We start from the raw sequence: 56,666 nt of genomic DNA on the forward strand, positions 1-56,666 counted from the left end.
CGGCCCTTCCGGATCTTGCCTGACCCGCGCCGCCTGGCACCGCACCTCGCCGCGTTGTCGGGGCGCCCGAGTACATCCAGTACTCGGGCGCCCCTCCGCCTTGCGATGCACGGCACCAGACGACGCGGGCTTGACCGGCAAGATCCGAAAGAGACGACCTAGCCCGCCTTGACGCTCGTGCGGACCATTCCTGCCGTGCGCTCGGACACCTCGGATGCCTCGGACGCCTCGGATGCCTCGGGCGCCTCGGTTGTCTTGGGCAGGTCGGTGCCCGTCGGACGGCCGAGGAGCCAGCTCAGCAGCGGACCCGCCATGGCGGTCGTGACCACGGCCATGACGACCATGAGCGAGTAGAGCCCCTGGTCGAGGAAGCCCAGCTGCAGACCCACGTTCAGGACGATGAGTTCCGTCAGGCCGCGGGTGTTCATCAGCGTGGCGAGCGCAGCGGACTGCCGCACCGGCATCCGGTTCAGCCGGGCGGCCACGAACGCGCCGATGAACTTGCCGCCGACGGCCACCAGGAGGATCAGAGCGAGGGCTCCCAGCCCGTCCATGTTCAGCCCCGAGAGGTCGACCTTGAGGCCGGCGACGAGGAAGAACACCGGCAGCAGCAGCGTGCCGTTCATCTCCCCGAGGCGCTCGTGCACCTTCGAGCGGAGCTGCTCGGTGCCGGTGCGCGGGAGGACCACACCGAAGAGGAACGCGCCGAAGATGTAGTGCAGACCCACCCACTCGGTGGCGGCGGCGGACAGCAGCAGGCCCGCGACGATGCAGGCGAACACGGTCGGGGTGAGCCGGAGCTCGGGCCGGCGGGCCGCGTAGCGCTGCAGCAGGGGGCGCAGGACGAAGAGCATGCCCAGCAGGTACGGGATCGCGAGCAGGATGCGCCACGTGTCGGCGCCGGCGGAGCCGCTGATGGCGACTACGGCGGCGAGCACCGACCAGGCGAGGACGTCGTCGATGGAGGCGCAGGCCAGAGCCACCACGCCCAGCGGGGTGCGCGTCATCTTCCGGTCGGTGAGGATGCGGGCCAGTACCGGGAACGCCGTGATCGACATGGCGATGCCCATGAACAGCATGAACGCGGTCTGATCGCCGGTGCCGTACTCGTCCATCAGGTAGAGCGCCAGGACCATGCCCAGGCCGAAGGGCAGCACGATGGAGCTGAACGAGATGCCGGCGGCAAGGCTTCCGCTGCCGCGGATCAGCTTGGCGTCCCACTCGAGGCCGACGATGAACATGAAGACCGCGACTCCGACCGCGGCCAGAGCGCCGAGCAGTGGCCGGATGGATACGGGGAAGAGGGCGTCGGAGATGGCTCCGTGGAAAAGAGTCGGTCCCAGCGCGATGCCGGCGAGGACCTCACCGATCACCGCGGGCTGTCCGAGCCGCCGGGCCAACGCGCCGAGTACGCGTGCCAGGATCACGATGGCGGCGAGGCCGAGGAGGAGTGACGTGGTCTGATGGGTGTTCATACGGTCCGTCTCCGTAAGTCGGGGTCTGTCCTGTGACCCCTTGGGGCAGCGCGGGCGGGTGGTCATGTGCCGGTGACCGCCTGGTGCGGTCACCGGGTTTCGTCGGGTACGTGAACTGGATAGCGGTTCACGGGGCTGCGCAACGACTCTGTGCCCTCTCGGAAGAGACCCGATGCAGTCCCGCCGGAGTCTGCTTCGAGGGCCGCTGCAGCAACGGCCCCTGACGTCGGGGAAAGCCACGGATCACCGCCTCGCGCGCAGGTGCCGGCCGGCCTTCCACGAGGCCTCGGTCGCCGCCGTCCGGGGCCCCAGATGCGCGATGAGACGCCTCCGGGCGCGCCCTGGTGGGCGGTTGGCGCCCCGCACACGTGTGAGGGACCACGAAGCCCAGGCAGCCGTACGGGGTATTCGACTCGTCCGTATGGTCCTCACCCAGAGGCGTTGGCCATGCCGGAACACCCGTGCCGCCTGGCGTCGGCCGCGGCGCGTCCGGGTCCCAGGGCCGCGACGATCCCGGAGCGCCCTGTGACGGGCACCGGCCGCCATGCTGCGAGCGCCTGGGGATCGACGGGAGGTCTTGATGTCGGGAACCGCGGTCTCGAGCACGCCGGAACGGGCGCGTGCGGGGCGAACTGCCGGCGGCAGCGCGTGGTGGGTGCCGGTACGGGTATGGGCGGCGGGGTTGGCGGTGCTGGCCGCGGCGGTCGCACCGGCCGCGGCGGCGCCCACGCCGCCCACGCCGGCCACGCCGCCCGTCGCCGCTCAGGCCGGAACCTTCGCCTACGTCGCCAACGGCCTCACGGACAACGTTTCGGCCATCAACACCGCCGACAACTCCGTCACCACCACCTTCGGCGTCGGTGAGGACCCCAACGGCGTGGCGGTGAGCCCGGACGGCTCCCGCGTCTGCGTCGCCAACAGGCTGTCGGACACGATGTCGCTGATCCTCCCCTCCATCGGCTCCGTGCTCGGCGTCGACGTCGGTGACAATCCCGTGGGCGTGGCAGTCAGCGCGGACGGCACCCGGTGCTACGTCACCAACACCCAGTCGAACAACATGACGGTGGTCAACACCGCCGCCTTCCCGCTGCCGGTCGTCGCCACGGTGCACGTCGGCACCCGCCCCCAGGGCGTCGCGCTCGCCGTGGACGGCACCCGCGCGTACATCGCCAACAACTTCGACAACACCGTTGCAGTGGTCGACACCACCGCCAACACCCTCCTCACCACCATCCCCGTCGGCCAGCTCCCGCAGGGCGTGGCGAGCGCACCGGACGGCTCCCGCGTCTACGTCACCAACTTCGGCGACGGCACGCTGTCGGTGATCGACACCGCGAGCAACACCGTCGAACTCACCATCCCCATCGGCACCGACACGAGTCCCGCGGACGTGGCGGTCAGCCGGGACGGCACCCGCGCGTACACCGCCAACTTCGAGTCGGGCGACGTATCTGTGATCGACACCGCCGCCAACCCGCCCTCCGTCATCGCCACCGTCCCCGTCGGGGAGGAACCCCTCGGAGTGGCGGTCACCCCGGACGGCACCCGTGCGTACGCCACCAGTTCCGACGACAACACCGTCTCGGTGATCGACACCGCCACCCACACGGTCACCGACACCATCACCGGCTTCGACATCCCGTTGGGTGTGGCGGTCGGAACGAGGACGCTCGGCGGGTCACCGACCACGCTGACCCTGAAGGCGGAGGGGAACGGGCACGGCAAGGGCGAACCGGGCAGCCTGAGCGACCGGGGTCCCACCCTGAAGGTCAGGCTGACCGGCTCCGGCGGACCTCTGGAGGGCAAGGAGATCCTGTTCTCCACCGGCCCGAACCCACTGTGCATCGAAGGGACCGACAGCAGGGGCCGGGCCACCTGCGCGGTCCCGGGCCGGAGGGCCGAAAGGGCCTGCTACACCGCCACGTTCCCCGGCGACGCCGCCTTCGGCCCGGCCAGCTCGACGGTCTGTACGAAGGACACGCACGGCCGGCCCCGTCCCCCGGCGGGAGACTGACGCGGACAGACGGGGCGGGCGGACCGGGGGCCGAGGGGGCCGGGCAGGACCGCGGCCCCCTCGCACCGTGTCACGGGCGGATGCCGCGGCCGGAACCACCTTTCCCACCACCCCACTTGCCCCGGTGCCTCCGCCCGCACCTGCCTCGCCGGGCTGGTTTCAGGCGGCCACCCGCTTGTGCGCGCTCTCGGGCTGCGGCTGCCTGCCGTGGCGTCGGTGCTCCGTCCAGCGGACGACGAGCGGGGCGGTCAGGCCCGTGAGGGCGAACAGCGCTCCCACGACGTACCAGCCGGGGCGGCCCCACGTCACGCACAGCGCGATGAGCAGCGCGGGCCCGACGGCCTCGGCCAGGCCAGCGCCGAGGCCGAAGACGCCCAGGTACTGGCCGGTGGCCTGCTGGGGCGCGAGGGCGAAGGAGATCTCGAACCCAGCCGCGGAATGCCACAGTTCGCCGATCGTGTGGACGGTGACTCCGGCCAGCAGGAGGGTCGCGGCGGCCCAGGCGGGGATGCCCGCGGACAGCGAGATCAGCACGCAGGCCAGGAGGAAGGCGAAGCCGGAACGGCGGTAGGAGAGGGCGCCGGCCACGGGGGTGTCGATGCTGCGGCTGGCCCGCATCTGGCAGGTGACGACGACGACGGTGTTCATCAGCATGGTGCCCGAGATGAGCCAGTGGGGGGCGGTGGTGGCCGCGATCAGCCAGAGGGGCACGGCGACCGTGAGCACCTTGAACTGGATGGCCATGATGCCGTCGAGGAGGGTGAGGGCGAGGTAGGGCCGGTCCCGAAGTGCGATCCAGCGCGGGCCGTGCAGGGCAGGCTCGGGCTCGACCGGGCGCAGGCGCAAGACGATGGCCGCGGAGGCGGCGAAGGCGATCGCGTTCCCGATGACGAGGAGTTGGTAGGCGCTGTGGGTGCCGACCTGTACGGCCCAGCCCGCCAGCACTGCGCCCAGGGAGATGCCGATGTTGGTCACGGCGCGCAGATAGGCGCGGAACTCCTGCGGCCGGTCCCCTCCGTGGTGCCGGATGATGGGGCTGCGTGCGGCCAGCCCGGCCCCTTTCGCCGCGGTGGCCGCACACACCGCGATCACGAACGGCCAGAAGCTGTCCGCCAGCATGAAGCCCGCCGTGGCCAGCGCCTGGACGACGAGCGTGGCGGCATAAACTCCCCTTGCGCCGCGTCTGTCCGCGAGATGTCCGACTGCGATCCCCGCCGCGAGCGCGAGGGCGCCTGCGATTCCGAGCCCGAGGCCCACCTGGGCTGCCGGCAAGCGGACCGCCTGGGTGAAGTAGAGCACCCCCGCGGTCAGATAGAGGCCACTTCCGACGGTGTAGACGAAGTTCGAGGCGGCGATGGTGCGCTGTGGGCCGGAGTCCGGCAGCAGATGGGGCATGGCGTGCTCCGCATCCTGTGCAGGCTGATGGATAAGGACCACGCCAAGATTTATTGCAACTGATGTGCAATAGCAAGAGGGAAGGACATGGCAGCCGAGTACGGGGTAACGCCGCAGGCTGTCAACGGCCTGATGGCGCCTCTGTGCGACCCGAACATCAAGAACCCAGCACGCGTGTCACCGACGCCCCGGGACAACACACCTAGAACGTCTCTCTTTGGCCGGTGGCTGGTTGGTTAGTCTGCTGCGATGACGGACAGCGAGTTGATCGTTGACCTGCGTGGTCGGCGGATCGAGACACTCAACGATTTCTGGGACGCAGTGAGGGAGCCTTGTGGGCTGCCGGAGTGGTGTGGTCAGAACTTGGACGCATGGTCGGACACCATCAATACCCGAGGCATCTCGGACGTGATCGACAGCCATGACGTCCTCGTCATGCATGTAGACAAGCGGGGGCTCTTCGATGGGAGTCGGCGGGAAGGCCAGGCACTGGCCGACATCTTCGACGCGCCTCAGAACCGACTGGTCATCCACGCAACAGCCTGACGATTGGGACCCGCCTCGGTCAGCGTCGCGCCCAGATGAGGAGGGCAGCGAAGTGAAGCGCGGCTTGGCCACCGTCCGCACTGGCAGTGAGAAGGAGACCTTACGAGAGCCATCCCGCCGCCGGCGCCCGACGAGGCTCCGCTCCTGGGCGCGCACGCTACGCCGGTTGCATGCGCTGCACCTGCTCAGGGGGCTTTCCCGGCTTCCGAAGCGGCCCGGGCCCGGGCTCGCTCGATCTCGTTGATATGGGTCTCCGTCCACTGGCGGAGCGCGGTGATCGGCTCCGCGAGGCTGCGGCCGAGCTCCGTCAGGTCGTATTCGACTCGGGGCGGAACAGTGGGATGCACGGTGCGGGCGACGAACCCGTCGGCTTCTAGGCCGCGCAGAGTCTGAGTGAGCATCTTCTGCGACACGCCCTCGATGCGCCGACTCAATTCGGTGTACCGCAGGGTGCCTTCGAGGAGGGCGTCCACGACCAGAACGGTCCACTTGCCGGAGATGTGATCGAGGACCTGGCGTGCCGGGCACTTCGCGGAGTAGACATCGGCCGGCAGCCCGGAGGATTCCACAGTGGTCTTCATGCGGGGAGAGTAACGCACAAAAAGGTGCCCTCTTCCCGATGGAGAGTGACTCTCCAATAGTTAGTGACATGACGAGTCCCACGATGTCTGTCGCCGAAGCGATCCGCACCCGCCGCACCGTCCGCCACTACCTGCCCGACCCGATCCCGGAGACCACGCTCGACGCGCTTCTCGATCTCGCCGTTGAGGCCCCCACCAGCTGGAACCTGCAGGACCGCTCGATCGTTGCGGTATCCGGAGACAAGGGCCGTGCGGGACTGGCATGGGCCACAGGAGGCCAGCCCCAGCCACAAGAGGCCCCGGTCATACTGGTTTTCGTCGCCGAGCCTCAGTCCTGGCGTGATGACCACAGCGACGTCTACGAGCAGGCGCGGCGCAGCGGAGCGTGGAACGACGAGTTCATCGCGATGTTCTCCGCTGCGGCACGGGCGTTCCAGGAGGATCTCGACCAGCGGGGACTGCTCCGGGAGTACGCGGTCAAGGACGCCATGATCGCGGCATCCTTCGTGATGCTTGCCGCTACGGAGATGGGCCTGGCGACCTCGCCCATGAACGGCTGGGACGAGGCGAAGGTGAAGAAGGTGATCGGGATCGATGGCCGTGACGACCTGGCCATTGCCCTGTTGGTGTCGGTCGGCTATCCGGCGGAGGACCAGCGCCATCCAGGTCGGCGTGCCCGGGAGCGCACCGTCTTCCACGAATCGTACGGGGCCGGGAATACCGCACCCGGCACAGACCGGCCGCTCCGGCTGCCTAGCTGACCCAGTCTCCGGCAGCGGCTCGCCGCCATTTGACGGCGACGGTGGTGTCGATGCGGGGCTCCGCAAGGCGGCTGCCGAGCTTTCGGAGTCGTTCGCCCATGGCCCGGACACTGAACGGGCGAACGGGAGCCTTTGCGTAGGCGGGCGGCCTGGCTGTCGGTCTTCTCCGGGATGGTGTGCCGGATGCCCCGGCGCCGTAGGTACGCGCGGCAAGGGCCGTTGCTGTACGCCTTGTCGGCCGCCAGGTTGTCGGGCTTCCTGCGAGGCCTGCCCGGCCCGGTTCGGGGGAACCGATGTTCTCCAATACCGGCTTGAACCGCGTGCAGTCAGCCCGCCGGCCTGGGGTGACGATCAGGGATGGGGGACGGCAGCGGCCGTCCGCGCTCGGGTGGAGCTTCATGGTGAACCAATCACGGCGGCGACGGGTCCCCCTCATCGCTCCCGGAGAGGCCAGGAGGGGTGAGGAGGCCGGTCTCAGGGGTGGCGCTCGAGTCAGGTTGTGCCGGTGGTAGACCTACGCGGGCGCGAAGGAGGTCTGCTTCTGCTCTTCTCATCTCGGCTTGCGCTCGGATGACGTCGGCATCTGCCCGCCCGCGTGCCTGGACAATGTCGGAGGCGTTTTGCCCGCGGGCCCTGACGAACTTGGCGAGTCCGTTGAGGATGCCACCGATGAGCACGCCGGAGGCGGTGATGGCGCTGACGACGGCCACGACCACGGGAGGTGCGTCGGAGGGGCCCAAGGCGGCGCCGCTGCCGATGTCTTGCAGGGCCGCTCGCGTGCTGAGCCAGGCCACCATCAGCAACGCGATCACGATGGTGACCCACAAGGCCACTGCCGCACCGGGAGTGTCTTGCAACGCCTGCCAAACCCGTCTCTGCCTGGGCAAGGCGGCTCGCATCCGTCGGCGTTGGGCACGCCGGACCTGCCTGGCGGCGTGGTGGTCGCCGCTGCGGTGGTACACGGCAGCGAGCTGCTCATACGGCTGGGGGGCGTAGGAGGAGGAGGCGTGGGTCAGCCACTCCAAGCGAAGCTCGGGCGAGGGGGAGCCAATTGATATCAAGTTGTCGTAGACGAAGCCGTCGATGAGCACACGATGGGGCCCCGGCCAGCTTGCAAGCCGGTCGACAAGATTGACCACCTGTGCGCCGTTGAGGACAACCAGTCCACCCTGTGGCGGCTCCCCCGTGAAGCGCAGTTCCTCTGTGTGGACGCGGCGCAGGGACACCTCCTGCTCGTCCCTCAGCGTGAACCGCGCCGAGTCCAGATCGATGGCGTCACCGAAGCGGCCGTCGTCGAGGCGGATGCCGCCCACACTCTCGAAGGGCCGTCGCGGAATGCCGCGGGTCCATGGGCTGCTGGACCGCAGCGGCTGGACGACCTCGACCGGAGTCAGGAGGAGGGCGCGCCCGACACTCATCAGGGGAGCATTGAGGGAATACCGCCCATATGGGTTGGTCAGGCGGCTCCCGCGCAGGGAAACCGATTCACCGACCGCCGCGCCGCGCAGACTCACCTCGCCGTGCGTCTCCATCATCTCGGCCTGCACGCCGTGTCCGACCAAGAGCCTGTCCGCCATGATCGACTTTCCGTGCTGGTCGCGGCCCACGACGGCGGCGTTGAGCAGCAGGTCAGTGCCGATGTGGGCTTCGGTCAGACGGACACCGTTGGCGAAGCGGCAGCGGGGGAGCTGGAGGGCGCCCCTGGTATGGACGCGGACACCTTCCAGGCACGGCACCGAGCAGTCCAGGAGTCGTAACCTGGTGAAGTGTGCCTCCTCGAGCAGCACCTCCCTGTCGAAGCGGCACTGCATCATCTCGAAGTACGGGGCGACAGTACCGCCCGCGAGATCGAGCACGTCCGTGATCCGCACACCCTGCAGTCTCAGCGAGGAGACCCGGCCCTTCAGAGCCGGCGGTCCGCTGAGCAGGAGCCACGCCACGATCCGCGCACGCACGCTGCGCTCGGGGCCCCAGGAGTGCCCGCCGTGCGGGTCGTCCACCGCCGGGTCACCGACGCGCAGGTCGTAGACGCTTCCGTTGCGGAACGCCTGCCACATACCTGTCTCGGCCTCGGTCAGCCACGTTGGTGAGTCGCCGTCTTCGCCTGCCGTCGCGATGGTCATCGTCGCATTCTCCCCCTGCGGTCACTGTTCGCGGGCCCCATATCCAACTGTTCCCAGACGGGAGTTGGTCACGGATCGGATCGCAGCCCGACCCCTGTAGACCCTGGGCTTGCGGCCGCCGTTGTCCGCGCGGGTGCGTTCGTCCCGGCCTCGTCGGCCGATCGCCGACGGGGCCAGCTCCACGGGAGGCCGGCCGACAGGGGCATGCGGCCTACTTGATTTCCATCCGGTAGCGAAATTCGTACCGGTCGGCAGGGAACACGACGTTGGCGGTGCAGACAGGCAGTCCTTGCGCTCGCCAGGTCTGCTCGATGGCAACGACGGGAGTGCCCAGGGGCGGCATGTGCAGGGCACGCGCTTCTTCCGGAGTGGGCATTCGGCAGTCGAGAGCTTCCTCTACCTCGTCGATGTGGATCCCGATTTCGTCGAATCGGCCGATGACTCCCAAGGAGGCGTGCGGCCCTTCGACGGGAGAGACGATGGCTGTACCCGCTGTGAGGGCCAAGGGCTCCCAGGAGACACTCATGGAGACTCGCTCACCATCCATGACGGTCAGGTAGCGCGTCTCGGACACGGGATCGCCCGTCTCGATGTCCAGCCTCTCGGCCACCTCGAACACTGCTTGCACTTCGAGTGATTGCCGACTCGCGAGGGAGTCCTCTCCGGCCCGTTCGGCTTCCCTCTCGTAGGTCGGCCGGCTGTCTGTTTGCACTTGCCGGAACCAGCGCTGAGGGGCAAGCCGCACACGGGGGGCCTTCCGGCGCACGAAGGTGCCCTTGCCTCTCACGCCCTCGATCAGACCCTCACTCCGCAAGGTAGTGAGGGCCTTTCGTGCAGTGATCTTGGAAACGGGCCACTGCTCGCAGATCTCGTTCTCGGAGGGGACTCGGTCGCCGCCGCGCAGGTCTCCTTGCTGGATCTTGGTGCGCAGATCATCTGCGATCTGAACGTACAGCGGGGTGTGCTCGGAAGCGTTCACAGGTTCTCCCGCGGGTCCGTCCCAGGGCCTCAAGAGGCGTGCTGGGCTTGGGGATTGACACGTTGCCTCGGAGGCTCGTATGTTCACATACTAACTGGTTGATGGAGTAGTGCACAGACCATCAGAGAAGTTCGCCAGGGAGACTCTCTGCGAACGGCCTCCGTGCAGAGCGAGGATGACGGGGCCTCTGCCGAGAGTCAGCAGCAAGGAGCAACCGACCTCACTTCGTAGACGGGGGCGCAAGGTGACGACCGACGAAGGTGTCAACTCTCAGGAGCCCGACGAGTCCCGCAGGCGCTGGCTCTTCCCCACCGGCGTCGCAACTCTGGCTCTTCTCGCCGGCGTACTGATGGTGACGGGCTACGTGAGTGAGGGCTCGCTCATCGTTACGGCCCTGATCGGAGCTGTTGGAGCAACCGCAGCATCGTCATCACGCGATCGATGAGCCTGTGGCCCGACGCAATCCGGACCGAGCGCCGGCAGCTGCGGCGCGCTCCGGCTACAGTCACGGGCGGGGCCCGGAGCCAGTGCAAGTGGCTCCGGGGGTCTTGCGGTCCTCGGCACTCGTCTTGCCGTCCATGGAGACGGCCGTGCGCAGGGTGCGGATGGTTTCCTCCGCCGGGTTCATGATCTCGCCAATGCACTGCTGGCCGACTGGTCGACGTGGGCCAGGCCGAGGGAGTCGCGGGCGATGGAGTCGATGACCCCGGTCGAGTTGAGGTCGCGGCCGGCTTCGTGCTGGGGCCCGGGCCCGAGCCGGAAGAGGCTGGGCACGGTCTTGTAGCCGCGGACGGCGAGGACTCCACTCATGCGGAGGTCGCAGATCAGTGGGCGCCTGAAGGGCTCCGGGTCGGGACGGATCTCCTCTGCGGACGGTTCACCCGATCGTTCCGTCAGGCAGCAGTTCCCAGGCCGTCCTCATACCTCCCCCCTCCGTGGGCGGCAGCCGGTGCCGCCGCTGTCTCGAGATTCCCGTGGTCCAGGGCAGGGCGGGGAGCGGTTCTTCGAACCCGCAGTCGTGCGCAACGGGCGCAGCCCCGACCAGCGTGAGCGCCTCAGCCTGGCGACACGCGACGGGTGATAGCCGGGGGGCGTCTCGCAACGCAATCCGACGAACAGCTGCTCGCGGACCGCGGCCTGTTCTCCCCGTCGACGCGGGGGTGGACCAGCCAACCGAGCGGATCGCTCGGCGCAGGCGCATGGCTGCGGCCTTGGTCTCTGCAGCCCGGCGGCAGCGTTGGGCGCGGGCATCCTCGACCAGGCTTGGCGCAGCGTCCGGCACTGCCTCCAGGTTGGGAAGCGCGTTCCGGCTGAGCTCCCGCATTGCTGCCGTCTGCCGCTCTACGGCGTCCCCGATGCCGTGTCCTTCCGGTGGTCGACGCAGCCCCGCGGCGCGTGACCAGCGCTGATAGCCCAAGGCGGTCTCCCGGGTGAGGTCCTCGAGGACCAGCGCCTGATCCTCGTCGGCGTCGGCACGCTCCAGAACGGGGGTGACGGCAGCCGGGCGCGGCGGGGGCAACACGGCCGGGCCATCGGCGCGGCAGGGACGTCGACCTCCGGCTCTTGCGGACCTTCGGTGGTCGACGACTGGGGCCGAATCCATCCGCCCGAAAACCAGTGGAACCGCACTCCGGTGTGCCGTTACCGTGCTTTCGCCCCCAGTCACCCTGCCAAGGACACGCCGTTGTACACCAAGTGAGACACCCCGAGCGCTGATCCGTCGCGCGTCGCACCTGTGCGCCGCGCTCCTTTTCGCTGCGGTCTTCTCACTGGAACCGGTGTATCTCCATGTCCAACTACTGGGTGGTCGTGCCCACCTGCCTGCCGATCGTTCTCCGCCGTTGCCCCAGGTGCGCGGACACCACCAAGCCCACGGCCCTGGAACGGATGAACGCGCGTTCCGTACGGGAGCGGCCGGCCTGGCAGTCGCCGTACGGTCCGCCACCGCGGCGGGCGCACCGCGGCCGGTGGGCGCCCGCGCCGGTACCGGCCAGGGCTCGGCCCGCTCTGCGGCCCGGGTACGCATGCGGCCGGTGCGAATGATCGCCGGTCGACCGGTGAACAGCGCCCGGTCGGAGTGCCGGAGTCACCGGGGGCCAGGGCGTGTGCGGGTCATTCCTCCCGCACCGCAGTCCCTCGGTCCAGAACTGCGGTGACTGCGGCCACGAGCCTGTCCCCCGCGCGGTCGACGCTGCCGTTCTGGGCGCTGACCTGGGCGCCTTCCAGGAGGAAGGTGATCTCTGCGGAGACATCGTCGGGCACGTGCGCACCGGCCCGCTCGCACATGGCCGTGAGGCGACGCCGCTGATCGGCCTTGTGGTTCTCGATCAGTCGACGGGCCGGATGGGTGGGGTCGGGCAGGCCGGCGATGGAGTTCACGAAGGGGCAGCCCCTTCGGGCGATGTCCGGCAGTCCTTCGGCGATGAAACGTGCCACCCCGAGCACCTGGGCCCGGCCATCTTCCGGGTGCTCGGCTTCCACCTGGTCAAAGGCGGTTGCGTACCCTGCCGCGACGATCCTCAGCCACTCCTCGATCAGCGCGTCCTTGGTGGCGAAGTGACGGTAGAGGGCCATCTTCGTGGTCTTCGCCTGCTCGGCGATGGCCTGGACTCCGACGGCCCTGACGCCCTCACTGAGGAACAACTCCTCGGCCGCGTCGAGGATGCGCTCGCGCGGGGGGAGGCGGGCGACTCTCGAGTCCCGGCCCGGTCTCGGGGGGCTGCTCGTCATGGTGTGCCTCGCTTCGGTCGCGTGGGCCGGCGTCTCTCGAGCCATGTTACGTTACCGACCACCCCCGAACGATACCGGTCGGTATCACACGGGACCGATCGGAAACGTAGGTGGAACGCCGTGGAGCTGCACGAATACACCCAGTACGACGCCGTGGGACTGGCCGGGCTCGTGGCTCGGGGAGAGGTGACCGCGGCGGAGCTCACCGGCGCGGCCCAGGCCGCGATGGCGGCCGTGAATCCACGGATCAACGCCGTCGTCGAGAGCTGGCCCGCCGAAGACTCCCCGGTCCCGGGAAGCACCCCGCTCGCGGGCGTGCCGTTCCTCATCAAGGACCTGGCCGTGTCCATGCAGGGCAAGCGCGTCGAGTTGGGCAGCCGCCTCGCCGCCGGCAACGTGGCAGCGGAGGACTCCTTCCTGATGCGGCGGTTCCGCCGGGCCGGTCTGGTGACGCTGGGCCGCACGGCCACGCCCGAGTTCGCCTACAGCACCACGACGGAGCCGGTCCTGTACGGCGCCACCCGCAACCCCTGGGATCTCAGCCGGACACCGGGTGGCTCCAGTGGCGGGTCGGCCGCGGCCGTGGCCGCCGGCATCACTCCCCTCGCGCACGCCACCGACGCGGCCGGATCGATCCGGGTGCCGGCCGCCAGCACCGGGCTGTTCGGGCTCAAGCCCACCCGCGGTCGGGTCTCCCTGGGGCCGGACGCCGACGAGGTCTTCAACGGCCTCGCGGTGCACGGTGGGCTCAGCCGAACCGTGCGGGACAGCGCAGCCCTGCTCGACCTGATCCAGGGCCCGGAGACCGGCGACCCCTACTTCGCGGAGCGCCCCCGCCGCCCGTACACCGAAGAGATCACCAAGGAGCCCGGGCGGCTGCGCGTCGGCCTGGTCACCACTCCCTGGAGCGGGCGTGCCGTGGAACCTGCCGTGAGCGAAGCCGCCCTGGCTGCCGCCCGGCTACTGGAATCGCTCGGACACCAGGTCGACGTCACGGACGTGGATCTCGGCGTGAGCTGGGAGGAGTTCGTCCTCGCCAACGCCCGCCTGTGGTCCGCAAACCTGGTGACGTGGATCGACGGTCTCGCCGGGGCGTTCGGCCGCCCCGTGGACGGGTCCACCGTCGAGCCCGAAATGCTCGCGAGTTACGCGTGGGGACTCAAGGTGAGCGGTGCGGAGTTCGTCCACGCCCTCGACGTGCGCAACCGGGTCGCCCGCTCGATCGGCGCCCACTTCGCGGCCCAGGACGTGTTGCTGACGCCCACCCTCCCCGAGGTGCCGGTGCCCCTGAGCACCTACGGCCGGGGCGCGGAGAACGCCGACGGGCTGGGCTGGCTGGAGCACCTGTTCCACCGCTCGCCGTTCACCGCCGCTTTCAACGTCGCCGGTACGCCCGCGATGTCGGTGCCGCTCGCGTGCGACCCGGCCACCGGCATGCCGATCGGTGTCCAGTTCGCCGCGGGCTACGGGCGCGAGGATGTGCTGTTCCGGCTCGCCGCGCAACTGGAGGAGGCCGCGCCCTGGGCGGGGCGCAAGCCTGCCGTGTGGGCGGGCGCGGCCCGGTCCGCCTGATCTCCATCGCCGGAGCGCACGCCCGTACTGACGAGGGCTCGGTGTCACGGCACCGAGCCCTCGCTCCGCCGGCGTCGTCGGTGGCCCTGGAGCCGGCCGGCCGTCAGGTCCGCCCGGAAGGCCTACCGCAGCCGCACGCCTTCACCTGCGCGGCTTCGCTCCGCTACGCCACCTTGTGCGGCACCCAGACGGCGGCATGGAAAGGTCCGTTGGCAGTGACCGGGCCAGTGGGCGCAAGTGCTGCGCTGCCTGCGACGACGCCCTGGCCGTTGGCCTGCATCGCAGAGGAGTTGAGGCCCCCGAGGGAGGGCAGGTAGGTGAAGTCGCCGTTGTCGACGCGGGAGACGAAGGCGAAGGAGTTGGGGGCGAAGTTGTCACCGACCATGATGTTCCCGGCGATCTGCTTGACCTCGGTGACACCACGACCGGAGCCGACCATGGCGCTCTTGTGCGTCATCAGGTCGAACGAGGTGGAGAGCAGGCCGTCGCCGCCGACCACAGTGTTCCCGCTGATCAGCTGCGCGGTCAGGAAGTGGGACCCCAGGTCCGTGCGGATGCCGGTGCGGAGGTCGTAGGCGTATCCGGTGAGGGCGTTGCCGGCCGTTCGGGACTGGCCGACCACGGTTGAACCGCTGATGTCGTTGGCTGTGCTGGACCTCCCGCCGAGGGTGCCGAGATCGGTCATCGTCCGGGTGCGCAGGCTGTACGCGAACCCGTGCGTGATGCCGGCCGGCGTGTCCGGCAGGGAGGAGCTGCCGACGACGATCCCACCGCTCACGGCCGCCGCGGCGCTGTTGCCCGACGGGCCGGCGAGGCTGCCGAGATCGGTCATGGTCCGGGTGCGCACGCTGTACGCGAACGCGTGGGTGACCGAGTCGCCGGGCAGCGACGACTTGCCCACCACGGTGTCACCGTTGAGGCCGGTGATGTCGGTGCTGCTGCCGCCGAGCGTGCCGATGTCGACGAGTCGGCGGGTCCGGAGGTTGTAGACGAATCCATGGGTCGGGCCGTCGGCGGAGAGGTCCGACTCCCCTACGATGTGATCCCCGTCCACGCCGGTCGCCCGGCTGGAGCCCCCGAGGGTGCCGAGATCGGTCATGGTGCGCGTGCGCAGGTCGTAGGCGAAGGCGTGTTCGGTGGCGTCGCCGCTCGTCAGCGAGCTTCCGACGACCGTGCTGCCGTCGATGGCGGTCGCCTTGCTGCGGGTACCGCCCAGGGCGCCGAGGTCCTGCACGGTGTACTGCACGGACCCCGCCGCCGCCGCGGCCGACGACGAGTCAGCCCCGTAGGCCGGAGCGGCGCCCCCGGCGAGCAGGCCCGCGCCCACCAGAATCCAGGCACGTAAACGTATGCGCATGATGCCCCCCTGAAGTGATCGATCGAACCGAGCACGGTTCGGCCGACCCTGTGCCTTCCCCGAGCACGGGCCGACCGGATGCTGCACAGCCTTCACTTGTACGGCAGTTCCGATCGGCCAAACAGTGGGCGGTCGGCCACAAATGAGATGCCCGTGACCGCCGCCAGGACCTCCGCGCGGGCGGCATCACCAAGTGGAATGCCCGCATCGGCCGGCCACGGCGGCCGGGAACAGCTCGCCGTGGCCTGGGCGCCGGGCATCGGGCATCGGGCCGGGGCCTTCCTGCCCCCGCCTAGCCCGTCACTGCTGCAAGTTCGCCCAGGAGCCGAGCCGCCGGTGCCGGGTCGATCAGCCACTTCAGGTGGCTGCCCTCGAGGGTGCGGACGTCGTACGGATTGTCCGGCGCCAGTGCGTCGCCCTCGCGGATCAGCCGGTCCTGCAGGGCGAGCGGCAGGCTGGTGTCGTCGGCCAGGCGGACGTAGGTCTTCGGGATGCGGCCCCAGGTCTCGGCCTGCGCCCGGTCGGCGGAGGTGCCGACGTCCAGGTTCTCGTCCGGCTGGAAGGTGTTCAGGAAGGTCAGGAACTGCTCGTCGGTACCGTCGGCGAGGAAGGCCGCCTTGAAGGCCGCGAGGGCGGCCGGGTTCGCGGTGCGGAAGTTGACGCGGAGCAGACCGAGTTCGGCCGGGTTCCCGGCCAGCGCCAGGCTCAGGGAAGCGGCGTCGACCGTGGCCATCTCCGGCTCGGCGTAGTAGTCATTGACGTCGAGGTCGACGGGGCACCAGGCCGAGACGTAGACGATGCGGTCGATCAGATCCGGCCGCGCGTTGGCCGCAGCCGTGGCCGTTATGCCGCCGCGGCTGTGGGAGACGAGGATCACCGGCCCGTTCTGCTTGGCCCGTTCGAGGATCCCGATCAGGTGCGCGGCGTTGTCGGCGAGCGTGACGCCCTTGATCGAACCGGGCGCCGTGGCGAGCACTTCGGGATCTTGTGGCGTCTGGTAGGCACGCGTGTAGGTCGCCTCAAAACCATGCCCAGGCAGGTCGACGGCGACCGAACGGTGCCCCAGGAGGCCGAGTTCGGCCTGGAGCGGCGCGAAGGAGAAGGAGTTGGCGAAGGCTCCGTGGACCAGTACGAATGTCGGTTGCATCTGCGTGCTCACTTTCTGACGTCCTCCGCGCACGCGCCCCGCGACCTCCCGCCGCCCCCGGCGCACACGCACCCCGTGCCACTCACACTTCGGTGGCACAAACCTAATGATCATCAAAGGTGATGGCAATGATCAAGGTCGATGGCACGGGGCAGGCGAGGTCCGCCGTGGTCACGGCTCCAGGCCGTGAGGGTCCGAGGGTCTGCCGTGTGCTATCGGCTCGGCATGGGCCACGGAATGCCGGTCTCGGCCTGCACGTCGTAGTCCACGCCCTCGAGCCCCCAGCCGTAGAGCTCGCGGATCTGGGCCATGAACCAGTCGGCCCCCTGCGAAGCGTGGTCGAGGCCGGCTTCGGGGTCGGCCCACAGTTCTCGGACGCGGTCCTGGACCTGCTGGTCGAGCTCCCAGCCGTCGAGGCGGATCCGGCCCTGGTCGTCCACCACGAGCGGCGCCCTGCCGGTGAGCCGGTCCCACAGCTCCTCGGCTTGCTGGGCGGTGGTGCGGAAGCCGTCGCCGAGCACGGTGCGCAGGAAGGCGGTGTACAGGGCGATCGAGGGGATCGCGCTGGATGCCTGGGTGACGGCGGCTCCTGCGACGGCGGTGAACGCCCGGCCCGTGCCGCCCAGCATCGCGGTCAGTTCGACGGCGGTGGTTTCCAGGTGTTCCTTGGCTGCGCCCATGGTGCCCTGCCGGTAGATCGGGGCCGTGAGTTCGGATCCGATGTAGGTCAGGGCGACGGTGGTGAAGCCGTCGGCGAGCAGGGACCGGTCCGTGAGGGCCTTTACCCACAGACTCCAGTCCGCGCCGCCCATGACCTGCTGCGTCGCGTGCTTCTCTTCTTCGGTGGCGGGTTCCAGGCGGACGCTTGCGACCTTCGGGGTGTCGCCGGAGAAGTCCAGGGCGGGCGCCTCGTAGGGCCGGCCGAGCGGTTTGATCACGGAGTGGTGGACGGCGCCGGTGGCCGGGTCGGTGCGGCGTGGGGCGGCGAGGCTGTAGATCAGGTAGTCGACCTTCCCGTACCGGCGTTCCAGCAGGTCAAGTACCTCGGTCTTTCCCGATTCCGAGAAGGCGTCGGTGTTGACGAAGGCGAAGTCGAGGCCTGCTTCGTCTGCGAGACGGGCGGCGGCGGCAGTGCGGTACCAGCCTGCGGCGGCGGTGCGCCGCTCGGTCTCCGCGCCTTCGTAGGCGACGCCGACGCCCCGGATGCCGTGCTGGCGCAGACCGGTCAGCAGGGTGGCGAGGCCGTAGCCCGCGCTGTGGCCGAGGAGGAGCACGACCGGGCTGGTGCCGTCGGCGCGGGGCGGTATCCGCTCCCACATCCGGGTGACCGTCGCAGCGGATCCGGCGGGGTGGGAGTTGACGATCAGGAAGCCGCGCTGTTTGGGCTCGATGTGCCGAAGGCTCACGGGTGTTGGTTCCTTTCCGCTGGAGGTGAGGCGGGCGGGGACTGCGCGATGGTCTGCGATGGTCTGCAGGCGGCCGGTCTCCCCGTCCGGGACGACGACGGCCGGCTGCTGTCCGCAGGTGGTGACGAACTCGGCCGGGGCCGGGCCGTCGATGCCGAAATCCCGCTCCACGTGGCTGTCTTCGGGAATCGTATCGATGCCGGTGGTGGCGGCTTGCACGAGCGCGGCACGGAGAATCGGCTCCGTGGTTGTCACTTCCGGCATTGACGGAAGTGCCTCTCAATGGGCCGCCGGGGTGGCAGGTCTGGACGGGACAGGTCCGGACGGAACCAGCCTTGAGCCAGCGTCATATCTGAGGATGGATCAACTGGTGTGCTCTTCGATCCGGTCGTGCGCGGCGGTCCGATGGTCGGACGAGGTCGGTCAGGGGCGACGGCAGTGGAAGATCCCCCAGCTCGTAAGGCCCTTCTCGCAGGCCTCCACCCAGAGCGGAAGGTTCTCCAAGAGCCCCTGCAGATAGGCGGGGTGAATGACGTCGGCGAGTTCCTTCGCGCGCTGCCCGGTCTCCTCGGTGAGACGGAGGTAGTGGGTGAGCATCTGGTCGCTGCGGTCGTCGAAGTCGAAGCGGGTCAGACCGAGCCCGGTGATCGTCCGGCGGTAGAAGGCGGGCGTGGCGAACCCCTCCACCTCGAGGCGGGCCACCGCGCCGCGCAGCGCCTCCGGAGGGGCCGTGTCGGCCGCCATGAGGTCGGTGAAGACCATTTCACCCGTGGTCTTCAGGACGCGGACGGCCTCGCCGAGGAGCTGTTCGCGATCGCCGCTGTGGCAGAAGGCCTCCTGCGACCAGACGACGTCGAAGTGGTCTTCGGGGTAGGGGATGTCCTGGAAGGATCCGGTGACGACCTCGATGAGCCCGTCGAGGCCCCGCTCGGCATTGGTCTGACGGTGGCGCTGATTCTGCGATTCGCTGATGTTCAGCGCCACCACCGTGCAGCCGAACGTCTGCGCCAGGTAGCGGGCCGGACCGCCGTATCCGGAGCCCAGGTCCAGCACCGTGCACCCCGGACCGAGACGGCCGGCGACCTTCGCCGCCGCCAGCTCCACCGTCCGCCTGGAGGCCACCGCGACCGACTCGTGCCGCTCGGCGTATACACCGGTGTGGATGTCCTCCCCGCCCCACACCTCGGCGTAGAAGGCATCCACATCACCCGTCCCGTAATAGCGGCGCGCCGCCACCTCGGCCCTCGCCGCACCCTCGACACTCACAACCGTCACCTCGCCATCCGGACCGAACCACCCAAAGCCGCACAGGTACCGCGGCATGACATTAGCCGGACATCCCATGGCCCGGAGGGCGTTTTGCGACCTTGATCACCGGGAGGCGGCGGTCATCGCCGCTGGATCACCACTCCGCTCCCGCCACCGTCAGCGGAAGCGCCTCCCAAGCGGCGACCACTACTGGGTGCTACGGCTCCGAGACCGAGGGCCAGGGCGGACCCGGTGCACGCTGTCACCAGCCCTTGTTGCAGAACTGCTTGTTGACCTGGCCGCCGGTGCCGATGCCGCCCCGGGGAGCCCCCGACCCAGCAGATGCCGACCCACCAGGCGTGGGGCGGCTTCAGTCGTCGCTTCCGGCACCGCGATCGGGTGCACTCATGTCGCCCGTCGCGGGCGTGCCGTCGGCGAGTCCGTAGCGCAGGTACACGGTGCCCTTCAGGCCGGCTGCCGGAGGTGCGAGGAGCGTGACGTTCGAGGGCACCACGCCATCGTCGAACACCTTCTTCCCGACTCCGAGCATGATCGGGTGCAGCCAGAGGTCGATGCGGTCGAAGAGCTTCTCACGCAGGAGGGTCTGCACGAGGTTCAGGCTGCCGACGACCTTCACGTGCTCATGCCGGTCACGGATCTCACGCACCGCTTCGGCGAGGTCCGGGCCGAGCTGCGTGGACCCGGCCCACGAGAGGTCGGGCCTGCCGCGCGAGGCCACGTACTTCGGGACGCGGTTGAAGAGCGTGGCGATCTCGTCGTCCTGGCCGCCTTCCTGGTGAGGCCAGTAGGCGGCGAAGATGTCGTACGTCCGCCGGCCGAGCAGCAGGGCGTCCGTGCCTTCGTACGCGGCACCGACCTGTGCCCCGGCGACCTCGTCCAGCAGGGGTGCCTGCCAGCCGCCGAACGGGAACCCCGCCGGGTCCTCGTCGGGGCCGCCGGGCGCCTGCCCGACGAGGTCGAGGGTCGCGAACAGCTCGATGTGGATGAGGCCCATGACTTGCTCCCGTTGACTCGCTTGTCTCCGTCATGGAGATAGACCTGCGAACGCCCGCAGACTCATCGCCGACGGCGCCCGGCGCGCCCTTCCGACGTCGGGCTTCTTCACCCGGTCACCCGGTCACCGTGTCACCGTGCCGGTGTGCCACCCTCCACTCGCCGCCCTCGCGGCGGTACACCTGGGTGGCCCGCAGGGTGTAGGTGCGCGGCTGTCCGTCGACGGTGACGGAGGTGTGCTCGAGGCCGGCGGTATAGGCCATGTCACCCATGACGTCGTACGCCTGCAGTTCGAACACGTACGACGTGCAGTCGGAGAAGCTCTTCCCGAGGGCGGTGAACAGCTCGTCGAGCTCCTGCTGACCGCTGGCGTTGCGCCACGCCCCCAGGACGCTCACCGGCTCGTTGCGTGACCACAGGGCCCGGCGGGGAGCGGCGTCGCCGTCGTGCAGCGCCCGCTCCGCCTCGTACAGCACGGTCTTGACCCACACCAGGAAATCGTCGCGGTCACTCACACGTTCATCATGCACCCGCCGTGCGGGACGGGTCCCGCGCTAGCGGATCTGGCCGGCCGCCCACTCGGCCCATTCGCGGCGCATCGCGTTGAAGCGGATGCCGTACTCGAGGGCGATCCGGCCGTGGACGGACAGCGTGTCGTCGCCCCAGTCGACGGAGGCTTCGACGGCGCGCAGCTCCGCGGTGCCCTGCTCCGACATCTCCATCAGCTCGGTGAGGTAGCCCCGTGCCTGCTCGGGCGTCAGTACGCCGAGGAAGAAGACCCTGAGGAGGACGTCGCTGCGGGTGTTTCGCTGCGGCTTGGTCTCGGTCAGCCAGTGCCGCAGCTCCGCGAGCCCCTCATCGGTGAGGGAGTACTCCTTGCGGCCGCGCGGCCCCTCGGCCGCGACGCTGATCAGCCCGGCGTCGGCGAGGCGGGACAGCTCCGTGTAGATCTGGCTCTGCGTTGCGGGCCAGACGGTGGCCAGCGCCGTGTCGAAGCTCTTGAGCATGTCGTACCCGCTGGCCGGGCGCTCGGACAGGAGTCCGAGGAGGGCATGTCGAAGACTCATGCCGGCACTCTACCTTCCACTCTTGACATGTCGAGACTCGATATTCTAGTTTCGACATGTCAGAACAGGAATGTTGAGGGGGATCTCCCGATGTCGTACGCACGCACCTTCCTCCCGTGGATCGTCTTCGCGGTGCTCCCGTCCGCCCAGTGGCAGTGGGCAGCGCTGGCCGGCCTGGTGGTGGCGGTCGCGGTGACCGTCCAGCAGCGCCGGGCAGGTGCCGGGTTCGACGCGCTGATCATCGAGACGGGCTCGGCGGTCTTCTTCGCAGCGCTGACGGTGCTCGCCTTCGCCGCCCCGGACACCCCGCTGCACGCCTACTCGGCGGCCCTGTCCTCGGCCACGCTGGCGCTCGTCGCCGGTGTCTCCCTGCTCATCGGCAAGCCGTTCACCCTCGGGATCGCCAAGCGCACCACGCCCCGCGAGGTCTGGGGGCTGAAGCCCTTCGTACGGACCAACGTCGTCATCACCACCGTGTGGACCGCGGCCTTCGCCGTGACCGCCGGCGTGCTCGCCCTGCTCGCGCACGCGGGCGACGGCCATTCGACCGCTGCCACGCTCGTCCAGCTCGCGGGGTTCGCCCTCCCGATGGTCTTCACCGTCCGCTACGTCGCCTCCGTGCAGGCGCGGGCCGCCGCCCGGTGAGCGCAGCCCCGTGGGCTCCGCCCGTACGAGCTGTCGGCGGTGCTGCCCGGGACGGTGCCGCTACCCGCGGCGGTGCGAGGGCTCAGCTCCCGTTCCGCTGCGCGGTGCTCGTCCGCGACGGCGGGGTGGGCTGGGGGGAGCCCTGGAGGGCCAGCGCGGTGAGGACGACGAGCGAGTCCGTCCAGCCCAGCGGCGCGACCGAGGACGGCAGCCCGGCCCCGTTCACGGTTTCGGGCAGCTCACCCAGCCCGTTGCGCTTCGACAGCACCCAGTCCAGCGTCTTGCCCGCCCTCGTCTGCTCGCCGGTTCCCGACCAGGCGAGGGCGAAGAAGGCCGTACTGGCCGTCCAGGCGTACGATCCCCAGCTGAAGTCGGGGTCGTTGCCGGGCGAGACGCCACCGTTGGGCAGCAGCAGCGCCCGGTAGGTGGAGTCCAGCGCTGCACCCAGACCGGGCGGGGCCGTGTTGAACGGGGGCGCCATGAACGCCACGGCGCTGTCGCGCCCGTGCTTGCCGTCAGCGGTCCGCGGGTACCCCCGCGGGGCGAAGGCGGCGATGCCGGCGGAGAGGCGCCGGGCCGCGTCGCCCCAGCGCTCCGCATCCTCGCCCATGCCCAGCCGGCCGGCCAGGTCGGCCGAAGCGTTGAGTCCGGCGAGGAGCGGAGCGGCCGTACCGATGTTGGTGGTCGCCGTGTCCAGCTCCCAGTAGTCCGGGGACGCCGGCGGCAGCCCGTCCGCTCCCAGCGACCGCGCGGCGTAGTCGGCCGCCTTGCGCACCATCGGGTAGAGCGTGCGCAGCCGTTCGTCCCGGTCGCCCGCCGGCGCCGCTTCGTACCACTGCCAGGTGGCCCAGGGGACCCAGCCGTTGCCGTCCAGCTGCCACTTGCGTGCGTCCGGCGGTCCACTGCCGTCCAGCTTCGTACGCGCTTCCCAGGTCCCGTCGGCCCGCTGGGTCCGCGCGTCGTAGCCCAGGATCCGGTACGCCTCCTCGTCGTGCCCGGTGCTGGCGAACGCGACCGCGGCGAACGCGCCGTCCCGGGGCCAGGAGTACTCCCACGCCGGCGACCACCCCGCGGCGAACGCTCCGTCGGGCTTGAGCAGGGCCCGCATCGACAGCAGCGCGCGCTGCACGGCGGCCCGCTGCACGGCGGTGGTCCCCGGCACCTTGCCCGCGGCCAGCCAGGCGCGGTTCTCCCCGATCTGCGCCAGGGCGCCCGGGTCGTCGGCCGCGACCACGCGGGATGCGGAGCTGCCGGTCGGCAGGTACCTCCACCGGCCGGAGGGCAGGCGGAGCACGTTGCTGCCGTCGACGTAGGAGGCGCCGACGGCGAAGGAGGGCAGGACGGCCTCGGTGTCCACACCGTTCGTCAACAGCCCTGCCGTGCGGGCTGCGAGCGCCGAGGCGGGCACGTAGCAGGGCTCCGTCTCCCCACAGCGCTCGCTGCCGGTGGGATTGACGTGGAACGCGAGCCGGGAGTCGTACGCATGCCAGCCTCCCCAGTACGCCTTGTCATAGTTCCAGCTGGTCAGCGAGCCGGGCACGGACTGGAGCGTGCCGTACCAGGCGATCGGCCTGCTCTCCGCCGTGTTCGCCTGGACGAACAGGTAGTAGGTGGCGCCCGCGGTGACGGCGGCGCTGACCGGGAATTCGACCCAGCCGGCGCCGGCGCCGCCCAGGGCGGCGAGGTTCAGGGTCTTCGAGGCGACCACCGACCCCGCGTCGTCGCGAACCCGGCGGACCTGGGCGGTCACGGTCCCGGTGGCGGCCCCGCTGCTCAGGTAGACGCTGAGTCGAGTGAGCTGGGTGCCGGTCGCGGTGAACGCCTGGGCCGCCGCGTTGTTGGTGGCCTTCACGCTGAACAGCGCCGTCTCGTGGCGGGTCTGCCCGTCGTAGGGCACGGCGGCCGTGGTGTCCGGGAACGCGGCGGGAACGCCCGTGAGCGCCAAGGAGAGCAGACCGGGCAGCAGAGTCCTCGCGAACGCCATGGGTACGGGCCCTTCCGTTACTTGGCGGGCGCGCGGGGCGGGGTCTGCCACGGCGCCGAAAGCTGGACCCACCATGCAGGCCGCGAGCCCAGGGGAAGGGGAAGTCGGGACGTGTCCCACCGGATCGAGGCGTTCCGACATCCGATCGTGTGACATAAACAGCGGAAGCGAGCCGCGCCCGGATCTGAATCCCGGGACACGCCCCCGGGGGCTGCAATCGGCGGGGGCGACAGCACGGCCGCGTACGCTCACGGCATGGGTGCCGAGCAGGTGGCAGTGGCCGACGACATCTTCGATCGGCTGGACACGAACGGTGACGGAGTGCTGGCCTCGGACGACTACCGGGCCAGTGCGGAGCGGCTGCTCCAGTCCTACGGCGCGGGGCCGAACTCGCCGAAGGGACGCGCCCTCATCGAGGCGAATCAGGCCCTGTGGGAGCGCCAGGCCGAGCTGGTCGACCGCGACCGGGACGGGAAGATCGGGCGGGCGGAGTACCGCGAGTGGTTCGCGTCCCTGCCGGCCTCGGAAGCCGGGTCAGGCGCGCTGTCGGGTTCACCGGAGGTGATGGCGGTGCTCCACGCGCAGTTCAACGTGGCCGACCGGGACGGTGACGGGGTGATGGACCTCCACGAGTTCACGGTGTGGCGTGCCCTCAAAGGCATGCCGTCGCAGAGCGCGGCGGCGGCGTTCGCCCTGATCGACGCGGACGGGGACGGTGCGATCAGCTGGGCGGACTTCAGCGGCGCGGGCAGTGCGCACGGCCTGGCGGCCCTGCTGTACGGACCCGGACCGCACTAGGGCGCGTATCGAGTCGTGATCAATTTTCGGGACGTGCCTTCGTGGCACGGTCCGGTCCGACAGACGGTCTTACGAGACGCGAGTGCAACTGACCGATCCGGATTGGGAGTTCGGCGCCTGGTCGACCGTCCACAACCGCTTCCGGCAGTGGCGTGACGCCGGCGTCTTCGAGGCCCTGCTGGAGGGCCTGATCACGGAAGCCGCGAAGCGGGGTGAGGTGGACCTGTCCCTGGTCGGCATCGACTCCACCACCGCCCGAGCCCACCACGACGCCGATCTCTACAAGACTCGATGTGCCCCTAGGTGACGCGCTGAGGTGCCGGACGCCAAGGGCGGGCAGGAGTTGAGTCAACGGTCAACCAGCCGTGGACGCGGGGCCTCACCCGTGGATTCCGCGTCGGTGTCGTCGGTGCCGACCGGGCCGCGGGGAAGCAACCAGTCCAGCCACTTCGGCAGCCACCAGTTGGTCCGGCCGAGGAGTGTCATGGTCGCCGGTACCAGCACCATGCGTACGACCGTGGCGTCGATGAAGATCGCGGTGGCCAGGCCGAGCCCGAACATCTTGGCGGAGGGGTCCTCGGCGACGGCGAAGGACAGGAAGACCGCCACCATGATGAGGGCGGCCGAGGTGATGATCCGGGCGGTGCCCGAGACGCCCTCAACGATCGCCGTGCCGTTGTCGCCGGTGCGCAGGTACTCCTCGCGTACGCGGGAGAGGAGGAACACCTCGTAGTCCATCGACAGGCCGAACAGGATGGCGAAGAGGAACATCGGGATGAACGACACGATCGGAACCGTCGCTTCCAGCCCGATGAGTGCGCCTCCCCAGCCCCACTGGAAGACGGTGACCATGATGCCGTAGGCCGCGCCGATGCTCAGCAGGTTCAGCAGCACCGCCTTGAGCGGTACGAGTATCGAGCGGAAGACCAGCATCAGCAGCAGGAACGACATCGCCAGCACGGCGGCGACGAGCACCGGCAGGCGTTGGCTGGTGCGTTGGCCCACATCGGACAGGCTCGCGGCGGCGCCGCCGACGTGGGCCCTGGCCGGGCCGTGCCCGATCGCCGTGGGCAGCACGCCGGTCCGCAGCCGGGCGATGGTGTCGGCCGTGGCCTTGTCCTGAGGGCTGGTGGTCGGGAACACCACGAGGGTCGCGATGCCGGTGGCCCGATCGATGTGCGTCAGCGCGACGGATGCGATGCCCGGATCCGCCGCGACCGCCCCGACGAGTCGGTCCAGCACCCCCGGATCACCGGCGGGGTCCGCGGCGATGACGAGGGGACCGTTGGTGCCCGGGCCGAATCCCTCGGCGACGAGGTCGTAGGCCCGGCGCTCGGTACGGCTGTGGGGCAGTGAGCCGTCGTCGGGCAGGCCGACGCGCAGGCCGAGCACGGGCAGCGTCGCGGTCAGCAGCAGCCCCGCCGCGCCGATCGCGTACAGCACCGGGTGCCGGCTGACGTGCCCGATCCAGCGCCGCCAACCGGCGGCGGGAGCGGCGCCCGCCACCGTGTCCCGCCGCCGTGCGAGTCGGCCCGGCTTCCCGGTCTGCAGAGCCCGGCCGATCCGGCCGGCCCGGGCCAGGCGTGGGCCCGCCGCGCCGAGGAAGGCCGGCAGCAGCGTCACCGACGCGAGCACCATCGTCAGGACGACAATCGAGACGGCAACCCCGCCCACCGTCATGAACGGCACGTTCGCGACCGCCAGGCCGAGGATCGACACGACGACGGTTCCGCCGGCGAAGACCACGGGCCGCCCCGCCGTGGCCACCGCTCGTCCGGCCGCCTCGTGCGGATCGAGCCCGCGCGCGAGGTACTCCCGGTGCCTGGCGAGCACGAACAGCGCGTAGTCGATGCCCACTCCGAGCCCGACCATGCTGCCCAGGACCGGTGCGAAGGTGGGGACGTCCGTGACCCCCGCCAGTACCGTCATCGTGGCGACCCCGACGGTCAGTCCGAAGACCGCCATGCCGATCGGCAGCGCGGCGGCGACGAGCGAACCGAACGCCAGGAACAGGATCGCGGCCGCGGCGAGGAGGCCGATCAACTCGCTCGCGCCGCCGTCGGGGTCGGAGAAGGCGTAGAAGAGGTTCCCGCCCATCTCGATGCGCAGGGGCAGTTCGGCACGCAGCCGGTCGCCGAGATCGACGAGGGCGTCGAGGTCTTCGGCCGACAGCCGGCTCTGGTCGGGATACTGCACCCGGACGACCGCGATCCGCCCGTCGGCCGAGACGAGGCCGCCGCGCACGGCGGTGTCCCCGCCTGCGTCGAGTGCCCCCGCCGGATCGCTCGTGCCGAGCACGTGCGGCAGCCGCTTCACCTCGGTCTGCAGCCGTGTGAGAGCGGTGCGCGCGCTGTCGTGCTCGAAGAACGTCGCACCGCCGTCGAGGGGGGTGACGACCACTTGGGCGGTCATCCCCTCCTGGCCGGTGCCGGCCCGCTCGATCAGTTCCGCGGCCCGCTGGGAGTCCAGTCCCGGCGCGGTCATCGAGTCCGCATTCCGCCCGCCGAAGGCGATCGCGGCGAGGACGGCGAGCGTGGCGGCGATCAGCCATGCCGCGATCACCCGCCAGGGATGGCGGGCGGCGGCCCCGCCCAGGCGCAACAGGGCTTTCGAGAGCATCGGGTCCTCCAACCACCTCGTCGGCCGTCCTTGTACGGCCGCCGATGCCGAGGTTCGTCGCCACGGCGCTCCGCGGCATCGGCCCGCGGGCCGCGGATCCGTCGGCCCCGGGGCGGAGTGACGACCCGTCCTTTCGGCCGATGCGCGGCACGCCGCGGTGCCTAGGCTGAGAACCGTGCTCCGAGACGACCTGCGAACCCTGTGGACCGAACCCCGGCCGCCCGGCGCGCCCGCCCGGGTGCGGCGGGACTGGGCGCTGCTCGCCGCGGGCCTTGCCGGTGTGGCGCTGGAGGCCACTCTGCGCGAGAACGTCGTGTGGCGGCCGGTGGCGGTGGTGTCCGCCGTATGGCTGTGCCTGCTGCCCCTGTGGCGCCGGACCCGCCCGCTGGCGATGGTGACGCTGGCGTTCGGCTCGGTGACCCTGCTTCAGGTGGCCTCGCTCGTCGCCGCACCGCGCGAGCCCGTCGGCCTGTACACCGGCGCGGTCGTGCTCGTGCTGGTGTACGCGCTGCCCCGGTGGGGATCGGGACGGGAGATCGTGCTGGGCGGCGCGGTGATCGTCGCGGTGTGCGCGCTGTGTGCCTTCACGGACGAGACCCCGGTCGTCGAACAGGTCGTGGGCTTCGTCTTCGGGCTGCTGCCCGGCGTGGTCGGGGCTGCGGTGCGGTTCCGGGTGACCGCTCGCGAGCGGCAGTTGGAGCAGGTGCGCTCCCGCGAGCGCGAGCAGCTCGCCCGGGAACTGCACGACACGGTGGCCCACCACGTGTCGGCCATGGTGATCATCGCCCAGGCGGGCCGGGTGCTCGCGGACACCGACCCGTCCGCCGCCGTCGAGGCGCTGGAGGGGATCGAGGAGGAAGGGGCGCGCACGCTGGAGGAAATGCGCGCCTTGGTCGCCGCGCTGCGCGACCGCGGGGTCGGCGCCGAGCTGGCGCCCCCTGCCGGCGTCGCGGATCTGGAGCGCCTGGTGCGCACCCCCGGCGGTCGTATCAGGGTCGACCTGGGGCTCGACGGCGAACTGGACACGCTGCCCCCGGCCGTGGACGCGGCCGTCTACCGGATCGTGCAGGAGTCGGTGACCAACGCGCTGCGCCATGCGGTCGACGCGACCGAGGTCGTCGTCCGGGTCGCCGCGGAACGGCACATGGTGCGGGTGAGCGTGCGCGACAACGGCCGGCGCGCCGGCCGGGGTCGCGACGGATACGGACTTACCGGATTGCGCGAGCGCGCGACGCTGCTCGGCGGCACACTACGAGCCGGCCCGGGTACCGACCGGGGCTGGCATGTCGACGCCGAACTGCCGAGAGCGAGGAGCGAGAGCGGTGTCCATTCGCGTCCTCGTCGCTGACGACCAGACGATCATCCGCAACGGGTTGCGGATCATGCTGAACGCCCAGCCCGGCATCGAGGTGGTCGGCGAGGCCGCCGACGGGCGGGAGGCGGTACGTCTGGCCCGCGAACTGCGCCCCGACGTCTGTCTGTTCGACATCCGCATGCCCGTACTCGACGGGCTCGAGGCCACCCGGCTGGTCGCCGGCCCGGGCGTCTCCGACCCGCTGGCCGTGGTCGTCATCACCACGTTCGACCTCGACGAGTACGTCTACGGTGCGCTGCGTGCCGGCGCCCGCGGATTCCTCCTCAAGGACACGGGACCAGACCTTCTGGCCCAGGCCGTACGGTCGGCGTCCGGCGGTGAGGCGCTCATTGCGCCCAGCGTCACCGTCCGTCTGCTCCAGGCATTCGCGGACCTGCCCGCCGGCCGGCCCGTGGCCCAGCCGGTCTCCCCCGTCACCGCCCGCGAGGAGCAGGTGCTCCTCGCCGTCGCTCGCGGGCTGACCAACACCGAGATCGCCGATGCACTGCACATCAGCCTCAGCACGGTGAAGACGCATCTGGCCAGCCTGATGGCCAAACTCGGCGCCCGCAACCGGGTCGAGATCGCGATGTGGGCCTACGAAACGCGCCGTATCCTCCCCGGAACCTGAGCCGGGTGCCGGGCCATGTCCCATGAGTCCCCGCCCGGACATCAGTGCACCGGTCGGCTCACGTCGGCAAAGACCTCAACAGGACACCCGGTGATCACGACTCGATACGCGCCCTAGCGGTGGTGCGCCCCGGAGGCGGCGGCCGAACGCCGTGAACTGCCGTGCGGTGGAACGAATACGAAGGAGCTGAGGAATCGGGGGCCCCGCCGCGGCGGAGTCCCGGGCCGGGTCAGCCGTGCTGCTCCGGGCGGCGGCCCCACACGGTGAGCATGCCGGGGCCGAGTTCGGCGAGCCCCGGCGACTCCAGGTAGGCAAGGGCCTCGTCGAGGGTCGCTGCGTCGAGGCGGCCCGGGGCGAGCAGGGCGGGCCGCATCCGCTGCCAGGTGTCGCTCCAGAACGCGGTGAGCGGGGCGCCCGGGGTGAGGGGCGGACACACCAGCTCCGCGGCGACGGCTTCCAGGCCCTCCGCGCGCAGGGCGTGCGGGTGCGCACGGACGGCTGCGATGTCCGTGCCGATGGTCTCCCCCAGGGTCCGCCACATGGCGTCCAGGGTGCGCCGGTACGCGGACTGCGTGTCGGCGGGGTCGGGGACGTCCGCTGCGTCGCTGAGGACGAGGTACCCCCCGGGGTTCAGCAGGTCTGCGAGCTGGGTGAGGAGTGCGCGGCGTTCGGGCAGGTGCATGAGGACGAACCGGGCGTGGACGAGGTCGAACGTGCCGAGTCCCGTCTCGGAGGCCAGCCGGGTGAGGTCGGCCGCGCGCACCCGCAGTCCCGGCCCGGCGATCGGGACGAGGTGGCTGGTGTCGCGGTCCAGCGCGACGACCTCGTCGGCGCCCGCCTCCTCGGCGAGCCAGCGCGCCACGGTTCCCGTGCCCGCGCCGACGTCCAGGCAGCGCCAGCCGGGACCGACGCCGAGGCCGCGCAACCGGGCCCGGGTGAACGGGTCGTAGACGAGCGCGGCGCGGTCGATGCGGTCGCCCTCCCCCTGGTGCTCCGGGCGGAAGAGGGTCTCGCCGTAGCGGCCGACGACCGCCTCGGGGGCGCCCGGGACCCCGGAACCGGTGGTGTGCTCCTGGGGTGCTGATGCCACTGCCGACTCCTGCCTCCCGGGGACGCCGTACCGGCCCGGCCCTCCAGGGTGGCCCGCCGGCCGACGGGGCTGCGGTATTGGGCCGGGTGGGGGCGCGTCGGAGCTCCGGAGCCCGGGCAAGGCCGGGCCGGGCCGGAGGGCCCGCTTCCCGCTTGCCCGGACGGACCGCGCCCGGCGGCCCGGCGGTCCGGGGCGGCCCCGTCAGAGGCGCGAGGGGCCCTCCCTACTCTGGAGTCATGAACGTGTTCAAGGGCGGTGACGGTCGGTACCTGGAGATGACCAACGGCGGCACGGCGGTGTTCGTGGACGTGCTGATGCTCGCCGTGTCCACGCTTGCCAACGAGCCGTGGGACTTCCGTTTCGCCGCCCTGCTGACGCTCCAGGACCAGAACGTGATGGGGCGTGGGGTGGTCGGCTTCGGCCTGGCGGAGCTCGACTGGGGGGACACTCCGCAGGAGCGAGCCGGGGCCAAGGACTTCCTGCTGCGCGTCCTCGATCTGGCGCTGTCCCGTCACCGGTGGGAGGAACTGACGTACGAGCCGCCCCGGGTCGAGGGGTACCTGCGCACGTACCGGGCGATGGTGGAGGAGTTCGATCCCGCGACCGTGAGGGCCGGCACGGGCGTCCTGCCCGGGCCGGACGAGGCCGCGACGGCCTCGTGCGTACGCCACCGGGTACTGGATGCGCTGCCGTTCTGGGAGGCGTGCCTGTTCTGCACGGCTGCAGTCTGACCAGAGGCGTTCAAGGCCTCTCCCCGCCGCGCCCGCCGCGGGTCAGGACAACCGGCAAGTGTGGAACCGGTTGGAGCGGATGTTGCCGAACGCCGCCGGGAGCTGGGGAACGCCCTGGTCGGGGCGGACGGTCAGGCGCCGGCCCGAGTAGCCGACGCTGTTGTACACGGTGACGCACCGGCCCCAGAGACGGCCGCCCGCGCGCCATGTCCGGGCGCTGTTCCACACCGACGAACCGCCGTTGAACCCGACGTAGGCGGTCGTCTCTGGATAGCGCGGCATGTCCTGGGCCACGAGGCTCGCCACACCCGTGTATCCGGGATCGGTCCAGCCGCACACCCAGCCCGCGGCGCAGTCCCCGATCGGAGCGGCAATGCCGCCGGACCCTGCCTGGGCCGTCGGAGCGAGGGCGACGACGAGGAGGAGCCACGCAGCGCCGAGTGCACCGGTCGCGGCCGCCCGCCTCCCGGCGGCCCGGCGGCGGTGACCGTGCCGTCGGGCCACGACATCGGCGTGCACGCTCACGGAAATCACCGCCGGTCTCCGGATGTCCGCCGGCCCCCATGAGGGACGGCAGCAGAGTTCCATCGCACCTCTCACCGGCGTTGATCGCACCCCGGGCCGTCAAGGGCCTTCGGTCGGATCATGCGGTCGGGCTCCCGGGGGCGCGGAGGGTTCGGCGGACGGCGTTGCGGAGCCAGTGGTGGGCTCTGTCGGCTGCATGGCGGGGGTGCCAGGCCATGCCGACGGTCACGGGCGGCAGGGCCAGGGGAATGTCCAGAAGGTGCAGTCCGAGCGCGAGGGCGTCGCCGGTGAGGGGTGAGGGGGCCGCGCCGGGGAGTGCGGCGGGGACGAGGCAGACGACGTCGCTGCGCGCGGCGAGGGTCATGGCGGCGAGGTGGCTGGGCAGGACGATGCCGACCCGCCGACGAAGGTTCCGCTCGGCCAGGGCCGTGTCGAGGGGGCCGGTGAACCGGCCGCGGCGGCTGACCGCGACGTGTTGGGCGGCGGCGAGCCGGGCCGGGGTCACCGGTCCTTCGGTCAGCGGATGGCCGGGCCGGACGGCCGCCACCATGCGGAGGCTGACCAGTTCCTCGACCCTGGTTTCGGGGTCCACGTGGTCGATGGACCCGACCTCCAGGTCGATCCGGCCGTCGCGCAGCGCGGGACCGGCCTCCCACTCCTCGGCCCGGATCCGGAACGAGACCCCCGGCGCCTCCTGCTCGGCCAGGCGCAGCAGTCCGGGAGCCAGTGCCGCGCCGACCAGGTCGGCGGTCTGGAGGGTGAAGGTGCTGCGCAGCGTGGCGGGGTCGACGCCGGTATCGGGGCTGAGCAGGGCCCCGAGGCGCTGCACCACGGCTGCGGCTTCCTCGCGCAGGGCCTGGGCGCGCGGGGTGGGGACCATGGTCTGCCCGGCCCGGACCAGCAGCGGATCCTGCAGGGTGCGGCGCAGGCGGGCGAGCGTGCGGCTCATGGCGGCGGGCGAGGTGTGCAGCCGGGCGGCGGCCCGGGTGACGCTGTGCTCGGCCAGCAGGGCGTCCAACGCGATGGCGAGATTGGCGTCGAGGGCCGAATCCGGGCTGTTCACCAGCATCATTCCATTTCAGTCAATGATTCCGTGCCGATGTTCCCATTGTGGCAGCACCGGGGTCCTCAGCAGGATGACGGGCGTACCGACCAGCACGACCTGCGAGGTTTTCATGATCGTCATTACTGCTCCCACCGGGAACATCGGCCGTTGCCTGCTCTCCCGGCTCCTGGAGTCCGGGCCGGCCACGGGCGAGGAACTGCGCGTGATCGTGCGCGACCCCGCCCGGCTTCCGGACGCGGCGCGCGGACGCGTCGAGGTGGTCACCGGCTCGCACGCAGACGCCGAGGTCGTCGACCGGGCCTTCGAGGGTGCGGACGCCGTCTTCTGGCTCGTCCCCCCGGACGCCTCCCTGACTCCGCAGGACGCCTTCAGCGGCTTCACCCGCCCCGCCGTGAAGGCGCTCGCCGCCCACGGCGTCGGCCACGTCGTCGGCGTCTCCGCGCTCGGCCGCGGCACCCCGCTCGCCGACCGGGCCGGCCTCGTCACCGCCTCCCTCGCCATGGACGACCTCATCGCCGGCAGCGGCGTCGCCTACCGGGCCCTGGCCAACCCGTCCTTCTTCGAGAACCTGCTGGAGGAGTCCGACTCGATCCGCGACGAGGGCGTCTTCACCGACGTCGTCGACGGCGACCGCAAGGCCCCCTTCGTCGCCTGCGCCGACATCGCGGCCGTCGCCGCAGGCCTGCTGCTGGACCGCTCGTGGACCGGCACCGAGAGCGTCCCGGTCCTCGGGCCGCAGGACCTGTCCCCCAACGACCTGGCCCGCATCATGACCGAACAGCTCGGCCGCCCCGTCCGCTACGAACGCCAGCCGCTCGACGAGCTGTACACCACCCTCGTCGGCCACGGCCTCGACGAGGCGTTCGTCCAGGGCATCGTCGACATGAAGCGAGCCAAGGACCAGGGCCTGGACGCTGGCGTCGCCCGTACCCCGGGCACCGCCTCCCCCACCGGCTTCGAGCAGTGGTGCGCCCAGACCCTCAAGCCCGCCGTCCTGTCCTGAAACCCACTGAACCCGCTGAAACCCACCACACGTCGCCGGAACGCACAGTGGCCCGGCGCACGAAGACCACCTGCCACTTCGGAGGCACCTGATGCCCGCTGAAAGAACAGCACCACCCGTCACGGCGTTCATGCTCGTCAAGACCACACCCGAGTGGCTCGCCCTGACCGTCCGGCAACGCGTCGACGCCTTCACCACCCAGGTCCTGCCCGCGATCGAGGCCAAGACCGGCGGCGTCCGGTCACGCTTCTACGACACCGAGTTCTACTCCGCGCGCGTCACCGACGTCTGGATGTGGGAAGCCGAAGACCACCACGCCTATCAGCTCCTCATCGACGCCCTGCGCGAAACCCCGTTCTGGGACCGCTACTTCGAGGTCATCGACCTCCTCGTCGGCACCGAGAACGGCTACGCCCGCACCTACGGCCTGGAACCCGTCGCCACCATCAGCACCTGACCGCCGGGCCGGGAGGGGGCGGGCCCGGCCCGGCTCGGCGCGGCCCGGATCCGGCTACCGCACGCGGAAGTTGGCCATCATGCCCATCGCCGAGTGGTCCAGCAGGTGGCAGTGGTAGACGTACGTGCCCCGGTAGGCGTCGAAGGTGGCGTGCAGCTTCACCGTCTCGCCGGGGAGCAGCTGGACCGTGTCCTTCAGGCCCGCCTCGGCCGGTCCGACGGGGACGCCGCCCCGCTCCAGCACCCGGAACTGGACCAGGTGCATGTGGAAGTTGTGCGGGATGAGCTTGTTGGCGTTGGTCACCGTCCAGATCTCCGAGGTCCCGAACGTGACCGTCTGGTCGATCCGGTCCGGGTCCCACTGGAGCCCGTCGATCATCCCGCGCGGCTCGGTGCGGCCGTCCTCGTCCATGCTGAAGACGATGCTCCGCTCGACGGCGGGCTTGGGCAGTGCGTCCAGCGGCGGCAGGGTGCGCAGCACGTCCGGGATCCGGCTCGGGTCGGGTGCGGTGCGGACCACGTCGAACCGCAGCACGTTGCCGACCTGACCGGGTGCGCCCCCGCCCATCGTGGTCTCCAGGACGATCTTCGTGCCGACGGGGTAGCGGGAGAAGTCGATGACCACGTCGGCCCGTTCCGCCGGGGACAGCGAGACGGTGTCGGTGGTGAAGGGGCGCTCGAGCAGGCCGCCGTCGGAGCCGATCTGTACGAGCTGGCCGCCGTCGGCGAGACGCAGCTTGAAGAAGCGCAGGTTGGAGGTGTTGAGCAGGCGGAAGCGGTACTTGCGGGCCGCGACCTCCAGGTACGGACTGGGGCGGCCGTTGGCGAGCAGCGTCGTGCGGCCCCGGAAGTCGTCCATCGCGTAGACCAGCTGCCCGTTCTCGTCGAACCGGGCGTCGCGCAGCGCGATCGGTATCTCGTACTTGCCGGAGGGCAGCGGCAGGGCACGTTCCGCGTCGTCGGTGAGGATGTACGTTCCCGACAGCCCGCGGTAGACGTGCTCGGCCTCCATGTGGTGGGCGTGGTCGTGGAACCACAGCGTGGCGCCCGGCTGCTGGTTCGGGTAGGTGTACGTGCGTGCCGTGCCCGGGGCGACGGTGTCCATCGGGGCGCCGTCGTTCTCCGGGGAGACGCTCGCGCCGTGCAGGTGCACGGCGATCGGCATGTCCAGGGTGTTCCGGTGCCGTACGGACACCGTTCGGCCGCTGCGCGCCCGCAGCACCGGCCCCGGGAAGTGGCCGTCGTAGGTCAGCACCTTGGTCTGTACCCCGGGCAGGATCTCCCGCGAGACCTCCTTGACGGTGACGCGGTACGCGTCCTGCCCGCCCTGGGTGGAGTACGGGGTGAGCACGGGCAGTTGCGGCAACTTCACCGTGAACGGCGCAGGCGCGACCACCGGGCCCGCGTCGTCGGCGGCCTGCGCGGTGGCGGTGCGCAGTACGGGCAGCAGGCCGGCACCGGTGATCAGGCCCGCGCCCGTCGTGGCCAGCGTGCCGACGAGCACGCGTCGTCTGGTGACCATGCGAATGTCCTCCTGGGAACGATGGGAGTGCGCACTGGCGTTCGCATCACGAACGCTCACCCTCATGATCCGGACCACGCGCCGGGTGACCTCTGCCCAAATCGGGAAAATGTCAGGTATCGAGCGCGGCTGAGCGGTGCGGCCGACGACACGGCACGGGGCCCCGGCCGCCGTATGCGGCGGCCGGGGCCCCGTGCCGTGTCGTGCGGTCAGCGCTCCACGCCGACCGCGCTCCATGCCTTGGCCACCACGTCCGTCGACCAGTCCAGGTCACGGGCCGCGCCGATGGTCGCGTAGCGGAATGCGGAGAAGTTCGTGGTCCTGGCGGCGTACTCCATCAGCGCCTTGTACCAGATGCGCCCGGCCCGGTCCCAGGCGTGGCCGCCGAGTTCGGTCGCGACGAGGTAGAACACGTGGTTCGGGATCCCCGCGTTGGCGTGGACGCCCCCGTCGACGCGGGAGGTCTCGTCGTACTGCCTCATGTGGGCCGCCTGGTGGAACCGGGCGGGATCCTCGAGGGAGCCGCCGGCTCCCTCGGAGGACGGGACGCCCTGGCCGAACAGCCAGTCCGCTTCCTGCACCGTGTGCTGCAGGCCGTACTGCTTGGCCAGGAGACCGAAGACGTTCCCGAGCGAGACGGCGAGCGCGCCGGGCTCACCGTACGACTCCAGTTCGGCGGTGTGGTGGATGATGCCGGCCGTGAACTGCTCGGCGAGCGCGTCCACGGCCGGGACGCCGCCGTCACCGAGGAGGATGCGCGACCGCTGCCAGGCCACGCCCGGCTGCCCGGTGCGGAGGACCGCCTCCACGGGACCGCCCCGGCCGTCGATCGAGTTGCGGCCGTACACCGTGCGGAAGAAGTCCCAGGTGGCGCCGAGGGCGTCATAGGCGTCGTCCGCCCGTGTGTCGCCGCTCGGAGCTCCCCCCTCCTCGCGCACCAGCACCGGGCTGTCGGGATCGTTCCGGCCGTCCCATATCCTGCGGACCGGACGTACAGATGCACTCTCAGTCATGATCGCCATGCTGACAGGAAACCCGGCCCGGACGGCACAACCTGCCCTCCGATCAGTCAAGTTGACGTCGCCGGTTCTCGGGGAAGGCGGCGCCGGGCGGCCGGGGTCACGAGGTCGCCGTCACGAGGTCGCCGTCACGAGGTCGCCGTCACGAGGTCGCCGTCACGAGGTCGCCGTCACGAGGTCGCCGTCACGAGGTCCAGCCCGCGTCGGCGGCGGCTGATGGAGTCGGGATCCCAGCCGCGGTGCGGGACGGATGCCAGCAGCAGCCGGGTGTAGGGGTGGCGGGGCGTGGTGAGGAGTTCCGCCACGGGCCGGTGCTCCATCGTCCGGCCCCGGTACATGACCAGCGCCTCGTCACAGACGTACCGGACGACCGCCAGGTCGTGGCTGACGAAGACCAGGCCGATGCCGGTGTCGCGGCGGATGTCCGCGAGCAGGTTGAGCACCTGCGCCTGGACCGAGACGTCGAGGGCGGAGACGGCCTCGTCGAGCACCAGCACGGCCGGTTCGACGGCCAGCGCCCGTGCGATGGCCGCACGTTGGCGCTGCCCGCCCGACAGGTGGCGGGGCAGCGCCGCCGCCTCGCGGTCGCCGAGGCCGACCTGTGCCAGCAGTTCCCTGACCCGGGCGGCCCGCGCCGTACGGTCGTGGGATCCGTGCAGCCGCAGCACGCCGTCCAGGGTCGCGCCGATGCCGATGCGGGCGTCGAGCGACAGGTACGGGTCCTGGAAGACGATCTGGACGGCCTTGGCCCGGGCCAGCCGGGCCGCCTTCCCCCGTGCGGCCTTCGCCAACGGCCGGCCCTGTACGAGGATCTCCCCCGCGTCCGGGGCCTCCAGGCCGACCAGCATCCGGGCGGTGGTGGTCTTGCCGGAACCCGACTCCCCGACGATGCCGAGCGCCCCGCCCGGCGGTAGGGAGAACGACAGGCCGTCGACGGCTACGACCTCGGTCCCCCCGGTCCGGTACGTCTTGCGCAGGCCGTTCGCCCGGAGCAGCGCCGGGATCGGCTCGGTGGTGGTCAACGGTCCTCCTCGTCCGGAGCGCCGGTGCGGGCCGGAGCCGGGATCGTCGCGGTCGTCGCCGCCGTGTCGGTGTGTGTGCCGGAGAGCTCGCCGGTGAGTTCGTCCGCGCGGTGGCAGGCGACTTCGCCCGGGCCGTGCGGCCTCAGGGGCGGCGGCGACTGGTCGCAGCGGCCGGGCTCGGCGAAGCGGCAGCGCGGTGCGAAGGCGCAGCCGGGTGCGGACTCCATGAGGCCCATCGGGGCTCCGGGGATGGGGACGAGGCGGCCGTCCGGTCCTGCCGGGCCGCTCAGGGGCGGGGACGAGCCGAGCAGGCCGGCGGTGTAGGGGTGCGCCGGGGTGGCGAACAGGTCGGCCACGGGGGCCGTCTCGACGATCCGCCCCGCGTACATCACGTAGATCCGGTCGCTGGTGGCGGCCGCGAGTTCGACGTCGTGCGTGATCAGGAGCATGCCGAGGCCCCGCTCGCGCTGGAGCCGCCCGAGGATGGCCATGGTCTCGGCCTGGGTGCTGACGTCGAGTGCGGTGGTGGGTTCGTCGCACAGCAGCAGCCGGGGCTCGGTGGTGAGGGCCGCGGCGATCACGACGCGCTGGAGCATGCCGCCGGAGAGCTCGTGCGGGTACTGGTCCAGGTGCCGGGCCGGATCGGGCAGGCCGACGGCGGTGAGCAGTTCGACGGCCCGGGCGTTCGCCCGGCCCTTCGGCCAGCCCTGGCCGATCCGCAGCGATTCGGTCAGGAAGTCGCCGACGCGGCGTACCGGGTTGATGGCCGCCCTGGGATCCTGGAAGATCATCGCGGCCTTGGCGGTCCGCACTTCGTGCAGGCCGGCCTCGTCGGCGCCGACGAGGTCGATGCCGTCGACCCGGACCCGGCCACGGCTCACGCACCCCGGGGGGAACAGCCCGAGGGCGGCGCGGGCGGTGACCGACTTCCCGGAGCCGGACTCGCCGACCAGGGCGACGACCTCGCCGGCTGCGACGGTCAGGGTGATGCCGTCGAGGACCGGGCGGGCCGTCGAGGGCAGCGCGATGTGCAGGTCCTCGTACTCGAGCAGTGCCATCAGGAGTCCCTCCCGGCGAGCCGGTCGCCGAGGGTCTCCCCGACGACGTTGAAGGCGACGACCACCAGGACGACCGCGACGGCCGGCACGATCGCGGACAGCGGCTGTCCCTGCAGTACGGCGGTCTGCCCCTGATTGATCATGGCGCCCCAGTCGGGTGTCGGCGGCTGGACGCCCAGCCCCAGGAACGACAGGGCGGCGAGGTCGAGGAGGGCGTAGCCGAAGTTCACGGTCGACTGGGCGAGCAGGGTGGGCGCGATGTTGGGCAGCAGCGCGCGGACCGCGACGAACACCGCGGAATGCCCCTGCACCCGGTAGGCGGCGATGTAGGGCCGGGCCATCTCCTGCACCGCCAGCCCCCGTACGACGCGTGCGGTGTACGGCATGTACGCGATCGCCATCGCGATGACCGGCGCCGTCATGCCCTTGCCGAAGAGGGCCACCGCGAGGATCGCCAGCAGCAGCGCGGGGAAGGCGAAGAGGATGTCGAGCACACGCCCGAGCAGGGTGTCGATCCACCCGCCGCGCCAGGCGGTGAACAGGCCTACGGCGATGCCCGCCGCGGTGGAGAAGAGCACGACGGCGAGCGGCCCGGCGAGGCTGGACCGGGTGCCGACGATCAGCGCCGAGAAGGTGTCGTGGCCGCCCTGGTCGGTCCCCAGCCAGTGCTGGGCACCCGGCCCCACGAGGGTGTCGCCGAGCGAGCCGAAGGTCGGGTCGTACGGGGCCAGCCAGGGGCCGAACAGGGAGAGCAGCAGGAACAGGGACAGGAGCAGCATGCAGCTCGCGTGCAGCGGGCCGCCGCCGAGTCTCCGGATCCGGGCGGACGTCGCGCGGAGCATCCCGCCGGGGGGCGCGGCCGCGGCGCCTGCCCGGGTGGCCGGGGTGGCCGCCGGGGGTGGGGTCCGTAGGCTCATCGCGCACTCCCCCGGGCCGCGAGCCGCGGATCGATCAGCGGATGCACCAGGTCCACCAGGGCGTTGACCACGACGAACGCGCCGACGACGAGCAGCACGATGGCCTGCACGACCTGGAAGTCCATCTGGTCCACCGACTGCACCAGCAGCGAACCGACCCCGGCCATGCCGAAGGCGGTCTCCACAATCGCCGTGCTCACCAGCATCCCCGAGACCAGGAGTGCGGAGACCGTCACGATCGGGCCCAGCGCGTTGCGCAGCACGTGCCGCCTGATCACCGTCCACCGGGGCGTTCCCCGGCCTAGTGCGACCTCGACGTGCTCACGGCGCAGTTCGTCCAGCATCGCCGAGCGGGTCACCCGGGTCACCAGCGCCATGAAGGTCACCGAAAGGGCCACTGCCGGGAGCACGACGTGGTGGAGCCGGTCGAGCAGCCCGGTGCCGTTGCCGATGGTCGGGAACCAGCCGAGCCGCACGCCCAGCACCGACCGGAGCAGGAGGGCGGCGACGAAGGCGGGCGCGGCGGCGCCCACCGTCACGAGCAGCATCAGGGTGCGGTCGGTGCGCGTGCCACGGCGCAGCGCTCCGAGGATGCCGGCCCCGACCCCCACGGCGACGATCATCAGGGCCGATACGCCGACCAGCAGCAGGGAGGCGGGCAGGCGCGACCAGATGACCGAGCCGACGTCCTGGTGGAAGAGGTAGGAGCGGCCGAAGTCGCCGTGCAGGACGCCGTCGAGCCACTTCCCGTACCGGACCAGGAACGGCTCGTCGAAGCCGTACTGGTGCCGGATCGCGGCGAGTTCCTGCGGGCTCGGGCTGCGGCCCTGGACCAGGAAGGCGGCCGGGTCGCCGGGGACGAGGAAGAGCGAGGAGAACACCAGGAAGGAGGTGACGAGCAAGGTCGCCGCCATGGCGGCCAGCCGGCGCAGCACCCGGCCGACCCGGGCCAGTACCGGTGCGGGCGTCATCGCTTCGCTCCGATCTCGGCGGCCCACGGGTAGTAGAGGTAGGCGATCGAGGGCTGGACGCCGGTGATCCGCTTGCCCATGAAGACGCTGACGGGCTGCGTGTACAGGGGCAGCCACGGCAGTTCGCGCAGTGCCGTCCGCTGGGCCTCGGCGTTGGCCGCGGCGTGTTCGGCGGGATCCTGGGCCGCTACGGCCTTGTCGACGGCGGCGTCGAAGGCCGGGTCGGACCAGTTGCCGTAGTTACTGAAGGAGCCGGTCTGGAGCGAGCCGTACACGTCCAGCGGGTCGGTGATCGACGTGTACCAGAAGGTGAGGAACAGGTCGATGCCCTCGCGTGCGGCCGGGTCGGTGAAGAGGGTCGTGTACTTCTCGGCGGAGAGGGAGTCGATCTGCGGCTTGAGGCCGATGGCCGTGGCGGCCTGGGCGACGGCCTGGGTGATGATCGTCGTCTGGGAGTCCAGCGGGCTGGTCGCGATCACGATCTTCTGGCCGTTCACCCCGGCCTCGGCGGCGAGCGCCTTGGCCTTCGCCGGGTCGTACGGGTACGCCGGTACGTCCTTGAGGATGCCCTCGCGTGCGGCGGCGGGGGCGTCGTTCCACAGGTTGTCGGTGGTCAGCGAATGGGCGACCTCTCCGACTCCGCCCGCTCCGGCCTTGACGATGCCCTTGCGGTCGATGGCCATCAGCAGCGCCTGGCGGACCCGGGCGTCGCCGAGCGGGCCCTTGAGGTTGCTCACCACCTCGTCGACGACCGTGGTGCTGCGCCCGAAGTAGAGCGTTCCGGCCTCGGTGGCACCCAGCTGCTTGTAGGCGTTCGGCGGGACCATCCAGCCGCCGTCGACCTCGCCGCTGCGGAATGCGTTGACGCGGGTGGTGGGGTCGGCCAGGAAGACGAACTTGGCCCGGCCGGACTTGGCCTTGAGGTCCGCGTTCCAGTAGCCGTCGAACCGCTTGAGGCTGAGGGACTGGCCGGAGGTCCAGGACTCGAAGGAGAACGGGCCGGTGCAGTTCACGCCGGTCTGCGGATTGCCGTAGTCCTTGCCTGCCTTGGCCAGCGTGGCGGCGGACTCCACGGTGCCGGGGCCGGCGGCGAGGTACTTGTTGAAGCTGGAGTCCGGCTTCGCCAGGGTGACGGTGACCTCCAGCGGACCGGTGCGCTCGACCGCCTGGACGTTGCGGAAGGGGTACGCCCACACGCTGGCGGTCTCGGGGTCGAGATTGCGGCGCAAGGAGGCGACGACGTCGTCCGCGGTGAGTTCCGTGCCGTCGTGGAAGCGCACGCCCGGGCGGATCCGGTACACCCAGGTGGTGGGCGTGGGATTGCTGTACGAGGCCGCGAGGTTCGGCGAGGTGGTCAGGTCGGGGTTCCAGCGCAGCAGGCTCTCGCAGACGTTGGCGAGGATCTGGTTGGGCGGGAAGTCGAAGGAGTGCGCGTAGTCGATGGTGGTCGGCTCGGCGTAGACGGACCAGGTGAAGGAGTCCAGGTCGCCCGAGGCGGCGGGCGTCCTGTCCGTGAGCCGGTATCCGCCGTCGGTGTCGTCGGGCCGGTGTGCGGGGCCGCCGCACGCGCTCGTGACGAGCATGGCGGCCGCGGCGAGGGCGGCCGCCGCGGTGTGGCGGAGCCGTCGGGGCCGGCGGGTGCTCGGTCGGGCTGAGGGCATCTGGTGCCTCCGAGAGGGGTGAACGGTGGGAGGGGAGGTCCGTCGGTTCAGAGCGAGGCGGCGTAGACGAGTTCGCCGTCGAGGTAGGTCCGCAGCACCCGGGTCTCGGCGATCTCCTCGCTGGGGTGCGCGAAGGGATCCCGGTCGAGGACGACGAGGTCGGCGTACTTGCCCACCTCGACGGTGCCGGTGACCTGGTCCAGGTGGTTCACCCAGGCGCTGCCGGCGGTGTAGGCGGTCAGCGCCTGGGACAGGGTCAGGGCCTGCTCGGGGAAGAAGGGAGGGCAGGACTCGCGGGTCCCGGTCGCGTTCGGCGCCTCGTCGGGTACGGCGCGGTTGACGGCGACGTGGATGCCCCAGAGCGGGTTGGGGCTGCTGACCGACCAGTCGCTGCCCGCGACGAGGCGGGCGCCGGCGCGCTGGAGGTCCCCGAACGGGTATTGGAGGGCGGCTCGTTCCGGCCCCAGGAAGGGGATCGTCAGCTCGTCCATCTGCGGTTCGTGCGCGGCCCACAGCGCCTGGATGTTCGCGGCCGCTCCGAGTCGCGCGAAACGCCCGATGTCATCGGGGTGGACGACCTGGAGGTGAGCGAGGTGGTGCCGGTTGTCGTTGGCGCCGTTGACGGCACGCGCTGCCTCCAGCGCGTCGAGGACCTCCCGTACGGCGCGGTCGCCGAGCGCGTGGAAGTGGAGCTGGAAGCCCGAGCGGTCGAGGCGGGCGACCGCTTCGGTGAGCAGCTCCGGGTCGATGAAACTGAGCCCGGAGTTCCCGGTGGCGCAGCCGCAGCCGTCGAGGTAGGGCTCCAGCATTCCGGCGGTGAAGTTCTCGGCGATGCCGTCCTGCATGATCTTCACGGAGGTGGCGTGGAAGCGGCCCACGCGGCCGGTGCGGCGCCGCTCCTCCAGCTCGGGGATCTGCTCCAGCCCGCGCTCGCGGTCCCACCACAGCGCGCCGACGACACGTGCCCGCAGGGAACCTTCGCTCGCGGCGCGCAGGTAGACGCCGAAATTGTCGGGGTTGCCGGGGAAGGCGCCGATCATGGCGTCCTGCCAGCTGGTCACACCGAGGCTGAACAGGTGCTCCTGTGCGGCCAGCAGGCCGGCGAGCGCCTCGTCCGGCGTCGCGATGGGCACGTGCCGGGCGACCAGATCCACGGCGCCCTCCTGGAGCGTGCCCGCCGGGGTGCCGTCCGCCTCCCGCTCGATCCGGCCGTCGGCCGGATCCGGGGTGCCGCGGTCCACGCCCGCGAGCCGCAGGGCGTGGGTGTTGACCCAGGCTCCGTGACCGTCCCGATTGGTGAGCATGACCGGCCGGTCCGGGACCACCGCGTCGAGCATGCCGCGGGTGGGGGTGCCGCCGGGGAAGAGGTCCATGGACCATCCGCCGCCGCGGATCCACGCCGCATCCGGATGCTCCTTGGCGTACGCGGCCACGACGGCGAGGTAGCCCTCGACGGTGCGCTCCTCGGACAGGTCGCAGCCGAGCATCAGGACGCCGGCAACCGCGGGGTGGACGTGGGCGTCCTGGAAGCCGGGGACGAGCAGCCCGCCCGCCAGGTCGACGACCTCGGTGGACTCGTCGGCGAGCGAGCGGACGGCGGCCTCGTCGGCGACGGCGAGGATCCGGCCGCCTCCGACGGCAACGGCGGCGTCGACGGGTCCGGCACCGGCTCCGCTCCCCCCGACGGTGCCGGTGCCGGTGAAGACCCGTCCTCCCACGAAAACGGTGTCGGCCCGCTGCACGATCGGCTCCTTGCTGACGGCCATCGACGCACCCCTCCCCATCGGCGGGCGGACCCGCTCGGCTTGTTGTTGAGGAGGAGTGAACGGGAGCGCAACATTGTTGTCAACGGTGTTGCGCTGCCTCCGTTCCACATCGTTACACTGGCCGCACCATGCCGAAGTCATCCGACACATCCGCCCGGACCAAGCGCGCGGGAAGCCAGCTCACGCCCGACGCCATCATCGAGGCGAGCCTGCGCATCGCGGCTCGCGGCAGCGCGGACGCCTTCACCGTCCGACGCCTCGGCGAGGAGCTCGGCGCCGACCCCACAGCGATCTACCGGCACTTCCGTGACAAGGACGAGCTGCTGCTCTCCGTCGCCGACCGCACGCTCGGCGAGGTGGTCGACAGCATCCCCGAGGGCCTCGACTGGAAAGGGCGGCTGCGGGCGCTCGCCGACGCCTCCCTGGAGGTCGCGCTGCGCTATCCGGTGGTCGGCTCGACCATGGCCAGCCGCACCACCCGCCGGCCCAACGAGTTCCGCGTCGTCGAGCTCATCATCGGAGCCGTCAGGGAGGCCGGGCTCGACGGCGCCGAGGCGGCCGTCCACTACCGCATGGTGGGCGACTCGCTGCTCGCCTACGTGGGCCAGCGCGCCGCCTACCTGCTGTTCGACCCGGACATCCGGGAGGCCGACGAGTCCTCGTGGAGCCGGGAGTACCGGCTGGTCGACGCCGAGGGATTCCCGAACATCACCCGACTGAGCACGGAGCTGGCCGAGGTGACGGACGAGCAGATCTTCGCGGCCAGGGTCGAGGCGCTGATCACGGCCATCGAGAAGCGGGTCGAAACGCTGCGCGGCGCGTAGGCGCGCAGGTGCGTGCCCGCAGGCCCCTCGGGGCCGGTCGGGGTGGGGGGCCGAAGACCGACGGGCACGGCCGCGGTCGTCACGCCCTGTCGCCCGCGCCGAACCCGCCTGCCTCCGGGGGCCGTTGCACGGTGCGCTGCCGCGGCGCGGCCCGGCCCGGCACTGCACTTCACTGCACTGACGTACGCAGAAGCGCGCCGGTGCGGCATGCCGGTCGCCGAGGTTGGGACCGAGGACCCGAGCGCGCACGCAGGAGGCGCGCACGCAGCGCGGAGATCCGCGCCCGGATCTGACCCCGCCGACCCGGGGCCGAAAGGAACCCGCCTCTGCCGTCCACCGGGGTCGCCCAAAGGGAAAGGCAAGGAGTTGCCACTCCTTGCCACTCTCAACCTATAGCGCACCGGGGGGCTTGCGGCAAGACCCGGGGCATACCGCAGAATCGGCGGCTCGAAGCCAGAACCTGCAGCAACGGGGAGTTGCCACGTGCGTGTGTTGTTGTCCGGCTGGGGATCGCGAGGGGACGTCGAACCGCTGGCGGGACTGGCGGTGGCGTTGCGCGAACTCGGTGCGGAAGTGCGGGTGTGCGCGCCCCCGGACGAGGAGTTCGCGGCGCTGCTGGCGCGTGTCGGCGTGCCGCTGCTGCCGCTCGGCCCGACGGTGCACTCGGTGGTCGCCGGAACGAGGCCGCCGACGGCGCAGGACGCGTTCCGGCTCGCCCCCGAGCTGGTCGCCGCGCGGTTCGACTCGCTCACCGCGGCCGCCGAGGGGTGCGACGCGCTGCTGGCAACCGGTCTGATGCCGGCCGGTGCACGGGACGTGGCCGAGAAGCTGGGCATCCGCTACGTGTTCGCGTGCTTCCACCTCGCCGGGCTGCCGTCGCGGCACTCTTCTCCGGGGGCGCGGCCGGGCAAGCAGTCCCCGCAGGACGAGACCGACAACAGGGTGCTGTGGGAGCAGGACGCCCAGAGGGTGAACGCGTTGTACGGCGAGGCGCTCACCGGCCATCGGGCGGCGATCGGGCTGCCGCCGGTGGACAACGTCCGTGACCACGTCCTGACCGACCGGCCCTGGCTGGCGGCAGACGCGACGCTGTGTCCGTCGCAGGGCATGACGGACCTCGACGTCGTGCAGACGGGGGCGTGGATCCTGCCCGATGACCGCCCGCTCCCGGAAGCGCTGGAGGCGTTCCTGGAAGCGGGCGCGCCACCGGTGTACGTGGGCTTCGGCAGCATGGCCGCGCATGCCCCGAAGGACATCGCCCGGACGGCCATCGAAGCGAGCCGTGCGCAAGGCCGCCGCGTACTGCTCGCCCGCGGCTGGGCGGACCTGGCCGCGATCGACGACGCCGATGACTGCTTCGTCGTCGGCGAGGTCAACCAGCAGGAGCTGTTCCGCCGGGTCGCCGTCGTAGTGCACCACGGCGGTGCGGGCACCACGACGACGGCGGCCCGTGCCGGCGTGCCCCAAGTGGTGATCCCCCGGATCGCGGACCAGCCGTACTGGGCCTCCCGGGTGGACGCGCTGGGCATCGGCGCGGCTCACGACGGCTCGACGCCGACGTTCGACTCGCTGTCCACCGCGCTCACCACGGCCCTGACCCCCGGGACCCGGGCGCGGGCGCGGACCGTGGCCGGCACGATCGGCACCGACGGGGCAACGGTGGCCGCGAAGCTGCTGTTCGACGCAGTCGGCCAGTGGGCCCGGCCCGGCATTGCGTGAAGGAGACGGCATAGGGTGACGAGATGCCCGTACGCGCCGACCGGAACGCCCTGGACCTGCTCGATGCCCGTCTGGAGGCTCTCGGGGACGGAGCAGATCTCCCGCTCCCACGGGGTCTGGCCGAGCCCGCCGACGGCGCATCGGAAGAGCTCGTCCGCTGGGCCCTCGACCGGCTCCGGTACATCCCCCGCGAGCCGAAGGACGCGTTCAGCCTGCGCGTCGGCGGCCTGCTGAGGGAGGTCCGCACCCGCCGGTGTCCCTGGAACGCGGCGGCCTTGCGCCTGCTCGACGACGTCTACACCTTCGCGGCCACCGGTCCCCGCCGGCACGAGGACTGGGCGCACGATGTGCTGGCCGTGCTCCACCGGTCGGTCCACGACCCCCGTGGCTGGGTCCGCCTGGACTGGGACCGACGTAACGACGCCCGCCCCATCGGGTCCGCCTACCCGTTCGACCCACCGGCCGCATCGGATCTCCCCGGCCGTTTGTACCCCCTCGACGCGGAGGCTGCCGTCGGCGCACTCGCCGTCATGACCGAGGAGTGGCAGGCCGAACCGGCCCCCGTCCGCACCCGCCCGGACCGTGCCGCCGTGGTGGCGGACGCCCGGACCCTGCTCTCCAGGTTCGGCTCCGCTGCCGGCTACTGGACCAACGCGACGGCCGCCGCTTCGGACCCGGCCGTGGACTTCATCGCAGCGGGCCTGCAGGGCACCCGCTCCCACACCTTCATCACCTCGGAGTACGTCAAGGGCCTCGACCTGCTCGAGGACCTGGGGCTGATCGCGGTCACCGACGACGAGGTCGGCGTCTTCTGGTCGTTCGGCGCGTACTGACCACGATCCGCCCACGCGTCGGGCCCGGCAGGGTAGCGCCCCCGCCGGGCCCGAACTGCATCGCGACAGCCCGAGGCTAGCGCTTCCTCCGCAGGAACCGGCTCAGCGGTCCGGGCTCGCGGCGCTCGTGTCTCGTGCTCCACTCGTCCCAGTAGCCGAATACCTCCCTCTCGCGGTCTTCGGCTTCGGCTCCGTCGAGCCAGGCGATCGCCATGGACTCCACGACCTCCGCCACGGACTCGTCGGTGACGGTGAAGTCATCGACCGCCACGCCGTCCGGGTCGCACAGGTAGCAGGCCCACCACCCCGGCACCTCGGGGACGAGGAGGGCGTACGCCCCTGCGTACTCTCCGGAACGGCACAGCCCGATCCTGCCGCGTTCAGGCCACTCGCTTCTCACCACCAACGCGCCCACCTCTTCCTGGCCGCGGGATGGCCTTTGCCCCGGCACGGCAGATCGCCCGGTCCTTCGGCGCGGCGTGACGACACCTCGGCGACACACCCCGATGCGGCACGAGCCGGTGTCAGGGGACGAAGATGCTGCGGTTGCCGTTCGGGTGGTAGGTCTCGCCCGGGTGGATCCGCCAGTCGACCTGACCCGTGCAGTCGTAGCCGGACCAGACTTCGATGACCGAGTCGGTGTAGTTGGAGACCACGGGTGGGACGAAGTCGCCCAGCGGGAAGCAGCCGCTGGGCGAGTGGTGGGCCGCGCCGTCTGTGACCAGGATGCCGTGGGCCGCGCTCGCGGAACCCGGTACGGCGAGGACCAGTGCCGATGCCGCCACGCAGGCTGCAAGTACCGTCTTCATGCGACGTAAGGTATGCGAGCGACTACGCCAAGTCACGCAGGTCCCCGACCGTGGCCAGGAGTTCCATGGGGGGCTCCTCGTCTCGTGCGTGGGCCGGCTGTCTCGATTCATTCCCTCCGCAGCTCACGGGCGGCTGATTCGTGCCATCATCCCGCTCCACATTGACTCCGGGGGGACAGGGTGTCGGTCCAGGCTCAGACCCGTCGCAAGCGGCTCCTGCTCGGGAGCGCCACCGCGCTCGCGGCCGTCGGGGGCATGACCGGGGACCTGATCTTCACCGAGCTGAAGGACGAGTGGGCGCTCGGCGCCTTCGGGGGCGCCGTCGCGGTCGTGGCCGGCCTGACCGCGTTCCTGTACCGCCACTCGGCGGACGACCTGGCCGTATCGGTACGGGCCGGGCTGGAAGAGCCCCACCAGCTCCCCGCGGAAAAGTTACTGGTGGGGCGGGAGGCGCTCAGCAGCAGCCTCATCGAGCGGCTCCGGGACGTGCCGGCCCCGACGGGCGGCACACTGCCCGCGAACCCGTCCGCCGGGCAGTGTGCCGTGACCGTCGTCCACGGCGCGGCCGGCACGGGGAAGACGGCCCTCGCCCTGCACGCGGCGCACCGCGTCAAGGAGCACTACCCCGACGGCCAGTTGTACGTCGACCTGAGAGGCGGCACCGCCACGCCGCGCGACAGCGGGGAGGTCCTGGAGCGATTCCTCCGGAACCTGGGGACGGCTCAGGAGGACATCCCCCGCAGCGTCGACGACCGCGCCACCCGCTTCCGCAGCCTCACGAACGCCATGCGCCTGCTGATCGTGCTCGACAACGCGCACGGCACGGAACAGATCCAGCCGCTTCTGCCCGTGGGGGCCGGGTGCTCGGTACTCGTGACGAGCAGGAGGAACCTGTCGGCGGGAAACATCACCAGGCGCCACCCGTTGAAGGTGGAACTCCCCGCCGAGGACCAGGCATTGGAGATCCTCAGCGCCTACGCGGGCCGGGAACGCGTCGCCGCGGAACCCGCCGCGGCCCTGGACATCGTGCAGTTCTGCGACCGGCTTCCGCTGGCGCTGCGCATCGTCGGAGGGAAGATCGGCTCACGGGAGGACCTGACGCTCCGACGGATGCGAGCGCGACTCGTGGACGAACGGGCGCGGCTGCAGGAGCTGGTCTTCGAGGGCGACAGCCTCCACGCATGCCTCTCCCTCATCCACCGGGACCTGCCGGACAGCGCGCGGCAGGCGTTCGGGCTCATGTCCTCGCTGCCCGTGGGCAGGCTGACCGACTGGCACGTCGGGCGGAGCCTGCCGAATCCGGCGATGGCGGGAGGGGTTTGCGACGAACTCGTCGGCGTGGGCCTGATGGAGGCCCGCAGGAGCGCCGACGACGCCGAGCCCTCCTACGGCCTCCACGACCTGGTGCGCGTCTTCGCCCGTGAGCAGTACAAAAGCCTGCCCCCGGACGAGCGCCGCAGTGCGGAGCAGCGTCTGGTCGGCGCCTACCGGGAAGCGGTCGTCTACCTGGCGGCGGGCCGGGCTCCGGAACTCGCTACCGGAGCACCCGACGAGCGGCCGGGAGACCTGGAGCGCGAGACGGCAGGATCCTGGGTGGCGGCGGAGAGCGAACGCATCCAGTGGGCGATCACCCGCGCCCGCCGCCTGGGCATGGAGCCGGAGGGAGCGGAGATCGCCGAGGGCCTGACGTACTTCCTCGACGATGTGAACCTGACCCCGGACTCCGCCCGGTGGCTCTTCGACCAGGGTGCCGAGCAGCGGACCAGGGTGGTCCGGAGCCTGCGTCGCGGCCGCGCGCTGGTCGCCCTGGGGAACGAGCTGCCCGACGCGGCCCTGGAGCTGTTCATGCCGGGCGGATCCCCTGATCCCGTCGTCACGTTGACGGCACGAGACCGGATGGTCGTCGCGCGCGCCCACGCGGCCAGGAGCGACTATCCGGCCGCCCTGGACCACATGACCACGGCCGTGGGCGAACTGCGCGCGGAGAACGACCTGTGGCACGTCCAGGTCTCACTGGAGAAGCTGGGCGAGTTCCAGCGGTGGCGCGGACAGCCCGAGAAGGCGGAGGAGAGCCAGCGGGAGGCACTGCGGCTGGCAGAGGGGTTCGGGGACAGGCGGGCACAGGCGCGCCTTCGGCGCACCCTGGCCGAGACGCTCGGATACCTGCGCAGGCCCGAGGAAGCCGCGCCGCTCCTGGAACAGGCGATCCGCGACTTCGGGGTCCTGAACGACAGGGTCTGGGAAGCCCGGAGCCAGTACGCGCTGGGCAAGATCTACCGGCTGCTCGCCCGCCGCCAGGACGCGCTGGAGGCGTACGAACGGGCCGAGGACATCCTGGGCCCCATGGGCGAGCGGCAGTGGATCGGCCGCATCGACAACGCGCGGATCCGTGTGTACGCCGGCATGGAGCGGTTCGACGACGCCTGGGCCTCGGCGCGGGCGGCCCTCGGCTTGTTCCGGCAGCTCGGGGACGACATGTGGTACGCCCACACCCAACGGGACGTCGGCCTGCTGCACCTGAGGCAGGGCCGGCCGGACGAGGCACTGGCACCCCTCACCGAGGCGATCGAGGTGACCCGGCGGGCCGGTGACGCGTACGCGGAGGCCATGGCCAGGCACCTGCGAGGTGTCGCCCATCGCGAACTGGGGCAGCCGGCCCGAGCGCGCGGCGACCTGGAGGCGGCACTGGCCATCTACCGGGGCGGGGCGTACGACTGGAACCGGGCGGTGGTCCTCCACGACCTGATCCGGGCACTGCGCGCCGACGGCGCGTCCGATGAGGCCGACCGCATGGAGTCCTCGGCGATCGCGACCAACCCGGCTTTCGCCCGGATGCCCGGCCGGGACGGCGCCCGGGCCATCCCGGACGAGGACTGACGGCCACGGCGTCGGCCCGTGCGCGTCGGCGCCGGCCGGGCGGACTGACAGTGCGCGGAGCGTGCGCCTACAGGGCGAGTTCGAGGTAGGCGGCGCGCTTGTTCTCACGTGCCGCGAGAGCCTCGCGCCATATGACGAGTGCGAAGGGCGGAATCATGCTGGGCGATATGTCTTCGGGCCGACAGAAACGGATCTCACCGATCTCCGACTCCTGGAGGGTGATGGCCTGCTGCTGCTCCGGGCTCAGCTGGGGACCGTCGAATACGTAGAAGACGTGCGAGCCTTCCGCCCTGGTCACCCAAGCGATCACGAGGAGATCGCCGATCTCGAGGTCCAGACCGATTTCCTCGCGGACCTCACGGCGCGCGGCCACGGTGGGCAGCTCACCCTCCTCCAAGTGGCCGCCGGGCAGGTTCCACCGCTCCTTGTAGACCGGGTTGACGATGAGCACCCTGCCCTGCTCGTCCCTGACGATGGCAGCGGCGGATGCAGTGGCCCTCACGCGGCCGCGGTCGACGGACGTGGTCATGAACGACTCCTGCAATGGGGGAATGACTGGATCGGGTCGCCGCGCGGAGGTGCGGGACATGCAGCCATGATCCAGTACGTGTCGCCGAAGCCCAGTGCCTCCCCCGCTCCCGCGGCACGGGCGAGGGGGAGGTCTGCCGGCGGGTCCTGCCCGTCAGGCGTCAGGCGTCAGGCGTACGCACTCGATCCGGTAGTCGCCGTTCTCCGGGTCGATCGTGACCCCGTGGGCCTCGCTGTGGAAGCCGGGGAAGGCGCGGTCGAAGCCCTCCAGCGCGCCCAGGTAGCGCAGCAGCGGACCGTCGGGGGCGCCGACGGACTCCCCGGGCATCAGCACCGGGATGCCCGGCGGCGTCACCGTGACCATCGCGGCCGCGACCCGCCCCGCGGCCTCGGCCAGCCGCAGGCGCTCCGTACCTCCCCGGATCAGCTGCTGGTAGCAACGCCGGGGCGGCGCGACGGGTTCCGGCAGCTGCTGGAAGGCCGTGTCGAGCGCAGTGATCAGATCGGCGCGGGTGAGGTGTTCATGCATGTCCTGGCACAGCCGGCCCAGGGTGGTGCCGGCGTACCGGCGCGGGAACTGCTCGACCAGACCGGGCAGGACCCGGTCGAGCGGCGCGTCCGCGTCGTACAGGGCCTTGAAGTCCATGAGGGCGTCCATCAGGGTGCCCCACTTGCCCTTGGTGATGCCCATGGAGAAGAGGACGAGCGTGGTGTAGCTGTCGGTCTTCTCCACGACGATGCCGCGGCCCGCCAGGTACGCGGTGAGGATCCGCGCGGGGATCCCCCAGGGCGAGGTCTCGCCGGTGGCCGTCACGCCGGGACAGGTCAGGGTCACCTTGACCGGGTCCAGCATGCAGTAGCCCTCGCCGAGGCCGGCGAACCCGTGCCAGTCGGCGCCGGGTTCGAGGTGCCAGCAGCCTGCCTCGCGGCTCAGCAGCGCCGGCGGGGCGTCGGCGAACGGGATGCGCTCGCCGGTGGCCGGGTCGGTGACGCTGTCGGGCTGCCACACGCCGAAGAACCAGCCGGGCCGGTCGCCCGCGGCGGCGATCCGGCGGCCGGTACGGACGACGGCCTGGCGGAAGCGGATCGCTTCGGTGATCGCCTCGTCGATCAGCCACTGGCCCTGAGCACCGTCCATCATGGCGGTGGCCACGTCCAGGGAGGCGATCGCCGGATAGAGCGCCGAGGTGGTGCCGTGCATCATGAACGCCTCGTTGAACCGTTCGTGTTCGACGGGGGCGCGGGGAGCCGACTTGACGTGGACCATGGCGCACTGCGAGAGCGCGGCCAGCAGTTTGTGGGTGGACTGCGTGGAGAAGACGGTGGGTCGCTCGGGCCCCTCGAACGTGTCGGGGCCCACGGCCATTCCGTAGCGCCCGGCGTACAAGGGGTGGAAGCGCGCGTAGGCGAACCATGCCTCGTCGAAGTGCAGGCGGGGGGTGCTGGGGGCGAAGGCCCGGGCCGCCGCGACGGTGTCGTAGCACAGGCCGTCGTACGTGGAGTTGGTGAGGACCGCGTACTGGGCTTCGGGCGACACCGCGCCCGCCGCGAGGGGGTTGCCCGCGATCCGGGCGGCGACCGCCGCCGCGTCGGTCTCGGCCGGGGGCAGCGGGCCGGCCAGGCCGTAGCCGTTGCGCGTGGGTACGAGGTAGACGGGGCGGGCACCGGAGATCACCAGGCCGTGCAGCACGGACTTGTGGCAGTTGCGGTCCACCAGCGCGATCTCGTCGGAGGTCACGCTGTAGTGCCCCACCATGCGGTCGGCCGTGGAGTCGCCGTGCAGGACGAAGTACGTACGGTCGGCGCCGAAGACGCGGGCGGCGTTGCGCTCCGCCTCACCGATCGGGCCGCTGTGTTCGAAGAGCGATCCCAGCTCACCGACCGAGATCGACAGGTCGCTGCGGAAGAGACGCTCGCCGTAGTAGTCGAAGAAGGCGCGTCCCGCCGGGGACTTCAGGAACGCGACGCCGCCCGCGTGCGCGGGGGTGTGCCAGGAGTACTCGTGGGCGTCGTCGAAACGGCGCAGGGCCTTGAAGAACGGCGGCAGGACGTCCGTATGGTACGCGCGGGCGGCGGTGGTCACCCGGCCGGCGATGAAGGCGGGCGTGTCCTCGAGGGGCCAGATGTAGCCGACCACCGCCTCGGAGACCCACAGGGGCAGGCGTTCGAGGTCCTGGTCGGACTCGTCGGCCATGAGGAGGAAGACGGGCAGGTCCTTGAAGCGGCGCGCGATGTCACGCAATACGTCGGCGCCACCCCCCTCCTCGGTGGCCCCGCGCCGACCGCGCGGAAGGTCCCATGCGACGACGGCGGCCGCGAGTCCCGCCTCCGTGTAGAGGGTGGCCCGGGCGTCACCGGCGCTGGCGGCCCAGCGCGTCTCCAGCCCCTTGTTCTCGATCTCCTTGGCGATCCTGCGCAGTTGCTCGGAACTCGCGCCGCCGCCCAAAGGGTCCTCCCGCAGGGCCAGCAGGACCGTACCGTTCGCCATGACGTCCGCCTTCGTGTGATGGAGGTGGGGGGTGGCGTCGTGGTGCCGCCGTGCCGACGGACCGCCAACCTGCGGCACAGTCTTCCGGCGGCCGCGGAAGATCGGCGATCTTCGACAGCTGCTTCACTCGCACGAAGCACGGTGGGGGCACAGAATTCCGAAGCGCCCGGCCTGGCGGCTCCCCGAGAGAAAGCCGGTCGAACACGGCCGGGCGGTGCCGTAGAGTGGGGTTCACCGACGCGGGGTGGAGCAGCTCGGTAGCTCGCTGGGCTCATAACCCAGAGGTCGCAGGTTCAAATCCTGTCCCCGCTACTGCTCAGAAGGGCCCGGATCCTGAAATGGATCCGGGCCCTTCTGCCATGTGGGTCACGGGGCCGTCGGCCCCGGCCTTGTCAGATGGGCGCCGCGTAGCACCGGAGGCCCACCCGCTGCTCCGGGCTCCATTGCTGTTCGACCGTGGCCAGCAGCTCCCAGCCGAGCCGCTCGTACAAGGCTGCCGCCGCAGCATCGGATGCCACCACGTCGAGCACCGGATGCAGACCGCGATCCCGTGCCTCTGCGACGGCCTGCGCCATCAGCAGTGCGCCGATCCCGAGGCCGCGGGCCGACGGGGCGACGAACAGCCGGCTGACCACAGCGGTCGCATCGTGACTCACCCCTGCGCGAGCGCTCCACAGCCCAGGCGCCACGTCCCCCGCGTCACTCCGGGACAAGCCGACATGACCGGCGATGCGGCCGCCCAGTTCCGCCACCCACGCAACGGTGAGCGCCGGCGGCGTGAGCCATGCGTGTGGGGCGTCGGGCCAGTTCACCGGATAGCCGTCGCACTCATGGACCTCTGCCAACACCCGCACGCAGTCACCGAGATCGCGATCAGTCCGATGCCGGACGGTTGGGGACGCACTTTCGCCTGCCACGCTGTCGCTCTTCACCGCGGCATGGAACCACAGCCCCCCGTCACGTCAACGGGCGTGTGAGCCATACCACTTCACCGCTGTCTTCCGTGGAAACGTGATCCCGCTCGAACCCGAGCGAGCACCGCGCCGGCCGCCTCGGTGGCATAGCCGTGCCCGTGTGCGCGCTGGAACAGCTCGTACGCGATTTCAGGCTCCTCCACGGTGGTGCGGCCGATGATCAACCCGCAATAGCCGATGAAGTCGCCTTCGTCGCGGCGCTGGATGGGCAGGAGGGCGATCCCCGTCGTCTCCGTTGCGGAGAGCAGCTTCGCGATGGCCGTCCGGGTGTGTTCGACCGTGGGCGTCCCGTTGCCGCGTTCGGAGAGCAGGGCGCGGAACTCGGGCGCGTCCGACTCGGCCCACGGCCGCAGTATCAGGCGCTCGGTTTCAAGGTGGAACGACATCGTCTCGTACGTGGACATGCCCCTACTCTGCCCCCCCCGGCACCGCATAGAGCTCACCCCGCAGCCCCTAACCGCCGCTCGACGGGGACCCGTCCCGGTCGGTCTCCAACTCCCTCTCCAGGCGCTTCCGGGCCGCCCTGAGCCGCTGGCCGAGGTCCACGAGGTCGGGGAACTCGTCGAGGACGCCCAAGTCCTGGCGCAGGGCATGGCGCAGGAGCCAGACGGCCTGCGCCAGTGGCGTTCGGAACCACGTCTCCGCCCGGCTCCACGCATCCTGGTGGCCGGCGTGGGCCGGCGGAAGCATCCTGACCAGCCTGTAGCCCAGGCTCAGGCAGTGGTTGACTTCCGAGGCGATGTTCAAGGCGCGGCCCGGCAGCACCATCTGGGCCTGGGCGTACTGGTCGCGGTAGAAGGTGCGTGCCGTCTCCAGGGCGGATCCGTCGGCGCTCTCGCCACGTTTGAGAGCGAGGACGAGGTCGTAGCCAGCCGTACGGTAGGCGCGGGCCGCGGAGTTGAGTACCGCGTACATGTCGCGCCTGCGCTGCAAGTCGCCCTCGTCACGGTCCTGCCGGAGCTGGAGCTGCGCGCGCTCGGCCGCCTCCGCCAGTTCCTGACGCCGCGCCCACTGGGCGAGCAGCGGCGCCACCATCGTCCCGGTCACACCCACCGCGGCGACCACGACGGCCGTCAGATCGGCGCTTGCCATGTGACCCCTCCCCCGTTCCCACGACGGCTCGGCCACAGGAGCCGGCGTCGTTCTCGGATGAGCCCATGGATGCCCTGCTCGTACCGCACTTAGGCCGTCTGTTCGGGCCCGTGCCGGCCCGCGCCGCCCATGTCACCGACCCCGAGGAGGAACGGATCCTCGACAGGGGCGGCGCGGCGCACCGCCTCTGTGGCAGTGGGCGATGTCCAATGGAGGCGATGTGCGGCGAGGCGGACCAGGCAGGACTCTCGCGAAGCCCAATTTTGCCC

General features: G+C 71.0%; 48 protein-coding genes, 1 tRNA gene and 2 pseudogenes. 17 read left to right on the forward strand and 34 right to left on the reverse strand.

Annotated elements, in window-relative coordinates; genetic code table 11:
- Nucleotides 1-158: 158 nt before the first annotated feature.
- Complete coding sequence (locus tag ACFYXK_RS28000) at nt 159-1,475, reverse strand: cation:proton antiporter (RefSeq protein WP_389413615.1); 1,317 nt, start codon at nt 1,473-1,475, stop codon at nt 159-161.
- A gap of 580 nt (nt 1,476-2,055) precedes the next feature.
- On the opposite strand from ACFYXK_RS28000, the gene ACFYXK_RS28005 reads away from it, so the two are divergent.
- Nucleotides 2,056-3,489, forward strand: coding sequence for a hypothetical protein (locus ACFYXK_RS28005; RefSeq protein ID WP_389413616.1), 1,434 nt, complete (start codon nt 2,056-2,058; stop codon nt 3,487-3,489).
- A gap of 159 nt (nt 3,490-3,648) precedes the next feature.
- Here the strand turns inward: ACFYXK_RS28005 and ACFYXK_RS28010 are convergent, their stop codons facing one another.
- Nucleotides 3,649-4,884 (reverse strand): MFS transporter, encoded by a 1,236-nt coding sequence (locus ACFYXK_RS28010; protein ID WP_389413617.1) that lies wholly within the window; start codon nt 4,882-4,884, stop codon nt 3,649-3,651.
- Nucleotides 4,885-5,133: 249 nt separating this feature from the next.
- On the opposite strand from ACFYXK_RS28010, the gene ACFYXK_RS28015 reads away from it, so the two are divergent.
- Nucleotides 5,134-5,430: a barstar family protein gene (locus tag ACFYXK_RS28015; RefSeq protein WP_389413618.1), complete on the forward strand. Its 297-nt coding sequence runs from the start codon at nt 5,134-5,136 to the stop codon at nt 5,428-5,430.
- 185 nt (nt 5,431-5,615) lie between these two features.
- On the opposite strand, the gene ACFYXK_RS28020 is transcribed toward ACFYXK_RS28015, so the two are convergent.
- Nucleotides 5,616-6,011 carry a winged helix-turn-helix transcriptional regulator gene (locus ACFYXK_RS28020; protein WP_389413619.1) on the reverse strand — a complete coding sequence of 132 codons (396 nt, stop codon included), beginning with the start codon at nt 6,009-6,011 and terminating at the stop codon, nt 5,616-5,618.
- 83 nt (nt 6,012-6,094) lie between these two features.
- Here ACFYXK_RS28020 and ACFYXK_RS28025 point away from each other — a divergent pair, with 83 nt between their 5' ends.
- Nucleotides 6,095-6,772: a nitroreductase family protein gene (locus tag ACFYXK_RS28025; RefSeq protein WP_389413620.1), complete on the forward strand. Its 678-nt coding sequence runs from the start codon at nt 6,095-6,097 to the stop codon at nt 6,770-6,772.
- Between the two features lie 410 nt (nt 6,773-7,182).
- Here ACFYXK_RS28025 and ACFYXK_RS28030 read toward each other — a convergent pair whose 3' ends face one another.
- From ACFYXK_RS28030 to ACFYXK_RS28045, 4 genes are all read right to left on the reverse strand, one after another.
- Nucleotides 7,183-8,895: an oxidoreductase gene (locus tag ACFYXK_RS28030; RefSeq protein WP_389413621.1), complete on the reverse strand. Its 1,713-nt coding sequence runs from the start codon at nt 8,893-8,895 to the stop codon at nt 7,183-7,185.
- 211 nt (nt 8,896-9,106) lie between these two features.
- The gene (locus tag ACFYXK_RS28035) at nt 9,107-9,874 is read right to left on the reverse strand and encodes a GntR family transcriptional regulator (protein WP_389413622.1); all 768 of its coding nucleotides are present in this window, start codon (nt 9,872-9,874) and stop codon (nt 9,107-9,109) included.
- 624 nt (nt 9,875-10,498) lie between these two features.
- Nucleotides 10,499-10,684 (reverse strand): hypothetical protein, encoded by a 186-nt coding sequence (locus ACFYXK_RS28040; protein ID WP_389413623.1) that lies wholly within the window; start codon nt 10,682-10,684, stop codon nt 10,499-10,501.
- A gap of 1,302 nt (nt 10,685-11,986) precedes the next feature.
- A complete protein-coding gene (locus ACFYXK_RS28045) occupies nt 11,987-12,604 on the reverse strand; it encodes a TetR/AcrR family transcriptional regulator (RefSeq protein ID WP_389413624.1) in 618 nt (205 codons plus the stop codon).
- Between the two features lie 120 nt (nt 12,605-12,724).
- Between ACFYXK_RS28045 and ACFYXK_RS28050 the strand changes: the two genes are divergently transcribed.
- Nucleotides 12,725-14,176: an amidase gene (locus ACFYXK_RS28050; RefSeq protein ID WP_389413625.1), complete on the forward strand. Its 1,452-nt coding sequence runs from the start codon at nt 12,725-12,727 to the stop codon at nt 14,174-14,176.
- Between the two features lie 163 nt (nt 14,177-14,339).
- Here ACFYXK_RS28050 and ACFYXK_RS28055 read toward each other — a convergent pair whose 3' ends face one another.
- The 7 genes from ACFYXK_RS28055 to ACFYXK_RS28085 form a co-directional block, all read right to left on the reverse strand.
- The gene (locus tag ACFYXK_RS28055; RefSeq protein ID WP_389413626.1) at nt 14,340-15,533 is read right to left on the reverse strand and encodes a hypothetical protein; all 1,194 of its coding nucleotides are present in this window, start codon (nt 15,531-15,533) and stop codon (nt 14,340-14,342) included.
- A gap of 292 nt (nt 15,534-15,825) precedes the next feature.
- Nucleotides 15,826-16,680 carry an alpha/beta hydrolase gene (locus ACFYXK_RS28060; protein WP_389413627.1) on the reverse strand — a complete coding sequence of 285 codons (855 nt, stop codon included), beginning with the start codon at nt 16,678-16,680 and terminating at the stop codon, nt 15,826-15,828.
- 212 nt (nt 16,681-16,892) lie between these two features.
- Nucleotides 16,893-18,341 (reverse strand): enoyl-[acyl-carrier-protein] reductase FabV, encoded by a 1,449-nt coding sequence (locus ACFYXK_RS28065; protein WP_389413628.1) that lies wholly within the window; start codon nt 18,339-18,341, stop codon nt 16,893-16,895.
- 168 nt (nt 18,342-18,509) lie between these two features.
- Nucleotides 18,510-19,352, reverse strand: coding sequence for an SAM-dependent methyltransferase (locus ACFYXK_RS28070; protein WP_389413629.1), 843 nt, complete (start codon nt 19,350-19,352; stop codon nt 18,510-18,512).
- A gap of 352 nt (nt 19,353-19,704) precedes the next feature.
- The gene (locus tag ACFYXK_RS28075) at nt 19,705-20,349 is read right to left on the reverse strand and encodes a dihydrofolate reductase family protein (RefSeq protein ID WP_389413630.1); all 645 of its coding nucleotides are present in this window, start codon (nt 20,347-20,349) and stop codon (nt 19,705-19,707) included.
- A 115-nt stretch (nt 20,350-20,464) separates the two neighbouring features.
- The gene (locus ACFYXK_RS28080; RefSeq protein ID WP_389413631.1) at nt 20,465-20,863 is read right to left on the reverse strand and encodes a nuclear transport factor 2 family protein; all 399 of its coding nucleotides are present in this window, start codon (nt 20,861-20,863) and stop codon (nt 20,465-20,467) included.
- A gap of 39 nt (nt 20,864-20,902) precedes the next feature.
- Entirely contained in the window at nt 20,903-21,415 is a 513-nt protein-coding gene (locus ACFYXK_RS28085) for a PadR family transcriptional regulator (RefSeq protein ID WP_389413632.1), read from the reverse strand.
- Nucleotides 21,416-21,505: 90 nt separating this feature from the next.
- On the opposite strand from ACFYXK_RS28085, the gene ACFYXK_RS28090 reads away from it, so the two are divergent.
- The gene (locus ACFYXK_RS28090) at nt 21,506-22,060 is read left to right on the forward strand and encodes a hypothetical protein (protein ID WP_389413633.1); all 555 of its coding nucleotides are present in this window, start codon (nt 21,506-21,508) and stop codon (nt 22,058-22,060) included.
- A gap of 82 nt (nt 22,061-22,142) precedes the next feature.
- Here the strand turns inward: ACFYXK_RS28090 and ACFYXK_RS28095 are convergent, their stop codons facing one another.
- Nucleotides 22,143-24,044, reverse strand: coding sequence for a hypothetical protein (locus ACFYXK_RS28095; RefSeq protein ID WP_389413634.1), 1,902 nt, complete (start codon nt 24,042-24,044; stop codon nt 22,143-22,145).
- A gap of 255 nt (nt 24,045-24,299) precedes the next feature.
- Here ACFYXK_RS28095 and ACFYXK_RS28100 point away from each other — a divergent pair, with 255 nt between their 5' ends.
- Nucleotides 24,300-24,842: an EF-hand domain-containing protein gene (locus tag ACFYXK_RS28100; protein WP_389413635.1), complete on the forward strand. Its 543-nt coding sequence runs from the start codon at nt 24,300-24,302 to the stop codon at nt 24,840-24,842.
- Nucleotides 24,843-24,948: 106 nt separating this feature from the next.
- Nucleotides 24,949-25,116, forward strand: a pseudogene (locus tag ACFYXK_RS28105) (IS5/IS1182 family transposase); the annotation flags it as partial.
- A gap of 74 nt (nt 25,117-25,190) precedes the next feature.
- Here the strand turns inward: ACFYXK_RS28105 and ACFYXK_RS28110 are convergent.
- Entirely contained in the window at nt 25,191-27,461 is a 2,271-nt protein-coding gene (locus tag ACFYXK_RS28110; protein WP_389413636.1) for an MMPL family transporter, read from the reverse strand.
- A gap of 175 nt (nt 27,462-27,636) precedes the next feature.
- Here ACFYXK_RS28110 and ACFYXK_RS28115 point away from each other — a divergent pair, with 175 nt between their 5' ends.
- Complete coding sequence (locus tag ACFYXK_RS28115; RefSeq protein WP_389413637.1) at nt 27,637-28,809, forward strand: sensor histidine kinase; 1,173 nt, start codon at nt 27,637-27,639, stop codon at nt 28,807-28,809.
- The gene (locus ACFYXK_RS28120) at nt 28,784-29,446 is read left to right on the forward strand and encodes a response regulator (RefSeq protein WP_389413638.1); all 663 of its coding nucleotides are present in this window, start codon (nt 28,784-28,786) and stop codon (nt 29,444-29,446) included. The genes ACFYXK_RS28115 and ACFYXK_RS28120 overlap by 26 nt, the downstream gene beginning before the upstream one ends.
- Before the next feature lie 229 nt (nt 29,447-29,675).
- Here ACFYXK_RS28120 and ACFYXK_RS28125 read toward each other — a convergent pair whose 3' ends face one another.
- Nucleotides 29,676-30,536, reverse strand: coding sequence for a class I SAM-dependent methyltransferase (locus ACFYXK_RS28125; RefSeq protein WP_389413639.1), 861 nt, complete (start codon nt 30,534-30,536; stop codon nt 29,676-29,678).
- Nucleotides 30,537-30,772: 236 nt separating this feature from the next.
- On the opposite strand from ACFYXK_RS28125, the gene ACFYXK_RS28130 reads away from it, so the two are divergent.
- Complete coding sequence (locus ACFYXK_RS28130) at nt 30,773-31,267, forward strand: hypothetical protein (RefSeq protein ID WP_389413640.1); 495 nt, start codon at nt 30,773-30,775, stop codon at nt 31,265-31,267.
- Nucleotides 31,268-31,309: 42 nt separating this feature from the next.
- On the opposite strand, the gene ACFYXK_RS28135 is transcribed toward ACFYXK_RS28130, so the two are convergent.
- A complete protein-coding gene (locus ACFYXK_RS28135; protein WP_389413641.1) occupies nt 31,310-31,792 on the reverse strand; it encodes a peptidase inhibitor family I36 protein in 483 nt (160 codons plus the stop codon).
- Between the two features lie 118 nt (nt 31,793-31,910).
- Complete coding sequence (locus ACFYXK_RS28140; protein WP_389413642.1) at nt 31,911-32,864, reverse strand: LysR family transcriptional regulator; 954 nt, start codon at nt 32,862-32,864, stop codon at nt 31,911-31,913.
- 103 nt (nt 32,865-32,967) lie between these two features.
- Here ACFYXK_RS28140 and ACFYXK_RS28145 point away from each other — a divergent pair, with 103 nt between their 5' ends.
- Both ACFYXK_RS28145 and ACFYXK_RS28150 read left to right on the forward strand, forming a co-directional pair.
- Nucleotides 32,968-33,861, forward strand: coding sequence for an NAD(P)H-binding protein (locus ACFYXK_RS28145; protein ID WP_389413709.1), 894 nt, complete (start codon nt 32,968-32,970; stop codon nt 33,859-33,861).
- A 91-nt stretch (nt 33,862-33,952) separates the two neighbouring features.
- The gene (locus ACFYXK_RS28150; protein WP_389413643.1) at nt 33,953-34,318 is read left to right on the forward strand and encodes a darcynin family protein; all 366 of its coding nucleotides are present in this window, start codon (nt 33,953-33,955) and stop codon (nt 34,316-34,318) included.
- A gap of 54 nt (nt 34,319-34,372) precedes the next feature.
- Here the strand turns inward: ACFYXK_RS28150 and ACFYXK_RS28155 are convergent, their stop codons facing one another.
- The 8 genes from ACFYXK_RS28155 to ACFYXK_RS28190 all read right to left on the reverse strand — a co-directional run bounded on the left by ACFYXK_RS28155 (nt 34,373) and on the right by ACFYXK_RS28190 (nt 44,253).
- A complete protein-coding gene (locus ACFYXK_RS28155) occupies nt 34,373-35,839 on the reverse strand; it encodes a multicopper oxidase family protein (protein ID WP_389413644.1) in 1,467 nt (488 codons plus the stop codon).
- A 209-nt stretch (nt 35,840-36,048) separates the two neighbouring features.
- Nucleotides 36,049-36,852, reverse strand: a complete 804-nt coding sequence (locus ACFYXK_RS28160; protein ID WP_389413645.1) for a M4 family metallopeptidase — start codon at nt 36,850-36,852, stop codon at nt 36,049-36,051.
- Between the two features lie 176 nt (nt 36,853-37,028).
- On the reverse strand, nt 37,029-37,880 hold the full coding sequence (locus tag ACFYXK_RS28165) for an ATP-binding cassette domain-containing protein (RefSeq protein ID WP_389413646.1): 852 nt from the start codon (nt 37,878-37,880) through the stop codon (nt 37,029-37,031).
- Nucleotides 37,877-38,938, reverse strand: coding sequence for an ABC transporter ATP-binding protein (locus ACFYXK_RS28170; protein WP_389413647.1), 1,062 nt, complete (start codon nt 38,936-38,938; stop codon nt 37,877-37,879). Before ACFYXK_RS28170 ends, ACFYXK_RS28165 begins: the two co-directional genes overlap by 4 nt.
- Nucleotides 38,938-39,855, reverse strand: a complete 918-nt coding sequence (locus ACFYXK_RS28175) for an ABC transporter permease (protein WP_389413648.1) — start codon at nt 39,853-39,855, stop codon at nt 38,938-38,940. The genes ACFYXK_RS28170 and ACFYXK_RS28175 overlap by 1 nt, the downstream gene beginning before the upstream one ends.
- On the reverse strand, nt 39,852-40,826 hold the full coding sequence (locus ACFYXK_RS28180; RefSeq protein WP_389413649.1) for an ABC transporter permease: 975 nt from the start codon (nt 40,824-40,826) through the stop codon (nt 39,852-39,854). The genes ACFYXK_RS28175 and ACFYXK_RS28180 overlap by 4 nt, the downstream gene beginning before the upstream one ends.
- Complete coding sequence (locus tag ACFYXK_RS28185) at nt 40,823-42,487, reverse strand: ABC transporter substrate-binding protein (RefSeq protein WP_389413650.1); 1,665 nt, start codon at nt 42,485-42,487, stop codon at nt 40,823-40,825. The genes ACFYXK_RS28180 and ACFYXK_RS28185 overlap by 4 nt, the downstream gene beginning before the upstream one ends.
- A gap of 47 nt (nt 42,488-42,534) precedes the next feature.
- Nucleotides 42,535-44,253 (reverse strand): amidohydrolase, encoded by a 1,719-nt coding sequence (locus ACFYXK_RS28190; RefSeq protein ID WP_389413651.1) that lies wholly within the window; start codon nt 44,251-44,253, stop codon nt 42,535-42,537.
- 128 nt (nt 44,254-44,381) lie between these two features.
- Here ACFYXK_RS28190 and ACFYXK_RS28195 point away from each other — a divergent pair, with 128 nt between their 5' ends.
- The 3 genes from ACFYXK_RS28195 to ACFYXK_RS28205 all read left to right on the forward strand — a co-directional run bounded on the left by ACFYXK_RS28195 (nt 44,382) and on the right by ACFYXK_RS28205 (nt 47,629).
- Entirely contained in the window at nt 44,382-45,077 is a 696-nt protein-coding gene (locus ACFYXK_RS28195) for a TetR/AcrR family transcriptional regulator (protein ID WP_266671741.1), read from the forward strand.
- A 483-nt stretch (nt 45,078-45,560) separates the two neighbouring features.
- Nucleotides 45,561-46,796 (forward strand): glycosyltransferase, encoded by a 1,236-nt coding sequence (locus tag ACFYXK_RS28200; protein WP_389413652.1) that lies wholly within the window; start codon nt 45,561-45,563, stop codon nt 46,794-46,796.
- A gap of 23 nt (nt 46,797-46,819) precedes the next feature.
- The gene (locus tag ACFYXK_RS28205; protein ID WP_389413653.1) at nt 46,820-47,629 is read left to right on the forward strand and encodes a hypothetical protein; all 810 of its coding nucleotides are present in this window, start codon (nt 46,820-46,822) and stop codon (nt 47,627-47,629) included.
- A gap of 76 nt (nt 47,630-47,705) precedes the next feature.
- Here ACFYXK_RS28205 and ACFYXK_RS28210 read toward each other — a convergent pair whose 3' ends face one another.
- Together ACFYXK_RS28210 and ACFYXK_RS28215 are read right to left on the reverse strand one after the other, a co-directional pair.
- Nucleotides 47,706-48,032 carry a hypothetical protein gene (locus tag ACFYXK_RS28210; protein WP_389413654.1) on the reverse strand — a complete coding sequence of 109 codons (327 nt, stop codon included), beginning with the start codon at nt 48,030-48,032 and terminating at the stop codon, nt 47,706-47,708.
- Nucleotides 48,033-48,153: 121 nt separating this feature from the next.
- On the reverse strand, nt 48,154-48,438 hold the full coding sequence (locus ACFYXK_RS28215) for a hypothetical protein (protein ID WP_389413655.1): 285 nt from the start codon (nt 48,436-48,438) through the stop codon (nt 48,154-48,156).
- A gap of 180 nt (nt 48,439-48,618) precedes the next feature.
- Here ACFYXK_RS28215 and ACFYXK_RS28220 point away from each other — a divergent pair, with 180 nt between their 5' ends.
- A complete protein-coding gene (locus ACFYXK_RS28220; RefSeq protein ID WP_389413656.1) occupies nt 48,619-51,315 on the forward strand; it encodes a tetratricopeptide repeat protein in 2,697 nt (898 codons plus the stop codon).
- 67 nt (nt 51,316-51,382) lie between these two features.
- Here the strand turns inward: ACFYXK_RS28220 and ACFYXK_RS28225 are convergent, their stop codons facing one another.
- Together ACFYXK_RS28225 and ACFYXK_RS28230 are read right to left on the reverse strand one after the other, a co-directional pair.
- Nucleotides 51,383-51,844: an NUDIX domain-containing protein gene (locus ACFYXK_RS28225; protein ID WP_389413657.1), complete on the reverse strand. Its 462-nt coding sequence runs from the start codon at nt 51,842-51,844 to the stop codon at nt 51,383-51,385.
- 153 nt (nt 51,845-51,997) lie between these two features.
- Complete coding sequence (locus tag ACFYXK_RS28230) at nt 51,998-54,331, reverse strand: Orn/Lys/Arg decarboxylase N-terminal domain-containing protein (RefSeq protein WP_389413658.1); 2,334 nt, start codon at nt 54,329-54,331, stop codon at nt 51,998-52,000.
- A 238-nt stretch (nt 54,332-54,569) separates the two neighbouring features.
- On the opposite strand from ACFYXK_RS28230, the gene ACFYXK_RS28235 reads away from it, so the two are divergent.
- Nucleotides 54,570-54,643: transfer RNA gene (locus tag ACFYXK_RS28235), tRNA-Met, on the forward strand.
- 80 nt (nt 54,644-54,723) lie between these two features.
- Here ACFYXK_RS28235 and ACFYXK_RS28240 read toward each other — a convergent pair.
- The 3 genes and pseudogenes from ACFYXK_RS28240 to ACFYXK_RS28250 form a co-directional block, all read right to left on the reverse strand.
- The gene (locus ACFYXK_RS28240; protein ID WP_389413659.1) at nt 54,724-55,263 is read right to left on the reverse strand and encodes a GNAT family N-acetyltransferase; all 540 of its coding nucleotides are present in this window, start codon (nt 55,261-55,263) and stop codon (nt 54,724-54,726) included.
- Nucleotides 55,264-55,288: 25 nt separating this feature from the next.
- Nucleotides 55,289-55,709 (reverse strand): annotated as a pseudogene (locus ACFYXK_RS28245) (GNAT family N-acetyltransferase).
- Nucleotides 55,710-55,758: 49 nt separating this feature from the next.
- Nucleotides 55,759-56,397, reverse strand: coding sequence for a hypothetical protein (locus ACFYXK_RS28250; protein ID WP_389413660.1), 639 nt, complete (start codon nt 56,395-56,397; stop codon nt 55,759-55,761).
- Nucleotides 56,398-56,666 lie beyond the last annotated feature (269 nt).

The organism is Streptomyces sp. NPDC002209 (assembly GCF_042890265.1).
Taxonomy (GTDB): domain Bacteria; phylum Actinomycetota; class Actinomycetes; order Streptomycetales; family Streptomycetaceae; genus Streptomyces.

Bases quoted from the DNA above. Each gene is read 5' to 3' on its own strand.
- ACFYXK_RS28110 (WP_389413636.1), bottom strand. From the start codon at position 27,461: ATGCTCTCGAAAGCCCTGTTGCGCCTGGGCGGGGCCGCCGCCCGCCAT.
- ACFYXK_RS28010 (WP_389413617.1), bottom strand. From the start codon at position 4,884: ATGCCCCATCTGCTGCCGGACTCCGGCCCACAGCGCACCATCGCCGCC.
- ACFYXK_RS28040 (WP_389413623.1), bottom strand. From the start codon at position 10,684: ATGAGTGGAGTCCTCGCCGTCCGCGGCTACAAGACCGTGCCCAGCCTC.
- ACFYXK_RS28090 (WP_389413633.1), top strand. From the start codon at position 21,506: ATGTCGTACGCACGCACCTTCCTCCCGTGGATCGTCTTCGCGGTGCTC.
- ACFYXK_RS28085 (WP_389413632.1), bottom strand. From the start codon at position 21,415: ATGAGTCTTCGACATGCCCTCCTCGGACTCCTGTCCGAGCGCCCGGCC.
- ACFYXK_RS28215 (WP_389413655.1), bottom strand. From the start codon at position 48,438: ATGAAGACGGTACTTGCAGCCTGCGTGGCGGCATCGGCACTGGTCCTC.
- ACFYXK_RS28175 (WP_389413648.1), bottom strand. From the start codon at position 39,855: ATGAGCCTACGGACCCCACCCCCGGCGGCCACCCCGGCCACCCGGGCA.
- ACFYXK_RS28140 (WP_389413642.1), bottom strand. From the start codon at position 32,864: ATGATGCTGGTGAACAGCCCGGATTCGGCCCTCGACGCCAATCTCGCC.
- ACFYXK_RS28095 (WP_389413634.1), bottom strand. From the start codon at position 24,044: ATGGCGTTCGCGAGGACTCTGCTGCCCGGTCTGCTCTCCTTGGCGCTC.
- ACFYXK_RS28055 (WP_389413626.1), bottom strand. From the start codon at position 15,533: ATGCGCATACGTTTACGTGCCTGGATTCTGGTGGGCGCGGGCCTGCTC.
- ACFYXK_RS28060 (WP_389413627.1), bottom strand. From the start codon at position 16,680: ATGCAACCGACATTCGTACTGGTCCACGGAGCCTTCGCCAACTCCTTC.
- ACFYXK_RS28225 (WP_389413657.1), bottom strand. From the start codon at position 51,844: ATGACCACGTCCGTCGACCGCGGCCGCGTGAGGGCCACTGCATCCGCC.
- ACFYXK_RS28075 (WP_389413630.1), bottom strand. From the start codon at position 20,349: ATGGGCCTCATCCACATCGAGCTGTTCGCGACCCTCGACCTCGTCGGG.
- ACFYXK_RS28170 (WP_389413647.1), bottom strand. From the start codon at position 38,938: ATGGCACTGCTCGAGTACGAGGACCTGCACATCGCGCTGCCCTCGACG.
- ACFYXK_RS28205 (WP_389413653.1), top strand. From the start codon at position 46,820: ATGCCCGTACGCGCCGACCGGAACGCCCTGGACCTGCTCGATGCCCGT.
- ACFYXK_RS28195 (WP_266671741.1), top strand. From the start codon at position 44,382: ATGCCGAAGTCATCCGACACATCCGCCCGGACCAAGCGCGCGGGAAGC.
- ACFYXK_RS28160 (WP_389413645.1), bottom strand. From the start codon at position 36,852: ATGACTGAGAGTGCATCTGTACGTCCGGTCCGCAGGATATGGGACGGC.
- ACFYXK_RS28150 (WP_389413643.1), top strand. From the start codon at position 33,953: ATGCCCGCTGAAAGAACAGCACCACCCGTCACGGCGTTCATGCTCGTC.
- ACFYXK_RS28025 (WP_389413620.1), top strand. From the start codon at position 6,095: ATGTCTGTCGCCGAAGCGATCCGCACCCGCCGCACCGTCCGCCACTAC.
- ACFYXK_RS28145 (WP_389413709.1), top strand. From the start codon at position 32,968: ATGATCGTCATTACTGCTCCCACCGGGAACATCGGCCGTTGCCTGCTC.
- ACFYXK_RS28000 (WP_389413615.1), bottom strand. From the start codon at position 1,475: ATGAACACCCATCAGACCACGTCACTCCTCCTCGGCCTCGCCGCCATC.
- ACFYXK_RS28230 (WP_389413658.1), bottom strand. From the start codon at position 54,331: ATGGCGAACGGTACGGTCCTGCTGGCCCTGCGGGAGGACCCTTTGGGC.
- ACFYXK_RS28045 (WP_389413624.1), bottom strand. From the start codon at position 12,604: ATGACGAGCAGCCCCCCGAGACCGGGCCGGGACTCGAGAGTCGCCCGC.
- ACFYXK_RS28250 (WP_389413660.1), bottom strand. From the start codon at position 56,397: ATGGCAAGCGCCGATCTGACGGCCGTCGTGGTCGCCGCGGTGGGTGTG.
- ACFYXK_RS28100 (WP_389413635.1), top strand. From the start codon at position 24,300: ATGGGTGCCGAGCAGGTGGCAGTGGCCGACGACATCTTCGATCGGCTG.
- ACFYXK_RS28190 (WP_389413651.1), bottom strand. From the start codon at position 44,253: ATGGCCGTCAGCAAGGAGCCGATCGTGCAGCGGGCCGACACCGTTTTC.
- ACFYXK_RS28155 (WP_389413644.1), bottom strand. From the start codon at position 35,839: ATGGTCACCAGACGACGCGTGCTCGTCGGCACGCTGGCCACGACGGGC.
- ACFYXK_RS28020 (WP_389413619.1), bottom strand. From the start codon at position 6,011: ATGAAGACCACTGTGGAATCCTCCGGGCTGCCGGCCGATGTCTACTCC.
- ACFYXK_RS28130 (WP_389413640.1), top strand. From the start codon at position 30,773: ATGAACGTGTTCAAGGGCGGTGACGGTCGGTACCTGGAGATGACCAAC.
- ACFYXK_RS28030 (WP_389413621.1), bottom strand. From the start codon at position 8,895: ATGACCATCGCGACGGCAGGCGAAGACGGCGACTCACCAACGTGGCTG.
- ACFYXK_RS28015 (WP_389413618.1), top strand. From the start codon at position 5,134: ATGACGGACAGCGAGTTGATCGTTGACCTGCGTGGTCGGCGGATCGAG.
- ACFYXK_RS28185 (WP_389413650.1), bottom strand. From the start codon at position 42,487: ATGCCCTCAGCCCGACCGAGCACCCGCCGGCCCCGACGGCTCCGCCAC.
- ACFYXK_RS28180 (WP_389413649.1), bottom strand. From the start codon at position 40,826: ATGACGCCCGCACCGGTACTGGCCCGGGTCGGCCGGGTGCTGCGCCGG.
- ACFYXK_RS28005 (WP_389413616.1), top strand. From the start codon at position 2,056: ATGTCGGGAACCGCGGTCTCGAGCACGCCGGAACGGGCGCGTGCGGGG.